Source organism: Salinigranum sp. (assembly GCF_041641895.1).
Lineage (GTDB): Archaea > Halobacteriota > Halobacteria > Halobacteriales > Haloferacaceae > Salinigranum.
Genome location: NZ_JBEPXO010000002.1, coordinates 1 through 54,127, shown reverse-complemented (window position 1 = coordinate 54,127; position 54,127 = coordinate 1). Strand labels below are relative to the sequence as shown.

Here is a 54,127-nt window from a genome sequence, read left to right as displayed (position 1 = left end):
GTCGTGACGAACGAGACGCCCACCGTCAGGACGAGCGAGAGGAGCATCCCGTAGAGCGCGAAGTCCCACCCGAGGTAGGTGGTCGGGAGCGGCCCGAAGACGTGTGCGAGGTAGAACGCCTGCGACCCGAGGACGCCGGCAATCATCCCCGGCCGGGTCGTCCGCGCCCAGTAGAGCGCGAGCATCACTGGCAGGGCGAGCTGGGCGTAGCCGCCGAAGGCGGTGTCGCCGATACTGACGAGGAGGCCGAACCCGCCGCCACCGCCACCGGCGACGAACAGCGACGCGACGAACGACGCGAGCGCGAAGCCGACGACGCCGAGGCGGGCGACCCAGCCCTCCTTCGTCGCCGAGGCCGTGGGGTTCACCAGCGGGCGGTAGAGGTCACGGGTGAGGTACGACGACCCCGACAGGAGCATCGAGTCCGAGGAGGACATCATCGCGGCCATCGCGCCCGCGATGACGAGCGCCGCGAACCAGGCGGGCGTGTACTCGTTCAGGAGTGCAGGGATGACGTTCCCCCCCTCGGGAACGGCGACGCCGAGGCCGGCCGCCCACGACCCGAGCAGGAAGGCGGGGACGAACAGCAGGAGGACGAGGACGGGCCACAGCGCGAACGAGCGCTTCAGCACGCGGTCGTCCTTCGCGACGAAGAAGCGCTGGTTGATCTGTGGGAACATCGTGACGCCGAACGCGATGGTGACCGCCGTGGAGATCATCCACTGCGGCGAGTAGAGACCGCCGCCGAGCGAGACGAACTCGGGCTTCTCGGCCGCCAACTGGGCCCCGACTGCCGAGAGGCCGCCGACGCCGGTGACGACCCACGCGGCGGCGACCCAGACGATGCCGAGCATGAAGACGCCCTGGAGCGTGTCGGTCCACGCCACGCCTCGGAGTCCGGCGACGACGACGTAGACGATCATGAACACCGTGATGAGCGCCGCGCCGGCCCAGTAGGGGACGGCCCCGTCGGTGAGGCCGACGAGCGCCTGTCCGCCGCCCACCTGCTGGAGCATGACGTACGGGAACAGCCAGAACAGCGAGACGGCAGCGACGAGCGCTCGCAGGCCGGTCGACCCGAAGCGGTCGCCCAGCATCTCCCCGAGGGTGACGTAGCCGAACGCCTTGCCGACGAGCCACTGCTTGTAGCCGACGACGTACCAGAGGATGGCGAAGAGGACGCCGTCCATGAGGCCCATCACGAGAATCCACTCGGGGCCGGCACCGTAGGCCAGGTTCGGCCCGCCGAAGAAGGTAAACGCGGAGAGCAGCGTCGCGAACGTGGTGAAGAGGAGGACGACGGTCCCCATCGAGCGCGAGGCGAGGTAGTAGTCCTCCGCCTCGCTGCCCGTCAGCCGGTACGCGAGCAGGCCGACGGCCAGCGCGACGACGAGGTACGCGGCGACGATGCCGAGTGAGAGGCCGAGGTCAGCCATGTCGCACCCCCATCCCGCGGTCCCACGCGCCGCGGGTGAACAGCGCGAACGCGCCCGCCGCGAGCACCATCCAGCCGACGTGCCACCACAGCCACACGGGGAGGCCGGCGACCACTGTCGCGTCGCCCCACAGGAACCACGGAATCGCCCCGACGACGAGCAGGGCGAAGACCACTATCCAGAGGTAATCTGTTCTCGGTCGGCTCATGAGTGGAAGATAATCGACAGACACACCTAAATGTTGCTATCCTTGGTTCGGTGGGCAGTGTTGAAGAGAATTTTTCTTCACAGAGCCTGGATGGGGGAGTCGACTCGTTCGTGGAGGCGGCGGCGGCGAGGCCTCGGCGGAGCGACCCGAGAGGGACCCGAGACGAGGGGCGGGGACGGGAGCGACACTTTTTGTCACCGCCGGGCGACCGACGCGTATGCAGTACGCGACACAGCTGTACTCCCTCCGGGCGCTCCCGGCGGCGGACCGCTGTCGAGTCGTCGCCGAGGCGGGCTTCACGGGGGTCGAACTCGTCGGCGTCGACCCACCGGACGGAGTCGCCGCCCTCGACCTCGACGTCGCGGCGGCCCACGTCGACGTCGAGACGGTGGCGGCCGACCCGGGCGGCGTAGTCGAACGGGTGCGAACGGCCGGAACCGACACCGTCGTCGTTCCCATCGTCGCCGAGGAGTCGTTCCGGCCGGGGGAGGTCGACGAGACGGCGACGCGACTCGACGCGCTCGCCGCCCGGGTCGAGGACGCCGGTGGGCGGTTGCTGTACCACAACCACGAGTTCGAGTTCGCGTCGGGGACGTTCGAGCGGGTCGTCGACGCCACCGCCCGCCTGGGGTTCGAGTTGGACGTCGGGTGGGCGACGGCCGCCGGGGCCGACCCCGTCTCGCTCGTCGAGCGGTTCGGCGAGCGGATGCCGCTCGTGCATCTGAAGGACGTCCGCGTCGACAGTGCCGCCCCGCGTGGCGCCGTCCCCGTGGACCTCGGTGTCGGTGACGTCGACCTCGGTGGCGTCCTCGCGGCGGCGGCGGAGGCGGGCGTCGAGTGGGTCGTCTTCGAACACGACGACCCCGCAGCGCCCGCCCGAACGGTGCGTGCGGCGGCCGACTGGCTCTCTATCCGGTAACCCGCGCGACAGGAGAGCCGTCAGCATCACGATAGGTATTTCCACGCCGAGCGGCTAGTATACGGTCAGTCGCGGGACCGACCGCGACCTCGTCACCATCACCATCATCGCCTCCACCCTGGGGGCACCATCACCACGCGACACGAGCCATGGACGACACATCCAAATACCTCATTCACGCGGCCATCACGACGGACGGCATCGTCGAACGGAGCGACGTCGTCGGTGCCATCTTCGGACAGACGGAGGGCCTACTCGGCGACGAGCTGGACCTCAGAGACCTCCAGCAGTCCTCGAAAGTCGGGCGAATCGACGTCGAAATCGACAGCGAAGGCGGGCAGTCGTTCGGTCACATCACCATCGCGACGAGCCTCGACCGCGTCGAGACGTCGATTCTCGCCGCGTCGCTCGAGACTATCACGCGAGTGGGACCGTGCCGGTCGGAGGTCCGCGTCACCGACATCGAAGACGTCCGCGAGGCCAAGCGGAGAGAGGTCGTCGAACGGGCGAAGGAACTCCTCGCGGAGTCGTTCAGCGAGAGCATCATGACCTCCACCGAGATACTCGACGAGGTGCGCGAGAGCGTCCGCGTCGAGGACATCACCGAGTACGAGGGGCTCCCTGCCGGCCCCAACGTCGTCGACTCCGACGCCATCGTCGTCGTCGAGGGGCGAGCGGACGTCCTCACGCTCCTCAAGTACGGTATCAAGAACGCCATCGCCGTCGAGGGGACGAACGTCCCCGAGGCGGTGGCGGACCTCACCCAGCACCGCACCGTGACGGCGTTCCTCGACGGTGACCGCGGCGGGGAACTCATCCTGCGCGAACTCGTGCAGGTGGGGAACGTCGACTACGTCGCGTTCGCGCCGGAGTCGGCGTCGGTCGAGGACCTCGACCGGGCCGCGGTGACCTCGGCGCTCCGGAACAAGGTCCCCTACGAGACGTTCGCGGCGGGGAGCGACGACGTGACCGAGGCAGTCGTCGACGCCGTGTCGGACGACGACGCGGCCGGTCGGACGGCTCCCGACGACGAAGCACCGGCGGGGGAACCCGACGCCGACGGAGAGCCCGGAGGGGACGCCGGCACCGGGGCCGAAACGGACGAGGGGTCGACGGCAACCGTCGCCGAGACGGACGGGGCCGGCGGGGTCGTCACGTCGGGGACCGGGAGGACGACGGCCCCGTCGGCCACCTCGGAGCCGACCGGTCCCGACGCCGACGACGGACCCGAGACAGAGCGCGACGCTGGGTCCGACGGCGGGGGGTCTGAAGCATCGACCACGGACCCGGACGTCGACACCGCCGAGGGAGACGACGCGGATGCCGAGGACGCAGAGGACGCCGGAGCCGCCGCGGACGCCGACGAGGACGTCGGCACCCTCCGGGGCGTCACGCGCGACGTTATCGCGGCGGAGACCGGCCAGGTCCGCCTGACGGACGACTCGCTCCGGGAAGTCGCGTCGGGGCCGGCCGAGGAGGCGTTCGAACTCCTGAAAGACGTCGCGGACCCACCGTACGCCGTGTTCGTCGACGGCGAGGTGACGCAGCGACTCCTCGACGTGGCCGCCCAGCGCGGGACGGAGCACGTCGTCGGACGCTCGCTCGGCGAGTTCGTCAAGCGCCCGGTGAGCGTCCGCATCCGGACCGCCGAGCAGTTACTCGGACCGCGGCCGGCGAGCGAGTAAGCGTCCGGGCCCGTCGTCGAAGAGGTCCGGGAGTTCTCGCAGCCGCTCGAACCCGAACCCCTCGTAGAGCGACAGCGCCGCGTCGTTGTCCGACGAGACGGTGAGCGTCACCGTCTCCCCCGGGTGTACGGAGAGGAGCGTCGCGAGGAGCGCGGAGGCGTGGCCGTTCCGCCGGGCGCTGGGTGCGACGACGAGTTCGGCGACGTGGACCGTGGGCGTGTCGTCGCCGGACCGTGCGTCGCCGCCGACCGGTGGAACGTCGCCGACGGCGGATTCGGACGCCGACGGGACGGGCGGGTCACCGTCGCCGTCGACGGCGAGCAGGTAGCCGACCGGTCGGTCCGCGTCGTCGACGGCGACGAGACACTCCCCGAACACCCCCGAGAGCACCGCGTCGAGGAGCGCCGGAGCCTGCTCGTCGAGGTGTCGCTGCAGGTCGTGGAGGCGCGGTTCGTCGGCCGGGACGGCGTGACGGACGGTGGGACGGGGAGTCATCGGTATCGGTGTTCGGTGTGCCGACGTCGCGACAGTCAGACGAGCAACGCGAGCGCGACGCCGCCGCTGACGAGCGCACCGGCGAGCGTCGCGAGGAGGTTGACGGCCTCGTTGCCGATGCGGTCACCTTCGAGCGTCGCGCCGAGGAGACTGTCGACGGTCATCCCCGCGATGCCGCCGACGGTGACGGTGCCCGTGACGAGCGCGGCCGGCCCCGGGAGCGGCATGAGGACGAGCGCGAGTCCGGCGACGAACGCCGCGCCCACGACACCGGCGACTTCCCCCTGCCAGGTGACGCCGCCGTCGGTGCCGGGCGGGACCGGTTCGAGGGTCGTGATGAGCCGTGGGCGGTCGTACAGGCCGCCGATTTCCGAGGAGAGCGTGTCACTCATCGCGGCCGCGAGAGACCCGGCGAAGGCGAAGCCGAACGCGGTGACTGTGGGGCCGCCGAGCGAGAGACGCGACGAGGCGGCGAACCCGACGACGGCGATGAACGCGACGGCGGCGTTGCCGAGGACGTTCGACGACCCGCGGGCGCCCTCGTTGTCCTCGGCGACACCGCGGTCGAGTTTCTCCTCGTAGCGGAACTTCGTCGAGAGGCCGCCGACCGAGAAGAACGCGATGAGGACGACGAACCAGCCGAAACTGCCGAGCACGACGGTGAGCAGTCCGAGGAGGACGCCCGTGAGCATCCCCGTCACCGAGGCGGTCCCGAGCGCGTAGGAGGCGTACCCGAGCGCGACGGTGACGGCGATGGCGAGCGCGATTCCCACGGGGTCGACGTTCACGACGAGCGCGTCGAACACCCACGCGAGGATGCCCGTCGACAGGAGCACGACCGGGTCGTCCCGTTCGTACAGCGCCGAGCGGACGAGCGCGGCGACGAGCGTCGTGACGGCGGCGACGAAGACGAACTCGGGAGCGGCGGCGACGAGCGCCGAGGGGCCCGCCGCGCCGGCCACCATCGTGACCACGACCTGTCCGGCGACGGCCGCGGGGAACCCGAGGGCGGCGAAGCCGGCGACGGTGACGAACGGGCCCTCCCGCCGCGTGGTGGCGAGTTGTCCCCCGAGGTTGCCGTAGGTGACGCCCACGACGGTGGCGACGAAGACGGTGACCGGCATCGGTTCGCGCGGGACCGTCGCGAGGAGGGCGAGACCGGTCGCGGCGAGGGCGACGCTCGCGAGGCCGTTGAGTCGGCCGTCCTCGCGGTCGCCGGGCCGGGCGAAGAGTTCGAACAGCGGCCCGTCGGTGATGACGAACGCCGCGAGGAGCGCGACGGCCGCGAACGGGGCGGCCGCGGCCACGCCGAGCGCGGGCGCTGCGAGCGAGAGCGTGCCCACGGCGGCGAAGCCGCCTGCCCGCCGGAGCGTCGATGTCACACCGCTTGGTTCCCCGGACGAACACTTAACGGTCCCGACACCGATTCGACCGACATGGCGGCGGTCCGTCGGACGCCCCGAGAGACCGAGGCGGAGTGGGCCGGGGGGGGCCAGCACGAAGGCAGGACGACGCGGACCACGGCAGGACGGACTCGACGGGAGTCACGTGAGCGGCGCGCGGCGCGGCAGCGTCGCGAGGAGACGAGCGGCGAAGCCGTGAGTCGGCGAACGTGACTACGTCGGATGGATGGGCGGAGCGAACGGACTCGACGGGATTCCCACGAGCGTCAGCGAGTGGGAAGTCGTCGGGGAAGTAAGGCCGAAGGCCGAAAGGACCCGACGGGATTTAGTTCCCGGGTGGTGACCAGGGGACGTGGGCCTGTACGACTGGTACCTCGCCGTCCGCCACCGCCTCCACCCCGAAGAGCCGCCGGCGCACGTCGCCGTCATCATCACCGAGCGGGACCTGCTCGAACAGGGCGCGTACGCGACCCTGGAGGAGTTCCTCTCGTGGGCGTTCGAGTACGGGGCCGAGCGCGTCACCATCTCGGTGAGCGTCCTCGACGAGGCCGTGGTGCCGACCCTCGAACGGGAACTGCTCGAAGTCGACGCCCCGCGCCCGCTGGCGGTCCGACAGCCGGGCGACACCGAACCGGCGACCGAACCCATCCAGGTGAGCGTCGGCCTCGGTGGGAAACACGAGTTCGCCGAGGCGGTGCGGGCGCTCGCGGAGACAGTCGACAGCGGTGACCTCGACGAGGCGGACATCGAGGCCATCGACGAGACGGACATCGAGGACCGCCTCGTCTTCCGCGAGGAACCGGACCTCGTCATCAAGACGGGGGCCGAACGGCTCTCAGACTTCATGATCTGGCAGTCGGTCTACGCCGAACTGTACTTCACCGACGTCAACTGGCGCGACTTCCGCCGGCGGGACTACCTCCGGGCAGTGCTGGACTACCAGAACCGGAACAGGCGGTTCGGACGGTAGTTCGAGCCTGTCGGGTGGTGCGCGATGGTGGTCGGACGCCGAGCGCCGGCGGAACACGGGGACGGTGGAAGACGAACACGCAACTCGGGAGTTCGGACACGGAACGAGGACCGAGGCCCAGTTCGTTGGGCGGAGGCGCCTCGGCCGTTTCCGCTCGCGCGCTAGTTATCGTTGCCGTTTCCGTTACCGTTACCGGGTGAGTCAGCGGCACACGACGATTCCCGCTGATCGTCGTCACTGTCGTCGCTCACGACGCGGAACACCGCCGTCGTCCCGCTGATCTCGTGGCCGACGAAGACGAGGGGGTCGTCGATCGGGCTCTCCTCTGCGGTGGCGAAGTCCAGCCCCTCCGGGCCGAGATCGCCAGCGGCGCCAGCATCGGCAGTACCGTCCGCGATTTCATCCTGAATGTCGAAGTCGAAGTCCCGGTTGTTGACGTAGTCGACGAACGTCGCACACTCGGGGTCGGTGATGTCGTACACCATGACCCCGCCGACGCGTTCGAGGCCGATGAACGCGTAGTAGCGGCCGCCGATCTGCCCGATGGTGAGACCTTCGGGCTCGGGACCCTTGTTGTCGCTCCGGCTGTCACCCGTGTTCTCCGTGTTGTCGTTGTTGAAGTCGTCACCGAACCGCTCGGCGGTGATGTCCTCGAAGTCGCTCCCGCTGTCGAACACCCGCTCGCCCTGCGTGGTGAAGATGCTGAACGAGCGGCCGCCGAAGACGTAGATCTCCTCGTAGAGGCCGTCGCCGTCGACGTCGCCGAGCGTCGTCGTCACGCCCTTCGGACCGAGGTTCTCGGGGGCCTGGAGCTCCTCGACGCTGTCGATACCGTCGATCTCGTCAAAGTCGAACGCGTCGGGGTCGAGTCGGAGGTCGGCCACCTCTGCCTCCTCGCTGTACGAGTCGTAGTCGCGGCTGTCCCCCTCGTTGGCCGTCACGATGTACGTCTTGCCGTTGGGGCTGTACGCGCCAATCGCGTCGGGCTGGAGGATGCCGTGAATCGGCCAGTTGCGGATGTTGACCCCGCCGTCCTCGTTGCTGGCGTCGAGTTCGTTCCCCGTCAGGCTGTAGTCCTTGAACCCGAGCGGCAGGAGTTTGCGGACCCGTGCGTTCTTGATGTCGATTTCGGCGATGGCGTTGTTCTCCTGGAGGGAGACCCACGCCGTCGTCGAGTCGTCACTGATCGTCACGTACTCGGGCTCGAAGTCCTGTGCCGCGCTCGCGTTCGGACCGAAGATACGGATTCCCTGCTGTCGGAGCTGGTCCTCGCGGCCGTTGAAGCGGGTGAAGTCCGCGGTGTCGACCGTGGCCGCGTCGACGCCGTCGGAGACGTCGACGATGCTGACAGAGCCCTGCGGGTCGTACGCGTAGTTGCTGGTCGGCTCGGCCTCGTTCGCGACGAGCACCTTGGTTCCATCGGGGGTGAAGGTGACCTTGTCCGGGAGTGCGCCGACCGGTGCCGTGCCCATCGATTCGAGCGTCTCCGGGTCGTAGAAGCCGACCTGTCCGGGGTCCTGTGCGGTGTCCGCTTCGAGCGCGACGGCGACGAGGTCCTCGGACGTCGCGACGCTGTTCGCGGAACTCACGCCGGAGGCCGCCACGGCATCGATTTGACCGACCCTCGTGAGATCAGCCGGATTCGAGCCGTCGTAGGCGTCGACGCCCGTGACGTCGAGCACGTCGACGCCGCCGAGGTTCGCGTTAATCACGAACAGTCGCTGGGTGGGGGCGTGGTAGGAGATAATCTCGGCCCCGCCCTCGTCGAAGAGATTCGACTCGTACCGACCGATCTGTTCCAGTTTGAGGTTCTCGTACCCCGAGGCCTCACCCTCAACCTGGGGTGTAATCGCCGCGCCGTCCGACGCAGCCGAGTCGCCGCGCGCGACGGCCGTGCCCGTAAGTAGTCCGAAGACGGTTCCACCGGTGAGCCCCAAGACCGCTCGGCGCCCGAGGTCGCTCGTCTGTTGTGATCGCTTCACGCCTCACACGTTCGGAGGTGGTTGTTTAGTCCTATATATTATCCGACACGAGTAGAACATGTGCGAACAGTTGACAATGACTGCATACGTTTTCGAAATGGAGAGTAGCCGGACCCCGGTCGCACCATGGCCCGCCGACGTGGAATACACGAGAGAGAGTCCGAGGCCGAGAGCCAGGCCGTCGACCATGGGTTCGTCCGTGACCGACTCGCGCGGTGCGCTCTGCACTGCACTGTTCCCGAGCGCGATTCAGTACAGACCCGACCGCAGTCACACGGCTCTGTGCGCGCCTCGTCGGACGTCTCGTCACCGGGGACGATGACGTCGCAGCGACGGCGGCACGGAGGGCTGAGACGAGCGACCGATCGAAGGGGTGTGAGAACGTCGACCCGACCGAGTCACGGCGTGTTGCGAGCGTGTCGGGGGCGTCGCTCTCGCTCAGAGTACACGCGACGAGTGATGTGTCGTCTCACCCGTCCGGCGTTCAGACGGCCACAGGGTAACGCGACCACCCGAACGGCAGGGTCAGGGTCGTCAGTCCGCGTAACCGGCCTCGCTCTCACGCTGTCCCTGGCCGTTATCGTGCCGCTCGAGTTCGGCGTTGAGTTCGCGGGCCGCAGTCGTCGAGAGCTGTTCGCGCAGACGGGCCGACACCGTTCGTGCCTCCGCCAGTTCGGTCTCGGCGACGGCCCGGACGAGCGCCACCGCGCGCTCCGTTCGGGTGTGGCGCCACGACTCCTCGCGGGACTCGTACGTCCGGATGGCACGGAGGAAGTCGGGTTTCGAGAACTCCGGCCAGTACGGCGCACAGAAGAACACCGCCGCCTCGTTACCGTTCGCGTGCCACGGCAGGAAGTTCGAGGTGCGCTCGTCGCCGCCCGTCCGGATGATGAGGTCGACGTCCCGTACCGGCTGGCCCGCGAGTCGGGCGTCGATGGCGTCGACGTCGACGTCGCCCGCGGCGAGGTCACCGTCGGCGACGGCGCGGAGGACGTCCCGGGCGGCACCGAGGAGTTCGGCCCGTCCGCCGTAGGCGAGCGCGACGTTAAGATTGAACGAGTCGTGTCCCCGCGTCCGCTCCTCGGCGTAGTCGACCGCCTCGCGGAGGCGCTCGGGGAGGCGGTCGACCTGGCCGACGGCACGGATGCGCATCCCGTTGTCGTGGACGCGGTCGGCGTCGGCCAGTTCGTACAGCTTCGACTCGATGAGGTCGAACAGCGGTTCGCGCTCTTCGGGCGGGCGCTCGAAGTTCTCGGTCGAGAAGGCGTAGATGGTGAGTTCCTCGATGCCGAGTTCCTGACACCAGTTGAGCACCTGTTCGGTGGTCTCGGCGCCGGCGCGGTGGCCGTCCGGTGCCTCGCCGCCCTGCTGTCTCGCGTAGCGTCGGTTGCCGTCCTGGATGATGGCGACGTGGGTGGGTCCGTCCTCGATGGCTCGGTCGAGGTGGCGGACGTACGCCTGCTCTAACTGCGTCCGCACCCAGCGCAACATGTGACACGACTCTCGCCGCCGCCGATATGTGTCTTTTGTTCGGCGCTGCGGTCGGCCCGGGCGACGTTCGGCGCCCCCACGAGGCGCGACAGCTATCGTCACCAGTAAATGCCCGTCTCACCGAGTCGGACGTATGGCCGACGTCTACGACGAGGACCTCTACCGGCGGACGAAGGCGCTCATCGAACCCGGCGACATCGAACTCGTCGGACTCATCGTCCACACGGACCTCGAAGGGAACGAGGACCTGGAGATGCACGAACTCACCGTCGACCTCAACGACGTCATTGCCAGCCACGCCGGCAAGGGCGAGTCGTACATCTACGCCGGCAACGACACCACGGAGTTCGCCTCGAACCAGTTCCAGGGGCTCACCCTGGACGACGACGAGTTCGTCTGGGAGTGTCAGCAACTCCTGCGCGCGGGCACGTTCGACCTCGTGTTCTACTACGAGGCGGGCGTCGACCAGGCGTCGGTCGTCGAGGCCGTCGAGGCGCTCGACCACGTCGACCGGGTGACGACCGTCCGGACCGACGACGAGGGGACGGAGTGAACGGGTTTCGGTCGGTGAGAACCGGGACGAGACGCTTAACTGCTCCTCGCACGGAGGGTCGGATATGAAGACGGTGGACGCGGAGTTGACGCGGCTCGACCGCGCAGTCGTGAACGCCTTCCAGGGGGGATTCCCGGTGGTCGAACGGCCCTTCGAGGCGGCCGCCGCGGCGCTCTGCGAGCGTGGCGTCGACGTCGACGCCGAGACGCTCGTCGAGCGCGTCCGCCACCTCGACGAGACGGGTGTCCTCTCACGGTTCGGCCCGCTCGTCAACGCCGAGGAAATCGGCGGCACCGCGACGCTCGTCGCGATGCACGCGCCGCCGGAGCGCTTCGACGAGGTGGCGGATCAGGTGAACAGTCACCGGGAGGTGGCCCACAACTACGAGCGCGAACACCCGCACCTGAACATGTGGTTCGTGGTGAGCGTCGCCGACGCGTCGCGGGTCGACGAGGTGCTCGCGGCCATCGAAGAGGAGACGGGCCAACCGACGTACAACCTCCCCAAGGAGCGGGAGTTCCGCGTCGAGGCGAAGTTCTTCGTCGACGGCCCGCTGTTCGAGGAAGGCGTCGACCTCTCGGACCTCGGCCCGGCGGTCGAACTCGACGGGAGAACGACGCTCACGCCCGACGAGCGCGACCTCGTGCTCGAAGTGCAGGGTGGCCTCCCCGTCACCGCGACGCCGTACCGGGACGTGGCCGAGGCACTCGGTGTCGACGTCGAGTGGGTGCGGGAGACGCTGAAGCGGTTCGTCAGCGAGGGGAAGATTCGGCGCGTGGGCGTCGTCCCGAACCACTACGCCCTCGGGTACACCGAGAACGGCATGACCGTCTGGAACGTCCCGGACGAACTGGTCGAGACGGTCGGTCCCGCCGTCGCCGCACTCGAGTTCGTCACCCACTGCTACCAGCGGCCGCGTCACGAGGGCGTCTGGCCGTACAACTTCTTCGCGATGACGCACGGGCGGTCCGAGGAGGAGTCCGCGAAACGGGTCGAACAGGTGCGCGAGACGATGGCCGAGTACTGGGACGTCGGCGACGACGACTGGGACACGCTGTTCTCGACGCGCATCCTGAAGAAGACGGGCATCCGCCTCGACGAGCGCGCGGACGCGAACACGAGCGAAGAGGCCGAACCGACGACCGAGGCCGACGACGCCTGAACCGAGCACACCACACGACATGATCCCACTCGTCCACGACTTCACCGACCAGACCGTCCTCGTCTTCGGCGGCGGCCGGGTCGGTGAACGGAAGGCACGCCGGTTCGCCGCGGAGGCGTCCGTCGTCGTCGTGAGCCCCGACTTCACCGACGGCCTCGCCGAGACGCACACGGCGCGGGAGGCGACCCACGAGACGTGGTCGCAGTCGGAGTCGACGGGGCCGGGTATCGAACTCGTCCGCGACGCGCCGACGCCCGACGCGGTCCCCGACTGGATCGACCGGGTGGACCCGGCGCTGGTCGTCGCCGCCACCGACAGCGAGGAGGTAAACGCGGCCGTCGCCACGGCGGCACGCGCCCGGAACGTCCTCGTCAACCGGACCGACCGGGCGGGCGAGCGCGACGTCGGGAGCGTCGTCGTCCCCGCGACGGTCGACGACGGCACCGTCTCGGTCGCCATCACGACCGGGGGTGCCAGCCCGGCGCTCTCGAAGTACCTGCGCGAGCGACTCGACGGCGAGTTGGCGGGGGCGGGAGCGATGGCGGACCTGACCCGCGAGTTGCGCGCGGACCTGAAGACGCGCGACCTCACCCCCACCGAACGCCGGGAGACGATGCGTCGCGTCGTGCGGTCGTCGCGCGTTTGGAAGGCTTTACGTACGGGCACGACGAACGCTCGAAAAGTAGCAGAGGACGTGATTGGAATCGAGACCACGAACCCCTCGGAACCGGAGCACGAGCGCCCATGAGCGGGAGCCGAAACGTCATCACGGGCGTGAGCGTCTCGCACGTCGACGCGAGCGTCGACGAGATCGAACGGGTCGAGGGCGACTCCGAGCGCGAGACCGTCCGTGACCTCCTCGCCCGCGAGGGGGTCGAAGAGGCGTTCGCGCTGCGGACGTGCAACCGTGCCGAGGCGTACGTCGTCACCGACGACGCGGCCGCCGGCCGACGCGCCCTGCGCGACTTCGCCCCCGACGTTCGTGACGGGGCCGTCGTCGACCTCGACCACGAGGCGGCCATCCGGCACCTGATGCGGGTCGCCGCCGGACTGGAGTCGCTCGTCCTCGGCGAGGACCAGATCCTGGGCCAGTTCCGGACCGCGCTCGAGGAGGCGCGCGCCGTCGGCGGCGTCGGGCCGACGCTCGACGAGGCGTTGACGAAGGCGCTCCACGTCGGCGAACGCGCCCGGTCCGAGACGGCCATCAACGAGGGTGTCGTCTCGCTCGGGTCCGCTGCGGTCCGACTGGCGGAGCGACACCTCGACCTGACCGAGACGACGGCGCTCGTCGTCGGCGCGGGCGAGATGGGGCTGTTGGCCGCGCGTGCGCTCGACGCCGCCGGCGTCCCGCGACTGCTGGTCGCGAACCGGACGGTGCCACACGCCGAACACGTCGCCCGGGACGTGACCTGTGCGGCGAGCGCGATCGGTCTCGACGCACTCGCGGCCGCAGTCGGGGAGGCGGACCTCGTCGTGAGCGCGACTGCCAGCCCCGACTACGTCCTCGACGACGCGATGCTCGCCGGGGCGGGGGCGACGCTCCTCGTCGACATCGCCCAGCCACGCGACATCGACCCGGCAGTCGACTCGCTAGAGGGCGTGACCGTCCGCGACATCGACGCGCTCGAGTCGGTGACCGACGAGACCCACGAGCGGCGTCGGGTGGCGGCCGAACGCGTTGAGGAGATGATCGACGCGGAGTTCACCCACCTGATGGAGCGGTTCAAACGCAACCGGGCCGACGAGGCCATCGGGGCGATGTACGAGAACGCCGAGCGGATGAAGCAGAGCGAGGTCGAGACGGCGCTTCGGAAACTGGAGTCACAGGGCGAACTCACCGACGAACAGCGCGAGACGGTGGGCGCGCTGGCCGACACCATCGTCAACCAGTTGCTCGCGGCGCCGACGAAGAGCCTCCGGGAGGCCGCCGCCGCCGACGACTGGACCACCATCCAGACCGCGATGCAGCTGTTCGACCCCGAGTTCGGCGGCGACCCCCCGGCGCTGCCCAGGAGCGAGATGCCCGAGGCGATTCCCGACGACGCCGAAGTCCCACAGCACGTCGTCGACCGCCTGAGCGACGATTAGGCGGGATAGACCGAACAGTTAACCCACGCGGCGACGACCCACGGGTATGGCCGAACTGCTCTCCGACGACGAGGTCGACGAGCGGCTTCCCGACGGCTGGGAACGTGACGGCGACGAGATTACCCGGACGTACGACTTCGACGACTACCTCGACGGCGTCACCTTCGCGACACACGTCGGCGAAGTCGCAGAGGAGGAGTTCCACCACCCCGAGATAATCATCGGCTACCAGACCGTCGAGGTGCGCCTGACCAGCCACGAGGAGGGTGGCGTGACGGACAAGGACATCCGACTGGCGAACCTGTTCAACGACGAGCGATAACGTGGAGACGAACCGAACGGACGGCCCGGAGGCGTGGTACGTGTTCCGCGTCCGGTTCCGACTGGACGGGCCCGGCGTCGAGACCGACCCGGGGACGTTCGAGACAGTCGTCCGTTACCCCGCCGCCGAACCGGGTGACGAAGAGGGGCGGTGGCGGTTCTTCGAGGAGTGGCTCTGGCGCGGGGAGTTGACCGACGAGCGCCGGTTCCGCGAGGTGATGGAGGAGTGGCTCTCCGTCCCGGTCGACCACGTCTCGTTCAGCGAGTGCGTGGTGAGCGAGCGGTACGACGACGCGTGGGCCGACGCCGTCGCCGCCGAACTCGACCGGTACAACGCCGACTCGGTGCACGAGGTGCGACACAACCACCTCGGCTCGTCCATCCGGGTGCGGGACTAGCGTCCGGGTGACGGACTGGCGGTTCTCACGACCGAGAGCTGGGGCACAAACGACTTACCACTTCGTCACCATCCTCAGGGTGATGGTCGCCGGCGAGTACGACGTCTGGCTGTTCGACCTCGACGGGACAATTGTCGACGCCGACTGGGCGTACACGCGCGACGTGTTCGAGCGCGTCGGCACCCGCCTGGGCAGAGAGTTCTCCGACCGGGAGGCCGAAATCATCTGGCACGGCCTCAACGGCGCGCGCGACCCACAGCTCCGAGCCTGGGGCATCGACCCCGCGGAGTTCTGGCCCGTCTTCCACGACGAGGAGGACCCGTTCGTCCGTGCGGAGGCGACCTACCTCCACGACGACGCGGCCGCACTCGTCCGCGACGTCCAGCGCGCGGGCCGTCCCATCGGTCTCGTGACGCACTGCCAGGAGTTCCTCGCGGAGCCGGTCCTCGACCACCTCGACATTCGCGACTGGTTCGACGCGGTGCTGTGCTGTACGTCCGAAGTCGGCTGGAAGCCCGACCCGGCACCGGTCGAGTACACGCTGTCGCAGCTCGACGTCCCAGCAGGGGCACGCGGCGTCCTCGCCGGGGACGGTGCGAGCGACATCGGCGCGGCGTGGAACGCTGGTCTCGACGGAATCCACGTCGAGAGACACCCACCGGAGCGGCGAGGACACTGTGTCCTCGCGGACCACCGGGTCTCGTCGTTCGACGAACTCGACCGGACCTGAGTCGGGACGGGCGGAACCTACGCGGGGGTGGAGGGACGGCTGGCGACGACGCCGTCGGCGGTGATGACGACTTCGTGCGTGTCGAGTCGGAGGTGTATCTGAACGCGAGCGTCGTCGTCTGCGGGCGACTCGAAGACGCGAGCGAGCGCCTCGGCGTCGAACAGTTCGACCAGCGGACGTTCGTCGGCCCGGTCGCCGAGGACGTCGACGAGCGTCACGACGAGGTCGTCCACCGACGTCGGGTCGCAGCAGGCGAGTTCGGTCCACTCGTCGGTGGCGACGGTGTCGGAGGGAGTGGTCTCGCCGGTCGAGTCGTCGTCACGGTTCGGGGGCGTGTACCGGAACCGGTCGGTGGACGAACGCGACCCCGCCTCGTCGACGAGACGTTCGACGCGGCCGACGAGGTCCTGCACCGTGGTGCCCGCGCGTTTCTGAACGTACTCGGAGACCCCGGCCCGCGTGATGACGGGGGCGGCGTCGGTGAACTCGCGCCCGGTGTAGAGCACGATGGGGAGGTCCGGATACGCGTTCCGGGCGGCCTCCACGAACGGGGTGCCGTCCGCCAGGTCGACCGAGTCCGAGACGACGGCGTCGACCGACTCGACGCCGAGCGTCGCGAGCGCCTCGTCCGGGTCGGTTCGGGTCACGACCTCGACGTCCGAGAGGGCACGCTCGAACGACGAGCGCGACAGCTGCAGACAGCTCTCGTCGTCGTCGACGTGGAGGATTACGAACGATTCGTTCATGAGGTCGTGCTCGGGACCGCGTACGACAAGTTATCGAGTTTCGTTACTTTCTCTTGATACATAACGCCTGGACTCTCTGCGCCCGGCGGCAGTAGGACGCCGGGTGATATAAAACCATACTGACAGCGTCTCGTCATGTGTGGAGAGGGTGGAACCGAGAGTGCCTGCAGTCCGTCCGTCGGGTGGTCAGTTCGCGTCCGAGACGACTGCGATGCTCCCGTCGCCGGAGACGGCCAGGTCGAGCCCGTGGTAGCTGAACCGGACTTCGAGTCGGCTCGCGTCGGGAGTGCCGCTGACGGGACCGAAGACCGCCTCGAGCGCGTCGGGGTCGACGACGTCGTACAGGGGCTCGAACGTCTCGAGGTCCTCGTCGACGGCCGTCTCGACGGCGTGGACGATGGAGACACCGAGTTCGGTGGGCGAGGAGAAGTCGTGACGGCCGATGAGCCGTCGGTTCGAGGCCGTCGGCGTCTCGATTTCGTCGGTGAGTCTGAGGACGTGCTTGAGCACCGTCTTGTAGTCGGAGACGTCGGCCTTGCGGACGTACTCGGCGACGTCCGCCGCCACGGCGTCGGACGCGACGTCCTGCCACTCCTTGGCGGTGAAGAGGACGATGGGCGCGTCGGTCACGTGGCTGGCGGCCTCGACGAACGACTGCCCGTCTGGCATCCGAACGGAGTCGGAGACGACGCAGTCGACGTCGTTGGTCGCGAGTGCGTCCATCCCCTCGGCACCGCTGCCGGCCGTGACGACCGAGACGCGCGAGTCCCGCCGCTCGAACAGGTTCGTCGAGAGGTCCAGGACATCGGGTTCGTCGTCGACGTGCAGGATGGAGATGGTTGCAGGCATGTTCGGAGGGAGGCAGACCGTCTACATAAACGAGCGGGTCAGAGTATCAAAGTTGAATCTGTCAGACGTTCGAGCGTCCTGGGGACGTCGTCCACCGGCCGACAGTCTCGGAGTCGAGACCGACCCCGGGTGCCGTATCAGGACCGTGCCGGGCCGGTCAGGCGACGTCGTACCCCGGGAGGGCCTCACACTCGTGCGTGCTGTCGGCGAGGGCGTCGGCCAGTTCGGAGACGGCGGGTTTGTCGACGCGGTCCGCCGCCGCGTGGAGGACGACCCGTTCGTAACCGAGCGAGACGAAGTCCAGTCCGAGCGACTCCGCCGTCGCGCGGAGGCCGAGGCCGGCGTCGGCCTTGCCCGCGAGGACCGCGCGTGCGGGGCTCTCGTGGGCCTTCACGGTCAGTTCGTAGCCGTCGATGCGGTCCGCGAGTTCCGCCCGCGAACGCTCTCCCTCGGCCGCGAGTTCCTCGAGCGCCGCGTCGAACGTCGCCCGCAGTCCGGCCGTCCGGTCGCGGTTCACGAACCGGTAGTCGCCGTCGACGAGGTCGGCGAGACCGTCGACGTCGTCGGCCTCGCCGGAGACGACGAGTCCCCACTCGCGGGTCCACGCGCCGAGTTCCGCGCTGTCGACGTCCCGGTCGGTGGGGCCCGAGGCCACGGCGACGTCCGGGACCCCGTCGCGGAGTCGGCGGAGTCCCTCCCGGCTCCCGACCGGGAGATACCGCGGGGCGTCGACGCGGTCGAGGAGTCGCGAGAGCAGCGGGTCGTCCTCGCCGACGCCGAGCAGGCGCGGGACGCGGACGTCCGGCGAGAACAGGCGGACGTCGACGGCCTCACCGGCAGCGAGATACTCGGTGTCCGGGTGAACCTCGACGACGCCGTCCGCCTCGACGAGACTCGTCGTCGCGCCGCTCCCCTTGTCGACGGGGTACACCAGGGGTCGGTCGGCGTCCGCGCGTTCGAGAACGCCGACCGGCATCAGTCGGAGTCGACCCTCACTGTACCGCTCCCGGACCGCGAACTCGCCCGTAATCGTCGCCGTCCGGGGTTCGGGCAGGCCCGCGGCCCGGCGGACGGCGGGCGCGACGAACGTCCGGAAGATGGTGAGCGCCGACACCGGGTAGCCGGGGAGGCCGACGTACGCCGACTGCTGTGTGCCGTCCGCACCGCTGGAGTCGAGTCGCCCGACGAGCATCGGCTTCCCTGGTTTCACCGCGACGCCGTGGAGGAGCAGGTCACCGCGCTCCTCGATGACGCGGTAGATGACGTCCACTGCCGAGGCGGAAGTCGACCCCGACGAGAGGACCAGATCGCACTCGTCGGCCGCTCTCTTGAGCAAGCGCTCCATCTCCTCGTAGTCGTCGCCGGCGTGCGGGTAGAGGACGGGGTCGCCACCAGCCTCGGCGACTCCGGCGGCGATGGTCTGTGAGTTCACGTCGTATATCTCCCCACGCGAGGGGTCGAGTTCCTCACCGGGACGGACGAGTTCGTCGCCGGTCGAGACGATACCTACCGTGGGGCTCCCCCGGACGGGCACCTCGTCGACGCCGAGCGCCGAGAGGAGGCCGATTTCGCGGGGCGTGAGTCGCGTCCCCGGGCCGAGTGCGCGCGACCCGGCGGCGATATCCGCGCCCGCGAACATCACGCTGTCGCCCGGTGCCACGGCCTTCCGTATCTCTATCTCGCCGCCCAGGTCGTCGGTCCGTTCGACCATGACCACCGCGTCGGCACCCGGGGGGACCACCGCTCCGGTCGAAATCTCCGCGCAGGCCCCCGATTCGACCTCGACGTCGGGGGTCTCGCCGGCGTGGACTGCGCCGACCAGGTCGAGGACGACCGGGTCGGACTCGTCGGCGCCGAAGGTGTCACGCGCCCGGACGGCGTACCCGTCCATACTCGCGCGGTCGAATCCGGGGACGTCGATGGTCGCGTCGACTCGCTCGGCGAGGACTCGACCTCTCGCCTCGTCGAGCGGAACCGACTCGGGTGGGGGAGCGAGCGAGAGAGCGGCGATGGCCTCGTGTGCCTCCTCGGGCGGGGCCAGGTCACGGAACTCCTTGCGCTCGGTCACGCCGACCACTCCCACGATTCGACCGCGACGTGTTCGCCCTCCGGGATGCCCTCACGGGACTCGGGGACGACGACCCAGCCGTCGGCGAGTGCGACCGAGGAGAGGATGCCCGACCCCGAGGTGCGCGTGGGGACGGCGACCTGCTCGCCGTCCCGTTCGCGGAGTTCGACCCGGGCGAACGTCCGGGTGCCGGGGTCGCTCGATATCTTGCGCTCGAGTCGGGCATCGGTGGTCGGGAGTGGGGGGCACGGCATCCCGCCGACGTGCTTGAGCACCGGGCGGAGGAACTGGACGGCGTTGACGATACAGGCGACGGGGTACCCCGGGAGCGAGACGACGGGCGTCTCCTCGACGACGCCGAGCGCGACGGGGTGGCCCGGCTTGAGCGCGACGCCGTGGACGAGCACCTCGCCGAGTTCGTCGATGACCTCCGGGAGCAGGTCACGCTCGCCGACCGACGACCCACCGGTCGTGACGACGACGTCCTTCGTGAGGTCGCGCTGGATGGCCGCCCGGAGCGCGTCGAAGTCGTCGGTGACGACGTCGCGGTACGTCGCCACACCGCCCCACCGGGTCACGAGCGACGAGACGGTGAGCCCGTTCGTCTCGATGACCTCTCCGGGCTGTGGGTCGAACTGGACGAGTTCCTCGCCGGTCGGAACGACCCCGACGGTCGGCTGTTCGAACACCGGGACGCGAGCGAGTCCCACCGACTTGAGGAGGCCGAGGTCCGACGGCCGCAGGCGGTGGCCGGCCTCGAACAGCGTCTGTCCGGCCGCGACGTCCTCGTCGGCGTCGCCGACGTTCTCCCCCTCGGTGACGGCGTCGAACACCTCGAGTTCGTCGCCGACCTCTTCGGTCTCCTCGATCATGACGACGGCGTCAGCGCCGTCGGGGAGGGCGCTCCCCGTGTGGACCCGGACGGCGTCGGACGGGCCCACGGTGTCGTCGTCTTCGGCGTCACCGGCGACGCGGAGGACGGCGGGCGAGCGGCCGGAGGCGCCGAAGGTGTCCTCCGCACGGACCGCCCACCCGTCCATCGCGGCACGGTCGTACCCCGGCACGGGGTTCGGTGCCGTGACGCGCTCGGCGAGGGTTCTCGCGTCGGCCTGTGCGAGGTCGACGCGGACGGTCCGCTCGTGGGGAGCGACCGCCTCGAGCAGGCGCTCCCGGGCGTCGTCGACTCGGGTTCGGGTCTTGAACCCCGAGCGTTTCCGGTCGTGCATACCCGTAACAGGGGGACGACGCGGTAAAAACCGTCGCCGCGGGTCGGCGACGACGGACGCTTCGACGAGGGACGCGACCGGTACCGCGGCCTTCTTACACCCCGACTTCTTAGACCCGTCCATGTCAGCACTGCGCGACGCGCTGCGTGAACTCCCTGAAGCAGTGTTCGCGGACCTCCTCGAATCGGAGGACCAGTATCTCCTCGTCCTCGACCTCCCGGGTGTGACCGCCGACACGGTGGACATCGCCGTCGAGAAGGGACGCCTCGTCGTCGAGGCGCGCCGCGAGAAGAGCCTCCCGCCGGAGTTCCGCTACGTCCGCGAGAACCGGTCGCTCTTCCTCGACGCCGAACTCCCGCTGCCCCCGGACGCGACCGGTGCGGGCGCCGAGGCGACCGTCGACCGCGGCGTCCTCGAACTCCGCCTGCCGAAGCGCGATTCGGCCCCCCAACGAAGCATCCCGATTTCGGACAAGGACACGTAATCGGGTGGGGTGGTCACGCTGGTCAATCTCCGCGCCTACTGGCGCTTCTTCGTCGTCCTCTACCAGTTCTTCCCGCTCATCGTCGCGTACGCGCGTGACAAACGGCGGTTCCTCCTGTTCGGCGGGTCGCGACAGGTCGCCACCGAGGAGCAGAAACGCCGGGCGAACATTCTCCTCGACTCACTGTTGAAACTCGGGCCGACGTTCATCAAACTCGGCCAACTGCTGTCGACCCGGCCGGACGTCCTCCCCCCGGCGTACGTCGACGTCCTCTCGCGCCTGCAGGACGACGTTCCGCCCGCCGACTGGGCAGACGCGGAGGCGGTGTTGGAGGCGGAACTCGGTCCAGTCGACGAGGTGTACGACGACTTCGACCGCGACCCCATCAGCGGCGCCTCCCTCGGTCAGGTGTACACCGCCACCTACGAGGGTGAGGACGTCGCGGTCAAAGTCCGTCGTCCCGGCATCGAGGAACTCGTCGAGGCCGACCTGCGAGTGGTCCGCTGGTCGCTCCCGCTCGTCCAGCGGTTCATCGGCGAGGGACGCGCGTTCTCCCTGGAGAACCTCGCCGACGAGTTCGCCAAGACCATCCGCCAGGAGATGGACTACACCCGCGAGGGGCGGGTTCTGACCACCATCCGCGAGAACTTCATCGACGACGACGCCATCAGGATTCCCGAACTCGTCGACGACGTCTCCGGGCCGCGCGTCCTCACGATGGAGTATCTGCCGGGCGTGAAGATAAACGACCTGAGCACGCTCGACGAACGCGGCATCGACCGGACGGAACTCGCCGAACGTCTCCAGCGTATCTACCTCCAGATGATCATCGGCGACGGCGACTTCCACGCCGACCCCCATCCGGGGAACCTCGCCGTCGACGACGACGGCGCCATCATCTTCTACGACTTCGGGATGAGCGGGCAGGTCGACCCGTTCATCCAGGAGAAGATCGTCGACTTCTACATCGCCGTAGCGAACCAGGACATCGACGGCATCCTCGACACGCTCATCGAGATGGGGACGCTCTCGCCCGAGGCCGACCGGCAGGTGATGGGCGACGTGATGGAACTGGCCATCGCTGACGCCCGCGGCGAGGACATCGAGCAGTACCGCGTCCAGCAGATCATCGAGCAGGTCGAGTCGACCATCTACGAGTTCCCGCTCCGCCTCCCGCGCAACCTCGCTCTGGTGCTCCGGGTGGCGACGGTCGTCGAGGGGGTGTGCGTCACCCTCGACCCCGACTTCGACTTCATCGCCGTCGCGACCGACTACCTCACCGAGCAGGGGTACCGCGAGCAGACCATCAAACGCATCGCTACGGAGACCGGGGAACAGCTCCAGGAGACGACTCGCTCGCTCTTCCGGGTGCCGCCGAAGCTCGAACGCGTCCTCGACCAGGTCGAACGCGACGACCTGACCGTCAACGTCCGAATCGAGGACAAGAACGACGTACTCTCGAAACTCGCCCGTCGCATCGTCTACGGCGTCCTCCTCGCGGTGGGGGTGCTGTCGACGGCCATCCTCTACGCGTTCGACGGGGTCGAACCCGCAGCCGTCGCCGCCGTCGTCACGCTCCCCGTCGTCTTCTTGCTCTACCGGTCGTTCAAGCAGAAGAAGGGACTGAAGGCGCGCCCACAGTTCACCCGGCAGAACCTCAGGCAGCGACGGGGCGACTGAACCGGGGAACCGGGGAATCGGGGCCGGGTTGCTTTTGTCCGTCGCCGTCCATCGGTCGGGGATGAGACTCTCGGTCTTCGGCTACGCGTTCGACCTCGACGAGACGCTCGTCGACGGGACACCCGAGGCGCTTCGGGACGCCGTCGCGGCGTACGAACGCGGTGACAGGCGCGAGTTCCCGTTCTCCGTCGCGTACCCCGACGACTTCACGGGAGCGGTGATGCGAGCGATGGCGGCGATTCCGTACGGGGAGACGCGGACGTACGGCGACCTCGCGACGACGCTCGACACCAGCGCCGTCGCCGTCGGCGGCGCCTGTGGGCGAAACCCGCTCCCCGTCGTCGTCCCCTGTCACCGAGTGGTCGGCGCGTCGTCGCTCGGGGGATTCTCCGCACACGGAGGTGTCGCGGCCAAGCGCGCGCTCCTCGCCCACGAACGGGGAGAGCCGACCCAGCGGACGCTCGGCTGACCGGCCGTCTGAGGGTATCAGTTTCGATAGCTCGGGGAGAGAGTATTATGTACTCGCGGGTGCGTACGTGAGCTAATGGCTCGCTGGCACGCAGTCCTCGCCGGCCTCCTCGTCGCGTTCACCATGGAGGCGATTATCTGGCTGATCTCCGGCCGACTGTCGCTCATCGGTGGTCTCGTCGGGAGCGCCATCGCCGGCTACGTCGCCAGCGAGGAGGTCACCGACGGCGCGTGGCACGGCCTCCTGACCGCGCTCGCGTGGGGCATCGTCCTGATTCCCGTCGCTGTGCTCGTGACGCTCACGCGGAGTAGCGGACTGCCGTTCCCGCTCGAGTTCGTCTTCCCGTACGCACGAACCCCCGGCGACGTGACGACGGCGGTGCTGCTCCTCGTGACGCTCCCGAACGTCCTCACCGGCGCTGTCGGGAGCCTCGTCAGGGTCAGTCACGGGCGCGCGGCGTGGATGCCCGAGGACTGGGCGTGAGAAGGGGCGGACAGGCAGTGCCTCGGGGCCGCGACACGGGACGCGGCACCGCACACTCGCGGGACGTCCCGTGGCTGTTCTCAGTGCACATGAGGTGTGGCCGCGGCTTCGTACAAGAAGAGCGGGTCGAATCGGGCGCGTAGCCGACGTCGTCGCTCGTCCTGCTCGTGACGGGTGCCCCTGACGAGTCGCCGTTCCCAGCCGACGCCGAGTCGCGGTGAGACGGCCGTCCACCGACGGAGACGGAACCAACAGTTTTGCGCCCGCCGGTCGACTCGCGTGCATGGACATCGCCCCGTTCGCGCTCGAACGCTGGTTCGCCGAGGTCGAACACGACGCCGACATCATGCTCGCGGAGTCGGGCATCCGGTCGCTGTCCGCCGACCGCTTCGACACCGACCCCGGCGAACTCGGCTACGTCATCCCGACGAACGGCGACCCCGACCTCCGGGCGAACATCGCCGGGCGGTACGACCGCACGGCCGACGAGGTGCTCTGTACCTGCGGCGCACAGGAGGCGAACTTCCTCACGTTCGTCTCGCTCATGGGCGCCGACGACCACGCGGTCTGTGTCACACCGACGTACCAGTCGCTCCACGAACTGCCGCGGACGCTCGGGTCGGTCACTACCGTCGACCTGACGCCGCCGCGGTGGACGCTCGACGTCGACGCCGTCGCCGACGCCGTCCAGCCGAACACCCGACTCCTCGTGCTCAACAACCCGAACAATCCGACCGGGCGGTACCACGCAGAGGAGACCGTCGCGGCGCTGTACGACGTCGCCGAGGAGGCGGACGCCTACCTGCTCTGTGACGAGGTGTACCGGCAACTGGCCGACGAGCCTCTCCCACCGGTCTCGTCGATGGGGCCGCACGGCCTGTCGACGACGTCGCTCACGAAGGCGTACGGGCTCGCAGGGGCGCGGTTCGGCTGGCTCGTCGGCGACAGAGAGGTCGTGGAGCGCGCCTGGCGGTGGAAGGACTACACGACCATCTCGCCGTCGCTCTTCGGCCAGCACGTCGCCCGACAGGCGCTCGGCCGGCGCGAGCGGACGATTCTACGGGAGAACCGGGAACTCGTCCGCGACCACCACGACCGCGTCGCCGACTGGGTGGCCGACCACGGACTGTCGTGGCACGACCCCGTCGGCGTGAACGGCTTCGTCACCGTCCCCGAGGGGTTCCGCGACGGCGAGGCGTTCTGCCGCGCCGTCGTCGAGCAGGAGTCGGTCGTCCTAGCACCGGGGAACGCGTTCGGCTACCCCGGCTACTTCCGCATCGGGTTCGGTCTGCCGACCGAGGAGCTGGAAGAGGGGTTACGCAGGGTCGGCCGGGTTCTCGAGACCGTGCGGTGAGAGAGGGGGAAACGGGGTGAACGACGGAGCGTCGCGCGGTGTGCATCCATCAGTCCCATGACAGACAGGCAGAGGCACGAGCGCACCGTGCCCGGGAGCACCGCCGACAGCGCGGTGCGGGGGTACGGAAAGGGAATGCCATACGGCACCGACGCGTCGGCGCGGGACACGCATGCGCATCAGGGACGACGACTCGCCCGGACATAGTTATGTACCGCTTAGGTACCGGGAGAGGCGGCGTACGGCAGTGAGGCGAGCCACCGGGTCGGCGTCGTCCGCCACGGCCTGCTCGAAGAGGACGGACCCACGACGACGGCGAAGAGCGCAGTTCGAGGGCGACGTCGCGACTGCGGCCAGTGCGAAGGACCGAACGAAGTGGTTAACGTCCGCTTACCGGGGGTGCGTCCGAGTCGTTCGCTCGCACCGACGTTCCAAACGGTTTATACTGCCCTCGAAAGAACGCACATCTATGGCGAAAGAGCAGAAGCAGGTCAGGGAACTCCAAGAGGGCAGCTACGTCATGATGGAGGACTCGCCCTGCAAGATCAACGCGTACTCGACCGCCAAGCCGGGCAAGCACGGAAGCGCCAAGGCACGCATCGAGGGGAAGGGCGTCTTCGACAACAAGAAGCGCTCGCTCTCCCAGCCCGTCGACGCGAAAGTCTGGGTGCCCATCATCGAACGCAAGGGCGGGCAGGTCCTCTCCGCCTCGGGCGGCGAGATGCAGGTGATGGACCTCGACTCCTACGAGACGTTCACGATGCGCATCCCCGACGGTATCAGTGCGAGTTCCGACGACGAGATCGAGTTCCTCGAGTACGAGGGACAGCGTAAGATCGTCCGGTCCTAGCGGTCGAACCACATGTTCCCCGGGGCGACGGCCGAGCGCGACGCCGCCGACTACGTCGTCGTGGGCGCACCGCTCGACGTCTCGACGACGTTCCAGCCGGGGACGCGGTTCGGGCCCGACGAGATTCGGAAGTACGCCGAGACGTACGACGACTACGACCACCGCACCGGACAGCAGTTCACCGAACTCGGCGTCGCCGACGAGGGCGATGTCCGCGCGTGGGACGACGCCCGGGAGTATCTCTCCTTCCTCTCGGGGACGCTCCGCGACGTCGTCTGGGACGGCGCGGTCCCGCTCCTCCTCGGCGGCGAGCACACGGTGAGCTACGCGGGCGTCGAGGCCACGGAACCGGAGACGTTCGTCTGTCTCGACGCGCACCTCGACCTCAGACCCGAGTACGACGGCAACGAGTGGAGCCACGCCTGCGTGACCCGACACGTCCTCGACGTCGTCGACGAGGCCGTCGTCGTCGGGGCGCGGACGGGATCACCCGAGGAGTGGGAGCGAGCGGAGGAGGAGGACGTGACCGTCGTCCCGCCCGAGTCGGTCACCGAGTGGCTCGCGGGGTTCGAAGCCACCGGATCGGTGTACCTCAGCGTCGACATCGACGGGGCGGACCCGAGCGTCGCTCCCGGAACGGGGACGATGGAGCCGTTCGGCCTCTCGTCTACCCAGCTGCGCGACGTCGTCCGGGCGGTGTCCCCCGCGTGTGTCGGCTTCGACGTGGTCGAGGTGAACGACCGCGACGACGGCCAGGCAGCCGCACTCGGTGGGAAACTCCTCCGCGAGTTCGTCTACACGCACGCGGCGGGTGGCGGCCCCGCCGGGGACGAGTAGCGCGACCCCGGGCCCCGTCACTGCAGGCACAAGGGCTACCCCGTTCCCGGTGTTCGTGTCAGTCGTGCGAATATCGACAATCGTACTCGCGCTCGGTGTACTGCTCTTCGTCCTCCCGGTTCCGGGGACGTTCATCACCGGCGGACTCGCGCTCCTCGCCGGCGGGGCCGCCCGGTGGTTCGGGGTCTGACGGGGGGCTCCCCGACCGAGAAGTACAGATACAAACGCGTCGCCCCCGAGCATCCGGCATGGAACTCAGCGAACTGGTCGCGCGGTACGACGAGAAGCTGCAGACGGACGCGTACGCCGACATCGACGCCAGCGCCAACGGGTTGCAGGTCGGCGCCGACGAGCAGGGGCGGGAGGTCGACCACGTCGCCGTCGCCGTCGACGCGGCGCGGACCACCATCGACGAGGCCACGAGCGCCGGCGCCGGCCTCCTCGTGACCCACCACGGCCTCTCGTGGGGGGGTATCGAACGGGTGACCGGACGGACGTACGACCGCATCGCCCGTCTCGTCGAGGCCGACCTGGCGCTGTACGTCTCACACCTGCCGCTCGACGGTCACCAGCAACTGGGCAACGCCGCCGGCGTCGCGGAGTTCCTCGGCCTCACGGAGCGAGCGCCGTTCGCGACGATGGGCGGCGAACCTATCGGCCAGCGTGGCCAGTTGACGACGCCCCGGTCGCCGCGGGCGCTCAAGGAGGAACTCGACGAACTCCCGCAGGGGGGCGGGGAGACTCGACTGCTCTCGTTCGGCCCCGAAGAGGCCGACGAGGTGGCCATCGTGACGGGGAGCGGCGCGGACTTCCTCGACGAAGCTGTCGCGGCCGGCGTCGACACGTTCGTCACCGGCGAGGGCAAACAACAGGTGTACCACCAGGCGCGGGAGTCGGGCGTGAACGTCCTCCTCGCGGGCCACTACGCGACGGAGACGTTCGGGGTCCGCGCGCTCGCGTCGCTCGCCGAGGACTGGGGGCTGGAGACGACGTACGTCGAACACCCGACCGGGCTGTGAGCGGGCCGACGCCCGCGACACCGCAGGCCGGACCGAGACGTTCAAACGCCGGCCCGCCACATCTCCCGCCATGAGCGACCACGACGCCCCCGACGGAGAGGCGGGCGACAGCGAGGGTGACGGCGACGGAACCGGACACAGAGAGACGTTCAGCGAGGACCCCATCGGTCACACGCGGGTCCGGGCGGGGATGACCGTCGGCGAACTCGTCGACGAGTACGGGAAGGCGGGCATCGGCGCCGCCGGCGTCGAGCGAGCGGTCGACATCTACAGCGAGATGCTCGCGCCCGAGGTGACCACCTTCCTCGGCCTCGCGGGCGCGATGGTCCCGACCGGGATGCGGCAGGTCGTGGTCGACCTCATCCGCGACGGCCACGTCGACGCCCTGGTGACGACGGGGGCGAACCTCACCCACGACGCCATCGAGGCGGTCGGCGGCAAGCACCACCACGGGAGCGTCGGCCCCCACGACCACCGGGTCGAGGAACGCACCGACGCCGAGAGCGAGCGCGAGCACGACGAACGCCTGCGCGACGAGGGGGTCGACCGCATCTACAACGTCTACCTCCCCCAGGAGCACTTCACGCTGTTCGAGAAGCACCTGCGAGCGAACGTCTTTCCGGAAGTCGAGCGGACCGTCACCATCCGGGAGTTCACCCGCGAACTGGGGCGGGCGAACCTCGAACAGAACCGCGAGCACGGCGTCGACGAGGACGCCGGCATCGCCGCGGCGGCGTACGACTGTGACGTCCCCGTCTACGTGCCGGCCATCCAGGACTCGGTGCTCGGCATCCAGGCGTGGATCTACGGGCAGACCTCAGACTTCGCGCTCGACGCCCTCGGCGACATGACCCACCTCTCTGACCTCGCGTTCGAGGCCGACTCGGCGGGCGCGCTGGTCGTCGGCGGCGGCGTCCCGAAGAACTACGTCCTCCAGACGATGCTCACCGTGCCCGACGCGTACGACTACGCGGTGCAGTTGACGATGGACTCGAGCGACACCGGCGGTCTGTCGGGGGCGACGCTCGACGAGGCGCGGTCGTGGGGGAAACTGGAGAAGGACGCGCGGAACGTCACCGTCGTCGCGGACGCGACCATCACGCTCCCGCTCGTGGTGGCCGCGGCGCGCGAACGGGCGGGCGAGTAGTCAGTCGAGCGACGCGCCGACGCGTTCGAGCGCCGCCAACCCCTGTGACTCGCCTTCGAGTTCCGGGACCTGTCGCACGGGGAGGTCGAACGCGTCGTCTACCTCCGCGAGACGCGTGGCGTGGCGCTCGGCGTCGCGCCGACAGCGGACGCAGGAGCACCCCTCGGCGTTCTCGAAGACGCGGTTCACCACGAGCGAGTCGACGCCGATGCCCGACTCGGAGAGCCGTGCCACCAGTCGCTCGGCCTCGGCGATGGCCATCCGCTCGGGGGTGAGGACGACGCGGAAACTGGTCCGGGCGGGGTCGCGCAGGAGCGTGCCCACCTCGGCGACGCGTCCCTGGAGCGAGGCGACCTCGTCGCCGTCGCGGTCGTTCGACCCCCAGTACGCCGCCGGCCCGAGGACCATGCTCTTGGCCGCCCGGCCCGCGCTGCGAACCCGCCGCTGGACGTCGCCGGCGACGCCGAGCGTCTCCGCGAGCACGTCCGGGAGGTCCAGCAGTCGGAGGGTGTGCCCCGTGGGTGCCGTGTCGAGGACGACGTGGTCGTAGTCGCTGTTGGCGTACCGGGCGACGTACTCCAGCGCCGCGACTTCGTCGCCGCCGGGAATCAGCCCCGCCTCGAACAGGCGTTCGAGGTCCTCCTCGGAGAGTCTGAGTCCCGCGTCCCGGAATTCGCCCACGAGCGTCTCCACGACGCGACGGTAGGCGTTCTGGCCGGTGTCGGGGTCCACCTCGACGGCGAAGAGGTCGTCGACGACTTCGACCGGGTCGCCGCCGAGGTCACGCTCGAAGGCGTCGCCGAGCGAGTGGGCCGGGTCCGTCGAGACGACGAGCGTCTCCCGCCCGTCTCGGGCCGACGCGAGGGCGTGCGCGGCCGCACAGGTCGTCTTCCCAACCCCGCCCTTCCCACCGTACAGTACGACGTCGCCCGTCTCCGTGGTCGTCGTCGGGTCGGTCATCACCGCACGTACGCGCTGGCGGACTACAAAGTCGGGGGTCGGTGCCGGCGGAGCGGCTACCCGTCGGTGCCGGGGCCCCGGTCGCGGTACCCCTCCGACGCGGGGCTGTAGTCGATGACCTCGACGGCCCCGAGCGTGAGTGCCTCGGGGTGGTACTGGCCGTCGGGCGAGTGGTATCCGGCGGCCTCCAGGACGGCAGCGACGACTACCTGGTCGTCGGCCTCGACACCGGCCGCGTCGGCGACCCGGTCGACGCAGTGGTCGGGGCAGCGGAGGTCCTGAATCTCCCAGGTGAACCCCTCGTACTCCCGGAGGACGACGCAGACTTCGTCGCCGACGGTTCGGTCGGCGTCGCTGTCGTCGTCCCGGGCAGCACACGCCGCACAGCGGACGCTCCGGTGAGAGAGGTCCTGTCGAACGGCGAGGCTCTCGACGACGAGCCCCGTGAGTTCGCGTCTGAGGTCCGTCTCGGTCCGCGGCGGGAGTGCCATCGGGAGTGAGAGGGTCGTGGTCGGGAAAGAGGCTGTCGGCCGTTCCGGTCCCCGGCGGTTCCCGGCGAGCGAGAACGGATGACAGCGTTCTTGCCGTCCGGCGTCCTCGGTCCGAACGAGACTGATGTACGACGACATCCTGCTGCCGACGGACGGGACGGAGTCGATGGACGACGTCTACCGGCACACGCTCGACCTGGCACACCGACACGACGCGACCGTCCACGTGCTCTACGTGGTCGACGACCGCGCCTTCCTGACGCTCGCACCCGACCTCGTCGACGACGTGGTCGACGAACTCGAGGGCGAGGGGAACGAGGCCACCGCCGCCGCCCGGGCGAAGCTGGACGACGAGGTGGCGACGAAGGCAGTACTCCGGCGCGGTGACCCGGCCGAGGAGATTCTCGCGTACATCGAGGAGGCGGGCATCGACGTCGTCACCATGGGAACCCACGGCGCGAACTACCGGCAGAACATGGTCGGGAGCGTCTCCGCCCGCGTCGTCGCCAACGCGACGGTCCCCGTGCTGACGGTCAACGTGAACGGCGACGCGAGCGACGCGGACAACGAGTAACGCGCGACGAGCCCCCGACCGAACGTCGTCTCCCACGGGAGAGAACGATATCCGTCCGCCTGCCGTCTGTAGGGTGAGATGGCGACGAACCCGGGAGTGAGCGTCGGAGGGGCGAGCGCACTGGAGAGTACCGAGCGGGACGGGCCGACGACGGAGTCACTCGTCACCGTCGCCGGGTTCGAACTCTGCCGGACGCGCCTGTGGCCGGGCGCGTCCTCGGGGTGGCACCACCACGGCGACCACGCCGTCTACGGCGTCGTCCTCGCGGGCCGCGGACGCATCGAGTTCGGCCTGGGAGCCGCCGACGCCCTCACAGTGGGCCCGGGCGACTTCTTCTCCGTGCCCGCCGCCGTCGTCCACCGGGAGGTGGCCGGACGGGAGGTTCAGGTCGCGCTCGTCGGCGTCGCCGGCACGGGACCACGCGTCGTCGACGCCGCCCCGCCGGACCGACCGCCGGCGGTCCACCCCCTCGTCGCCGGCGAGGGCGACCTGGTCCCGGCGGGGACGCTGGTGAACCTCACTCGCCTGACACCGTTCCCCGACGCGACCGTCCAGCAGGTACGCGGCCACGCCGCCAGTGCCGTCGCGTCGAACTGGCACCACCACGGCGACAACCACGTCTTCGGCTACGTCGTCGAGGGCGAGGGGTACGTCGAGTGGGGGACCGGTCCGGACGACCGAGCGCTCGTCCGGGCGGGCGAGTGGTTCCACCTGCCGCCGGGCGTGGTTCACCGCGACGTGAACCCCCGGGACGCCGACCAGCGCGACCTGCTGTGGCTGACCGGGTCGGAGCCGCGGACGGTGCCGGCCGCGGGGCCGCCGGGGGAGTGAATCGAGGGCGAACCGTGTCGATTTTTGTGCGACGCCGCCACGCGGACGCGTATGCACCGGACGTGTCCCGTCTGCGGGGGCGACGTCGTCGCGTTCGCCGCCCTCCCGGACGACGTGCGCGAGCGACTGGAGGCGGACCTACAGCGACAGCGACAGTCCGTCGCCCACCGCCGGGAGAAACACACCGCGTGTCCCGACTGCGGGGTCGAGATTCACGGCTGCGGACAGCCGTACGCCGTGCCCGAGCGTGCATCCGACCGGTGAACGGAGAAACGGGTTTCCGCACGGAACACGGAGCGTCGGACGGCCGATGACGAAAGCCCGCTCAGAGTCGGGGTGGCACCCGACGGTGACGAGCCCTATGAGTGCCGAGGCCACCATCTTCGACGGCGGCGTGTCGACGGACGCTCGGTCCGACCGCTGTGGCCACGGGCCCCGGTCGGAAGCGGTAGTGCTCGTTCGACGACGCCCCCGTCGTCGACTCGGCGGCGGGAGCGAAGCGGGGACGCTGCGAGTGCCGGCTCAGCGCTTTTTCGTCGTGAGACCGAAGGTGACGCGTGACAACCCACCTCAGCGTCGACCAGATCCGCTGGTGGCTCGACGACGACGCCGTACAGGACGTGGCGTCGCACGCCGAGGAGGAGACGGAGTTCAACCTCGAGGTGACCCTCTCTCGGCTCCCTCTCCACCTCATCAAAGAGGAACATGATGGGCCGGTCCGGATTGTCGGACGGAGCGCGTTCGACACGGAGCGAGCACAGCGTCTCGTCCGCGAGGAAGAGACGCGCACGGAGCTGCTCGGCCAGATCGGTCCGGTCCTCGCGTCGACACCCGGGTTCTACACGTTCCTCGACAGTGAGGGGCAGTCCTGCAGACTCAGAGACGCCGATGCGCTCCAGATGGAACATCGCATCTACCCCGACGAGGCCACCCAGCAGCGGCTGATGGACAGTGTGACGGGAATCGCGACCGGGATGCAGTACGTCCAGAACCTGGTAGCGTCGACCCGGTCCGAAGCGACTCCCGGCGGAGACGAGACGGGAGCCGAGGAGGACGAGTCGCGGGATCAGACCGGGTCGTAACTGAGTCGACGCGGAACGTTCCACGCTGACCGTCACATCCGACGGACGTCTGGCTGTAGACACGGGCACCGTCCGGCCCTCACTGAGCGGTCGGGTGAACCGAGCGCGTCGGACCGCGGTGAGCGAGTCGGACCGACGAGGCCGAGGAGCGGTGTCGGGTGACTCGCTCCAGCCCCACCCGCCGTTCGGGTCGGGTCCCACCTCCGGTGACGCCCCCTGCGGGGGCAGGCCGGCGACTCAATGCTCGGACCGTCGGAGGAGGAGGTGGAGTCGACGATAACAGAACAACTCCTCGTTCACGGACTGCAGAAGATGTACCACGCGGAACAGGAACTCGACGACGCCCTCTGGACACTCGCAGAACAGACGGAGGACGAGACCGCCAAGGAGGCGTTCTCCGAGCACCGCGAGGAGACCCGAGAGCACGTCGAGCGCCTCGAGCAGGTGTTCGAAGAGATCGGAGCGGACGCACAAACCCGAGAAGAGACGGTCGTGCGCGCACGCATCGACGAGCACGAGTCGTTCGCACAGGACAACGAGGGCGAGGTGCTGGACCGCTACAACCTGGCGGTCGCACAGAAGACCGAGCACTACGAGATCGCCGCTTACGGTAACTTGCGTCGCTCGCCGAGAAGACCGGCCACGACGAGGCCGCCGACCTCCTGTCACAGACCCTCGACGAGGAGAAACAGGCCCTCGACGAGGTCACCGAGGCCAGCGAGCAGTTCGACCAGCAGCAGGTCGCTGGCGACTGAGGCCGCGACCAGCTGTTTCGGTTCGTCGCCACCCCGTTCCGAAGCGTGCGACACACGCGGCGCAGACTGATTCTCCTCTGTCGCCGAGAGCCCGGAGCACGGGCGGTCGAAGGCTCTTCGCGAGCGTCCACGCTCGGGGGACCGGAGGTCGGACGAGTCGCTGGCGGACGAGCGTCGGACGAGGAGTGGATAGACGGACACCGTACGAGTAGCTGGGAGCGACCGAGAACGAAGCGGGCTGTTCTCCGACACGGCCGCGGCTGGTCCGGTGTCAGACGGCGAGGGACGACCGAGACGAACGGCTCCGACGGGTCAACGCCGTCGGAGTAGGCGTCGTCCTTTGCGAACGATGCGTCGTCGGACGCGGCGCGGAAGTCGTCGCCACGTCTTCATCGCTTTACGGAGTTTTCCCATCGAGTAACACCTCCGTCGTTCGGCCCGCGCTCGTTCGACGCGGGCACCCGGAGTTGACCGCGGCTGTCTTTAACGCTGCGGCCTGCAAACGGCGCAGACGGACTGCCGCGCCCCGAGTCGCCGGCGCGTCACTCGGCGTCGGGGCGTTCCGCTGGCGGGACGAACGGTCCGACCGAGACGGTGTGGCGAGCGATGGTGGCCGCCCGGAACACGTACGCGATGAACACGGCGAGCGGCGTGACGATGACGCCGAGGCCGAGGCTGAAGACGAGCGGGAGCGACCCCGCCGGGACGGTGACCGAGTCGGGGCGGTAGACGAGCGCCATCGCGATGCTGGCCGCGAGGGCGACGAGGCCGCTGTAGGCGACGACGCGGGAGAGGCGAGCGAAGTCCTGCTGCAGCGAGAGCGTCTTGAAGAACTGCCGCGTGACGGCAACCGCCCCCAGGATGTCGCCGATAGCGTCGAGTTCTCGCTCGGCCTCGACGGGGAGGCGACCGCCGTACTCGTTCCGGAGCTGTTCCGTCGCGGTCATGTTCTTCGCGTACTCGGTTCCCAGGATGACCTCCAGGACGTTCACGATGGCCGTCTGGCTCTCGATCTTCGCGCTGATGCTCTCGCCGTAGGCCGCGATGCCGGCGGCGTAGTCGGCGACCGCTGGTGGCTGGTCGCCGCTGCCGTCGTCACACGCCGACTGGAGGCGGTTCGCGCGGTCGGTGAGCGTCTCTGCCACCAGGTCCAGAAACTCGGCCGGGTCGTTCGGGACGGCCGACTCGCCGGCGTGTTCCCGGACGCGTCGCCGGAGGTCACGCGTCCCGTTCAGCTGGTCGAACAGTTCGTTCGGCGAGCCGAACACGCGAGAGAGGATGAGCTGGTTGATGGACAGCGAGATGGTCACGAGCGTCACCGTGCCGGCGATGAGGCCGCTCGAGAAGGCTGACGCCGCGGCGCTCCCCGGGCCGATGGCCAGCGCCCCGGCTCTCGTCAACACGAAGAAGACGGCTACGACGGCCCCGACGAGGAGCGCCGAGACGGCGATGCGGTTCCCGCCGAGGACCAGCCAGTGCATCGCCCGGTCCCCGACACCGTCGATGCTCCTGACGGAACTCGCCGTCTGCACGCCGTCGCTCATCGTTCTCCTGTGCGGGTCGCCACACGGTCGAAGACGTCGTCGGGTCGGAACACGCGTCCCGAGGCGTTCGCACCGTGGCCGCATAGGCGTGGCTCCTTGCAGTCGCCAGGACCGGAGCGGGCGGGGGCGTCTCCGTCCACGGCGAACGTCGAGGCGGAGAGCAGGGACGGTGAGGGACACCGCCGACACGTCGACGCGCGGCCCGCCTCGGCCCCATACCTGTAGCCTTATCAACACCAGACGGGTAGCCGTCCACGACCGGATGTCGGTATCGGGTACGGAGACGCGGACGACACGGAGAGACCGTCTCCTCGAACTCGGGACGGGGGCGCAGTCGCTCGGAGTCGTCGTCGCCGTCGGCGTCACCGTCGAACTCCTCCCGTTCGCCATCCTCCTGGCGTACATGCTCCGAATCACGACGGTTGCACGGACGTCCGCCGGGTTCGGCCCGTTCGTCTCGGACGGTCCCGGCTGGAGCTGACCGGGAGTCCGCCGGACGGCGCGACGGCGTCAGGGGACGTACCAGATACCGCGGTCCCCGTCGAGCAGTGAGCCGACGACGACGTGCGGAAGCGCGACGATGCTGATGAAGACGCTCCAGAACGCGACGGCGCCGGGGAGGAACGGGGCGCCAGCGAGCGGGTTCGGGAAGGCCCAGTAGACGCCGGCCAGGACGGCGAACGTCGCGAGCGCACCGGCGATGAGGACCAGCCACGCGCGGAGCGCGACCACCGAGGGGTCGCCGTCGCCGATGAGGTCCCAGCCGTCGTCGCCGACGTGGCTGTCGTCGACCGTCCGGGTGCGTGCGACCTGTCGGGCCGAGTACCAGAACGGGAAGTAGAGGCCGACGGCGACCAGTACCGGGACGGCCGCGAAGAACGCGACGAGGAGGAGCGTCTCGCCGGCGTCGACGAGCCACGACCGGCCGCCGCCGCGGAGGTAGCCGAGGCCGAGGTGAGCGACGAGCGCGAGCCCGTAGCCACCGGCGACGAGCGGTCGGGTGACGTCGAAGGACGCGGCGTACGGAGCGAGGCCGCCGGGGTCGACGAGACCGACCATCAGCGCGCTGAACGTGTGGAACGTCTCCGGCCAGAAGACGATGGGAACGAGCATGACGCTCCCGCCGCGGACGGCGACGGCCAGTGCGCGCTGGACCCGCGTCCGGAGGTGGTCGGTGCCGCTCGTCGCCTCCATCACGTGCACCCCGCCGACGCCGCCCTTCGCGACGGCGACGGCCAGGGCGAGCACGAGGCCGGCCACCGGCGCGACGACGAACAGGGCGACGAACCCCGTGATGGCGACGAGGTAGGTTGCGACGTACCGCCAGCGGAACGTCGGCCGGCGGCGCCGGAGGTTCTCGAAGTGTTCGTAGCCGCCGTGTGGGAGGTTGAGCGCGACCATCCCGACGAGGTAGACGACCATCTGCGCCTCGAGCGGGACGGTGACGCCCGCGGCTCTGACGAGGACGAACCCGACGGCGAGCACGAGCAGTGCCGCCCGGGAGAGCGTGAGCGATGGGTGGACGTCTGACTGGCGGTGCCATCGTCGGACCGCGGCCTGACTGAGCGCACTCATCTGTAGGTACGGAGGACGCGTCCCTAATAAACGACCGAACGGATTCCAACTGGCTGGGAACGGCTGTCAGGGACTTCCCTCCGGGAGCCGTGGGTCCACGTATGCGCGACGTGTTACCCGGAGACCGACGGGTCACGGTCGTCGGCGGTGGGTTCGGCGGGCTGTCGGCGGCCGCGTACCTCGCGCGGGCCGGGGCGGACGTCCGACTGGTCGAACAGCACGACCGACTCGGCGGGCACGCAGGCGTGCTCGAACGCGACGGCTTCCGGTTCGACACCGGGCCGTCGTGGTATCTGATGCCGGACGTCTTCGAGCGGTTCTTCGGACACTTCGACCGGACGCCCGAGGAGTACTACGACCTCGAACGGCTCGACCCGCAGTACCGGGTGTTCTGGAAGGACGGCGACCGGGCGACGGTCGAGCCCTACCGCCGGAACGTCCACGAACTGTTCGAGTCGTACGAGTCGGGTGCCGGCGAGGCGCTCGAGGAGTATCTCGCGGCGGCCGAGCGCAACTACGAACTGGCGATGAACCGCGTCGTCTACCGGGACCGTGACCGGCTTCGGGACTACATCGACACGGACCTGCTGCCGATGGCCACGCGGGCCCGGCTGTTCGGGACGATGGACGACTACGTGTCGCGGTACGTCGAACACCCGAAGCTCCGTCAACTGCTGGAGTACACCCTCGTCTTCCTCGGCGGGGCCCCGACCAACACGCCGGCCCTGTACAGCATCATGAGCCACGTCGACCTGAACGGGAACGTCTTCTACCCCGAGGGCGGCATCGCGGGCGTCGTCGACGCGCTCGCCGAACTCGCCCGCGAGCAGGGCGTCGACATCGAGACGGAGACCGAGGTCAACCGCATCCGGGGCGAGCGAGGGGCGTTCGAGCTAGAGACCGACGCCGGCGTCGAGCACACGGACGTCGTCGTCAGCAACGCCAACCCCGCCCACGTCGAGCGTGACCTCCTCCCGCCGGAGCGACGCGACCGGTCGCCCGACGAGTGGGCCGAGAAGACGTACGCGCCGTCGGCCTTCATGCTCTACCTCGGAGTCGAAGGCGACGTCGACCCGCTCGCGCACCACACGCTGGTGCTACCGACCGACTGGGACGACCACTTCGAGCAGATATTCGACCGGCCGGCGTGGCCCGACGACCCGGCGTACTATCTGTCGGTCGCCTCGAAGACCGACGACTCGGTCGCCCCCGAGGGCCACCACGCGGTGGTCGTCCTCGTCCCCATCGCACCGGGACTCGACGACGGACCCGAGACCCGCGAGCGGTACCGGGAACGGGTCCTCTCGGACCTCGCCGCACAGACGGGCGTCGACCTCCGCGACCGAATCGTCGTCGAGGAGTCGGCCTGTGTCAGCGAGTTCGAGACGTGGTTCGACGACCCGCAGGGGACCGCGCTGGGACTCGCACACACCCTCTTCCAGACCGGGCCACTCCGTCCCGGGCGGCGCGACGGCCCCGACGGTCTCTACTACGCCGGCGCGTACACGACGCCGGGCATCGGGATGCCGATGTGTCTCATCAGCGGGGAGCGTACCGCCCGAGCAGTCGTCGAGGACGCCCCCGAGGCAGAACTCCACGAGCGTCGGTGAGGCGTCGACGACCCCTTGACACCCTGTCGCGGGCGCGAACGCGTCGGCCGTCGGACGGTGACGGTGGGCCAGGAGCGAGCGCTCAGCCGGACGCATGCGAAGGCAGTGTCGACAACTGCCGGCGCGTCGGCTAGACGAGCGAGACAACTCGATGGACGACGCCGCCGTGTCCGTCGAGAAGGTCGGTGACGTCGACGAGAACGGGGTCGAGACCGTCCACTCCGTCCTCCTCCCGTGGGCCGACAGCACCCACGCCGAACTCGCTGCGGAGACGGCTGCCACCGTCGCCCGGTCGACGGGCGCGGAGGTCGACGTGGTCCGCGTGGTCGGGTCGGACGCCGACCGGGAGACCGAGCGGGCGCGACTCGCCGAGGCCGAGGCCGTGCTGGCCGGCCAGACGGCGGACGATGGGACCGACCTCGACGTTCGGACCCGGCTGGTCGAGGGCGACCACGTCGAGGAGACGCTGGTCGCCGAGGCGGCCGGCCACGACGTGACCGCCATCGGCGCGTCGCGGGAGGGCGTCCTCCAGCGACTCGTCTTCGGGGCGACGCCCGAAGCAGTCGCCGACCGCATCGACCACACGGCCATCATGTGTCGGCGGAGCGTCGACGTCCCGTCGCGGCTCCGGCGCCTGTTCGGCTGAGGGGCCGCACCCCGGGAGTGAGAGCGGAGCAGGGCCCGCTGACCACCGCGCAGTAGCGTGCCGAACGTTGAAACGCGACCACGCCCGACACGGGACGTGACCATCTCCGTCGACCTTCACGCACACACTCGATTCTTCCACGGCTTCCCCCGCCTCGCCCGCGTCTACGACCCGCTCGGGGCGAAGATGCTGGCCCGGGTCGCCCGACGCCGGGAACTGGACGCAGTCGCGACGACCAACCACGACTACTACCGCGAACTGCGCGGCGGGACGGACGGCGTGTCGCTCCTCCCGGGGAACGAGGTGACGACGTCGCACGGCCACGTGCTGGTCGTGGGACCGTCGCCGCCGAAACTGACCGACGCCGGGGAGCTCTCCCCCGAGCAGGTCGTCGACATCGCCCACGACCGCGGCTGTGCAGCAATCGTCGCCCACCCGTTCCGGAACAGCACCGTCCGGGAGACGGACGCCGCGTTCGACGCCGTCGAGGTCAACGGCAAGGGGACGGAGTCGACCGACCGGGTCCGTCGCTACGCCGAGGAGCGCGGCCTGCCCCTCGTCGGAGGGAGCGACGCGCACCTCCCCATCGAGGTCGGTCGGGCCTACACCGAAATCCACGACGCCGAACCGACGGCCGAGGGCGTCGTCGACGCCATCCGCGACGGGCGGGTGGAGGCACGCGTCGAGCACAGTCGGTCACAGCGGGTGCTCCAGGCGATGTACCGCGTCCTCCACAGTCAGAAGGGCTGGCTCGACGACCCGCGAGAACGACCACCCGGCGTCGGGATGCCTCCCGGCGAACGGGAGAACCGCGGCGGGTCGCTATCGGTGGAGGAGGGTCGGGGTGAACACGCCGACGCGACGTCGTCGAACCGCTCGTCCTGACTGGTAGCTCCGAACCGACCCGACTCCGTCACGGCCCGACGGCTGGGCCTGACGACCCACGCGAGCAAAAAAGCGAAACGACGCGGCAGTTCAGTCGTTCTGCAGGTAGCTGGCGAACGCGAGCAGCGTCGGTGCCCACAGGCCGGTGAACAGCCCGTACGTCTCGTTGCCGCGGACGTAGAAGTGGTACCACGAGTAGAGGACCGAACCGACGGCGGCCAGCGCGACCAGTTGCGCGGCCACGTCACCGGGAACGGCGTCCGTCGGCGAGTTCGTCTCGATGCGGTCGTCGGTCGTCGACGTCTGGTGCTCTGGTAGGCTCATCCATGTCGGTCGGGGGTACCGACGGGACTGAACTCGTTGCTTTCGTGCGCCGGGAGAGTCGGCGTCTGACGAGTCCCCGGGACCACTCTCGGGGCGACGTCGACGAAGCCCCCGTCTTCCGGGCACTATCACCGTCGTCTCACCGGATCGGGCGGGGGTGCAGTTACAAGCACCGGGGCGAAGGAACCGACCCGCGTCTCTCCAGTCACGATGGACGACCAGCAAGAGACGACGCACGGCGTGTTGGTAGACACAGAGGCGATTCGAACGTGGAGCGCGGAGCGGGGCGTGGTGCCCGTCTACTACCCCGAGCGGGACCAGTACGAGATGGTGTACGAAGGGGACGTCACCGAAGACAGCGAGCGTCACGAGTGGGACGAGTTCTCGGAACGATTCGCCGACCGGGACGAGGCCCTCGTCTACGACGACGCCGACGAGGCCGACGGGGACGCCCCGACGGCCCGGTTCGTAGACCAGAGGGAGGCGCGCGAGACGTCCGGAGTGACGCCGGAGACCGACACCGACGAGACGTCCGGAGTGACGCCGGAGACCGACACCGACGAGACGAGCACGGCGGCGTGGGACGTCTCGGCCGAAGGCGAGAGCGAGGCCGAGGCCGAGACGGGCACCGACCGCGCCGGAGCGACGGACGACCGCGGGCGCGTCGACCCGAACGAGGACGTCGCCGGGACGGCCGACCCGCACGCGGATGGGACGGCGACGACCGACCTCGCCGGGGGCGAGTCGGCCACCGACGGGGAGACGGGGACGGAGACAGAGGCCGACGGCCCAGCCGGAATCAGAGCCGGAACCGCGACTGTCGACGTCTCGACGGTCGACGCGAGCGACCAGGGCAAGCGGGTGTTCGACCGCGACGGCAACGAGGTCGGTATCGTCGAGGCCGTCGACGAGGACGACGAGCGACTCTACGTCGACCCCGACCCCGGACTGCTGGACGAGGTCAAAACCGAACTCGGCTGGGGCAGCCAGGACGCGGACGACTACGTGATCGTCCCCAGTCAGATCGCCAGCCGGGACGGTCACCAGATCGTCGTCTACGGCGGGTGAGGGTACCAATCACGGGATCTGAGGGGAGGCCGGGCTTGGAACCCGACCCCGACGTGTAACAGGCACGGCTGCCGGCCGCGGGGCTGGGCGGGAGTCGTGGTCGAAAGGAAACTGCGGTGTCTCGAGGCGGGCGGACGAGACGAGCGGCGACGCGGATTACTCGATGTGGCCTTCGCGGCGGAGCTGGTCGGCGTCCTGTCCGGAGTAGCGCCACTCGATGTTGGCCTTCTCGTCCTGCCAGTCCCACGGCTCGACGAGGACCACGTCGCCCTCGTTGATCCAGGTCCGGTACTTCATTCGGCCGGGGATCCGGCCCATCCGGTTCTTCCCGTCCTCACAGCGGACGCGGACGTGGTTTCCGCCGTTGTGTTCTGTGACGACTGCGAACAGCTCGCTGCCGTTCGGCATGCGGAGGTTCTTCCGCTCGACTTCTTCACTCATTGTCAGCGATAGGAGTCCCCGACGGTTAAGTCATTGGAGACGCGCGATAGCGTGTGACACGACCCCACGACGCGGTCCGGAACGCTTAGTCGGCCGTACCTGATAGGGGGAGTATGGACGGCCAGCGGGGCCACGGTACGACCCGAACCTACCGCGACACGGTCCGCTTCTACCTCATCGACCACCGGACGACGGTGGGAAAGAGCCTCGACGTCGCGTTGCTCGGGCTGAACCTCCTGTTCATCGCGTTGTTCGTCGCCGACACGTACCCGCTCGCTCCGATACATGAGACGGCGCTCTGGGTCGTCGAAGTCGTCGTCGCGACAGTGTTCCTCGTCGAGTACCTGCTCCGCGTCTACGGCGCGCGCAGCCGGTTGGCCGAGGTGGCGAACCCGTACACCGTCGTCGACCTGCTCGCGATTCTCCCGACGTTCGCCGTCCTCGCGGGGCCGGTGTATCCGGCGGGCGCAGCGGGACTCGGCGTCCTGCGACTGCTCCGCGTCGTCCGCGTCCTCCGGTTCTTCCGGTTCACGCGCGACGAGGAGTTCTTCTTCGGGACCGTCACGGTCGAGACGCTCCGGGTGATGAAGCTCCTGATGACCGTCGTCGCCATCTTCTTCGTCGCCGCGGGGCTGTTCTACGAGTTCGAGCACGGGGTCAACGCCCGGGTGAACACGTTCGGCGACGCGTTCTACTTCACCGTCGTCACGCTCACGACCGTCGGGTTCGGCGACATCACGCCGACCACACAGGCCGGGCGATTCGTGACCATCGCGGCCATCCTCGCGGGCGTCATCCTCATCCCGTGGCAGGCGTCGAAAATCGTCCGCGAGTGGACCCACCGGGACATGCGGAACGTGACCTGCCCGAACTGCGGACTGGAGTATCACGACGCCGACGCCTCACACTGCAAGGCCTGCGGGCACGTCATCTATCAGCGACACGACTCCCGGGAGTGAGAGCCGCGAGACCGTGAGGCGCGCGTCGACGCGGGTGACGCGGGTGACGCGGGCGGACGTCGCCAACGGCCTCGGCACAGCGTCGCCCCGAATCGCTCCAGTCACTCGGAGACGACGTCGGCCACCACGAACGCGAGCGTACCGACGACGACGCAGGCGAGGAGGGACGCGACGGGGAGCGTCACCGGCTGAGCGGCGACGACGAACGCGCCGGCGACGCAGGCGACGAGGAGGAGTGCCGTCGCGAGCGTACAGAGCGACCAGACGGCGGTTTCGACGCGGCGGAGCGTCTCGCCGAGCGGGCGGTCGGCGGGAATCGGAATCGGAATCCGGACTGTGGGTGCCATACGACTCGCTCGCCCGTGAGCCTCATCGTCCTGTCGGTGCCCGCGGGCGGCGCGTCGACTGGGCGGTCCGTGGACGAGTCTCCGATTGCCAACGCCTATCTGTCTCCGGCGTCTTCCCACGATATGGATTACGAATCTTCTCTCGACCGAGCCATCGACTCGCTCCCGGAGCGAACGACAGGCGAGGAACGTCGACTCCGAGTACCTGATCCCGCCGGAGAGACGGACGGCGCGTTCACGCGACTGACGAACCTCGGCGCCATCGCCGACGCGCTCTCGCGTGACCCCGAACACGTCCACCGGGCCATCCAGCGCGAACTGGGCACGGCGGGCCAGTTCGACGGCGACCGGGCCCGCTACAACGGTTCGTTCACCGTCGCCGACTTCGACGCGGCCATCGAGAGCTACATCGAGGAGTTCGTCCTCTGTAGCGAGTGTGGCCTGCCGGACACGCGGCTCACGACCGAAGACGGCGTCGACATGCTCCGCTGCACGGCGTGTGGGGCGTTCCGTCCCGTCCAGAAACAGAAGCGCCAGACCAGTTCACAGACGGCGCGTGACGCCCTCGAGGAGGGCAAGACCTACGAGGTCGAGATCACTGGCACCGGCCGGAAGGGCGACGGCGTCGCCGAGCGCGGCAAGTACACCATCTTCGTCCCCGGCGCCCGCGAGGGCGAGACCGTCACAGCGAAGATCGAGAACATCAGCGGCTCGTTGGCGTTCGCGCGGAAGGTGTAGTCGGCCCGAGTTCGTCGCCCGGCCACAGGTGCTCCGTCTCGGCGCGTGACCCGAACATCGTCACGAGCGGGGGCGCTGGAAAATTTACAATGTCCACAATCTGAACCATCAGCAACAGACATAACCGTTCGACCCGTAGCGAACCGCATGGTGGCACAGTTTACGCCGGTCGCACCCGGGAGCCAGACGGCGCGTCGGACGCCGGAGCGATGAGCGCGTTCGCCGCGTTCGCCCTAGGGTTCGTCGCCCTCGGCGCGGTGGCGGTTCTCGTCCTCAGGCGGTACACGCCCCACACGGGGTCGGACACCGCTGCCCCGTCCGACGAGGTGACGGACGCCACCGAGCAGTCCGAACACGTCGTCTTCCCGCCGAACGACACGACCGGCGGTCACTACCTCGACGACCCGGCCCGGGCAGGCTGGGAGGAGCCACCGACGTCGGGCGGAGACGAGAGCGCGAGCGACGCCCGGTCGCCAGACGTATCGGCGGCCCCCGCGAGGCTGGTCACCGTCCCGCCGGAGACGCTCGCACCCGCACAGGAGTCGCTCGAGGCGGGCGACGCCGAACGGGCCGTCGACAGAGCCTACCACGCGGTCCGGGAGGAACTCACGGCACGGGCGGGTCTCGACGGTCACCGGTCGCCGCAGGAGTTCCGCGACGGCTGCCGGGCGGCGTTCGACGGGCGGGACCTCGACGCAGTGGAGTCGCTCGTGGGGCTCTACGAACAGGTGGCCGACGGGTCGACGGTCAGCCGAGGGATGGCCGAGGCGGTGCTGGACCGACTCGTCGGGCACGACGAGCGTCTCCACCGGTACGAGTGGTGGGAACTCCGTCAGGACCGAGAACGGTAGCGGCACCACGACGGGGCCGCCGTAGCTTTATCCGCCCGTTCGACGAAGCCGGGGCATGGAGTACACCACGTTCGGGCAGACCGGGATGACCGTCTCGCGCATCTGTCTCGGCTGTATGAGCTTCGGGACGAACTGGGACGAGTGGACCCTCGACCGTGAGGAGAGCCGCGAGGTCATCGAGCGCGCCATCGACCTCGGAATCACCTTCTTCGACACCGCGAACGTCTACTCGTACGGCGAGTCGGAGGAGATTCTGGGGGAGGTACTGGACGAGTACGACCGCGACGAGTTCGTCGTCGCGACGAAGGGGTACGCGCAGATGCGCGAGGACGACCCCAACTCGGGAGGCCTCTCGCGGAAGGCGCTGGAGCAGGAACTCGACGCCTCGCTCTCCCGGCTGGACATGGACACCGTCGACCTCTACCAGATTCACCGCTGGGACTACGACACGCCCATCGAGACGACGCTGCGGGCACTCGACGACGCGGTGCGGCGGGGGCAGGTGCGGCACGTCGGCGCGTCGTCGATGTGGGCCCACCAGTTCGCGGAGGCGCTCCACCTCGCAGAGCGGGCAGGCCTCGAACGCTTCGTCTCCATGCAGAACCTCTACAACCTCGCCTACCGCGAGGAGGAGCGGGAGATGCTCCCGCTCTGTGCGAAGGAGGACGTCGCCGTGATGCCGTGGTCGCCGCTCGCCGCGGGATATCTCACGCGTCCCCACGAGCAGTTCGAGTCGACGACGCGTGGTGAACACGAGGCCGAGCTGGGCCGGCCGTACGAGGAGGGCGGCGGCGTCGAGGTGAACGAACGGGTGCAGGAACTCGCCGAGGAGAAGGGCGTGAAGATGGCGCAGCTGTCGCTCGCGTGGCTGTTCCACAAGGAGTGGGTGACCACCCCGATTCTGGGGACGTCGAGCGTCGAACACCTCGAGGACGCGGTGGAGGCGCTCGACGTCTCACTCTCGGAGTCCGACGTCGAGTGGCTGGAGGAGCCGTACCAGCCGGTGCGGGTGTCGGGTCACGAGTAGGGGGAGCGTCAGTCGTCGGTCTCGCCGGTCGAGGCGTCGCGCGCCGAACCGTCAGTGACGGGGATGTCGACGCCGACGGTCCGTGGAGCGTCGCTCGCTCGGGCGCGCCAGAACGCCTCGTCGAGGTACTTCTCCTCCGTCGCGTCGTACCCCAGCGCCCGTGCGACCGGTCCGAGCGTGTCACCGAGCGCCCGCTGAACACCGTAGGGGACGCCCGTGAAGTACGTCTCGTCGAGCGTCGCTTCTGCCATCGCCATCGCCCGGAGGAGACCAGGGCGGCCCCGGTCGTCGACCGCGCCGTCGTGGGCGAGGCCGAACAGCGTCACCACGACTTCGCCGAGACGGTCGTTCGGCGGCACAGTCCGGACCCACATCGTGGCCGTCTCGTCCGTCTCGTTACGGAAAGTGTGTGGCGTACCGGGCGAGACCCGAACCTCCGTGTCGGGGCCGAGTCGCCGCTCGCGCCCGTCGACGCGGAACGTCACCGTCCCCTCGCGAACCTCGAACCGTTCCTCCGTGGTGCGGTGGACGCGGCCGGGCCCTGCGCACCCGGGTCGAGGCGAATCTCGGCCACACCGTCCTCGCCGGGCACATCGAGGAGCGACATGCCGGTCACCGGGTTCGAGACGGGCACCCGGTCGTCACCCGTTCCAGCCATGTACGGCAGATGGACGGCGACGCGAAAGACCGTTTCGGCGGTACCGAGGGTTCACCGCTCGACGGCGGTCAGGCCCTCCGCACGAAGCTCCTCGTCACGGTCGGTGTCGACGGAGAGGTCGGGTACCTGCTGGGGGACGCCGTCGGTGTCGACGGCGACGAACGTGAACACGGAGTCGCTGGTTCGTTCCGATTCGCCGGTGCGGGGTTTCTCGCGGTCGACGCGGAGACGGACCTTCACGCTCGTCTCCCCCGCGTCGAACACCCACGACTCGACGACGGCGATGTCGCCTCTAGGGATGGGTCGTCGGAAGTCGAGGCTCTCGACGCGTGCGGTGACGCACGTCTCGCCGGCGAACCGCATCGCGCTCATCGCCCCGATCTCGTCCATCAGGTGCATCACGACACCGCCGTGGGCGGTGTCGTAATTGTTGGTCTGGTTCGGCTGAATCCGCTCACGGTTCTGGATATACGTGTCCGCGGGCGTCGGCATGTACGACGAGCGGTGCGCGGGGGTCTTACGTCTGCCGTGGGAAGTCCGAGAGTAGACTCCGAAAGCAATCCACGCGCTCGACGGGCCAGGCCTCCTGTGAACCCGCTGGGACGGCCGGAACGACGCGACCGACTGCGAAGAGTCTCGACGTCTACTACCGACAGACACCGGTCGGTGAGAATCGAGTGGCCGGAGCAGTCGCTCGCCGGGTCGAATCGGGAGTGGGAGTCGAAGGGGAGAGGAGTAAGTCCTTCTGTGGGGGAGTGACTCCCAGTAGACACTTCACATCCCAAGGTATATTATTCTTTATCAAGCAGAATCATAGTACACACTATGCCAGCACCACAACGCGGGTCTCGGTGCCCTCCGACGCCGTGTCGATGGGGACGAGCGTGACCCGCGAGGACGCCGCGGTTCGACGACGCGTGACGGGTGCCGTCGGCGAGCGGGTCACGCGACTCGCGGAACTCGACGGCGGTATGGTCGGGACGGTCCACCGCGTCGACCTCGAATCGGGGCGGTCGCTGGTGGCCAAGACCGGTGACACCCCGCTCGACGTCGAGGCGCGGATGCTCCGGTATCTGTCGCGGTACACCGCGCTGCCGGTTCCCACGGTCGAGTACGCCGACGCTGGGCTGCTCCTCCTCGAACACTGTCCGGGCGACGCGACCCACACCCCGCCCGTCGCGCGCGACGCGGCCGACCGCCTCGCCGCCTTGCACGACCACACGGCGGGCGCGTTCGGCTTCCCGTTCGACACCCTGTCCGGCCCCCTGCGACAGCCGAACCCCTGGTGTGTGTCGTGGGTCGAGTTCTTCGGCGAGCACCGCCTCGGCCACGTCGCCGACGTCGCCCACGCGGCGGGGAGCGTCGACGTCGAGACGAGGGCACGCCTCGGACGCGTCGTCGCTGACCTCGACGCGCTCGTCGACGAACCCGCGCGGCCGGCGCTCGTCCACGGCGACGTCTGGACCGAGAACGTCCTCTCCGAGGACGGACGCGTCACGGCGGTCCTCGACCCGGCGTGTTACTACGGCCACCCGGAGGTGGAACTCGCGTACGTCGCGTGGACGGGCACGTTCGGCGACGCGTTCTTCGAGCGGTACCGCGAGCGACGTCCGGTCGCGTCCGGGTTCGCGGAGCGCCGGCGCGTGTACGAACTCCTCCCGCTCCTCGAACACGTCCACCTCTTCGGCGGGCGCTACCGCGCGCGACTCGACGACGCGCTGGCAGGGCTGGGCTACTGATACGGTCGGACGTAACTATCTAAAGACATCCGGCACTCCGGGGCCGAAATGCTTCACGGACTCACGTCCGACGGTGTGAGCGGAGGACAGGTCAGTCGTACGTTCGGGCCGACGCCGTCCCCACGCGGACCCGGACCAGTCGGTTCTCGGACCACGCGGATTCGCTGGCACCGTACTTCGCGTTGATGCGTCGCGTCGCCTCGCGGGTCGCCGTCTCGTCGTCGACGACCTGAGCCGTCCCGAGGAGCGTGACGGTCCACTTCGCGTGGCCGCCCTCGTCTTTCTGGACCGAGAGGGCGACCCGGGGGTTCTCGCGGAGGTTCGCCAGTTTTCGCCCGGTGGTGACGAGTTCGACCCGGTCCTCGTGCTCGTCGTAGACGTACCAGACGGGCGCGACGTGTGGCCGCCCGTCGCGACAGGTCGCGAGGTGTGCCATCAGCGGTTCGCTCGTGAGCAGACGCGTGACCTCCGGGGAGACGGTCATACCCCGAAGAGGGACGGAGAGCCGAAAAGCGTCGCGTCGGACGCGTCGAGCGAGGATCAGAGCCGGAGGAACAGCACCAGCACGCCGAGCGTCGTCGCCGACGCGGAGATGACGAGGAGTCCGGCGACCACCACGAGCGTCTCCGCGGGGATGACCAGGACGGCCCCCGAGAGCATCCCGGTGACCGACACCTGCGCCGCGAGCTGCTGCAGCGGGTAGAGCACCGCCAGACAGAGCGTGGTGAGTCCCACGAAGAGCAGGGCGAGCGCCGGAACGGGGTCGCTCGAGGAACGAGAGTGGTCGACGGTCCTGCTCATCACGCCCATAGGATGGGCGCCCGCAAATATAAATTTATCTGAAGTATACTATTTCGTGAACGTGTTCGGGAGGAGTGGACGCCGGGCGGACCAGCCGTCGGTCACGGACGCCGCTACTCCCAGGTGTCGGGGGACGGGAGCGCACGGGAGGCCGCCGTCACTCCGAGTCGGGGTCGAACTCGAGCGCGGCGGAGTTGATGCAGTAGCGCTTTCCGGTCGGGTCGGGTCCGTCCTCGAAGACGTGCCCGAGGTGGCCGTCACAGGTCGCACACACCACCTCGATGCGGCGCATGCCGTGGCTGGTGTCGACGCGCGTCTCGACGTTGCCGGAGAGGACGTCGTAGAAACTCGGCCACCCGCTGTTCGAGTCGAACTTCGTGTCGGAGTCGAACAGCGGCGTGCCACACCCGGCACAGACGTACGTTCCGTCGTCGGACTTGCCGAGGAAGTCGCCGCTGAACTTGGGTTCGGTCCCGCGCTCGCGGAGGATGCGATACGCCTCGGGTGAGAGTCGCTCCCGCCACTCGGCCTCGGAGTCGGGCAGGTCGCTGCGGTCGGTGGTCGACGAGTCCATACGCGAGGAAGGTGCTGGAGAGGGATGAGCGTTTGGCGTCGACCGGGCCGGACAGCGGTCCGACGGTGTCGGTCCCCCGGCACGCCGGCAGCGAGGACGGTGGGGACGGAGAGACGGGCGGGAGACGGGCGGAGCGTGACCGTGTCTTCGCGCACCGGGCGGTCGTCGGCTGTCGGGCGGTATCGAGCCGTCGGGCGGCACGCCCGCTCGGGCGCGCGTCCGGCGGACACTGACGAGTAACGGGCGCACGAGGAACGGCCCGACGCGCGGAAACACGAGAGCCGACTACGAGTCGCGGCGGAGGAGTTGCGGGAGACGGATGCGTTCGAGGTCGTCGACGTCGTACTCGAGGAGGTCTGCGCGGGTGACGGCCTCGGGGACGCTCCCCTTCGGTCGTCGGTCGTCGACGTCGTCGCGCGAAGACGGTGGAGGCGTCGCCCCCTCGCTGTCGACGAGGGCGTCCCAGACCTCCCGGTACTCGTCGAACTCGCGACGGTTGTTTTTCGCGCGCTGCTGACCCTCCTTGAACGAGAGTTCGAGGACGCTGCGCTGGTAGGCGGTCGACACCTGTCGCATGATGCGGGTGTACTCGTCGGGGTGCCGCTCGCCGAGCATCGCGGCGACGCCGAGCGCGTACATCCGCTTGAGCGCCTCCTCCTCGGAGAGCCGCTGCCAGTCGAAGCCGAACGCCTCCTCGTACATGTCGCTCACGCCTCGACCGTGGTCGAGGGGTCGACCACGAGTCCGCCGTCGGTGAACTCGACGGAGCGGATGTCACAGTCGATGTTCGTCCCCCGCATCTTGATCACCTGGACGCCGCGGGTCATGCCACCGGCCTCCAGATAGTTGTGGAAGAACACCACCCCGTGGGCGAGGTAGTGTTCGTCCGAGTACGAAGAGGGGTCGGTCATCTCCGAGATGAGCAGCGTCGTCGCGTCGCCCTGCTTCAACGCGGTGAGAAAGCGCGTCATCTCCTCGGAGCCGTTGGCGAAGAAGAGTCGAAGCAGCATCGTCGAGTCGATGATGAGTCGGTCGACGTTGCGGGAGTTGACGAACGCGACGATTTTGTCCGTGAGCGACTTGACACTCGAGGAACCGCCGCCCTGCGAGAACTGGTTCAGGACGTGCTTGCCCTTCGGACTCACCAGGTTGAGGAAACGGAAGTTGTCCGAGTCGGTCAACGTCTCGAAGCCGAAGTTGTAGCCCGACATGTCGTTCACCAGTTCCTCGCGTGTCTCGTGCATCGTGATGTACATGCACTGTTCGCCGTTGCGAAGGCCTTCGGCCACGAACTGGGCCGTGAAGGTCGTCTTGCCGCTGCCAGGTGGTCCGCTCAACACGTAGAGTCGTTCGGGGAGGAAGCCGCCTCCGACGAGGTCGTCGAACCCGCTCACGCCGCTCCGGATTCTCATAAGTCGACTCACACGACAGCTGTTCATAACGGTTTTCCACCAGATATCATCGGCGATAACGCGCTAGGAACGGGAGAATCGATAGACAGGAACCGAATTCGACCAGAGTCGTCCGGAAACACTCCGAACTGATTACTCGGGGAACAGCTCCTCTTCGGTCTCGATGGCGTCGAGACGGGCGACCGCCTCCTCGTCGAGTGTGAGGTCGGCCGCGGCGAGGTTCGCGCGGAGGTGGTCGCGGGAGGACGCCTTCGGTACGACTGCGAGCCCCTTCGCGCGGAGCCACGCGATGCTCACGGCCGCGGGCGAGACGCCACGCTCGTCCGCCACTGCGACGACGGGGTCGAGGTCGAACACCCGTCCGCCGGCCAGCGGCGAGTACGCCACGACGGTGTAGTCGTGCTCGCGGGCGTCGGCGAGGAGCGCGGGACGGCGGAACAGGGGGTGGTACTCGGTCTGGTGGGCGACGATGGGAGCGTCGAGGTGACGGCGGGCCTCGACGAGCTGGTCGGTCGTGAAGTTGCTCACGCCGACGTGGTCGACGAGGCCGTCGTCGCGAACCGCATCGAAGAGGGGGAGAGTCGTCTCCGGTCGGTACGGGCCGCGCGGTCGGTGGAGGTAGAGGAGGTCGATGGTGTCGACGCCGAGCTTCTCGCGGGACGTCTCGACCGAGTCGCGGAACCGGTCGGGGTGGAGGTCGTCGACCCACACCTTCGTCGCCACCAGCACCTCGTCGCGCTCGACGGCGCCCCGGTCGAGCGCCGCCCGCAGCCCGTCACCGACGACGGCCTCGTTCTCGTATATCTGGGCCGTGTCGAGGTGGCGGTAGCCCAGTTCGAGCGCCGTCGTGACCGTCTCGCGCCCCGAGTCGCCAGAGAGTCCCATCGTCCCGAGTCCGAGCGGGGGAACGGGGGAAGGCCGGCTCATCGAGCCGCCTCCGAGCGGGTCGGGACTCCGTCGAGCGTCAGGAGGTCGTCGAGCGTCTCGACTTCGTACGTGGGCGGCGTCTCGACGGTGTGGTCCTGTCGGTGGGGGCGGCGGACGAACGCCGTGTCACAGCCGGCGCGGTCGCCGGCGACCACGTCGACCCAGGTGTCGCCGACGAACAGCGTCCGGTCGGCGTCGACGGCGAGGTCCTCGAGCGCGCGCTCGACGTAGTGCGTGGCGGGCTTCTTCAGCGAGAGGCTCTCCGGGACCGGCTCGCGCCCCAGGACCGTCTGGAACCACGAATCGACCAAGAAGTGTTCGAAGAGGAAGTCGAGCGTCGCCTGCTGGTTCGAGCTCACGACGCCGCGTGGGAGGTCGATGGCTTCGACGGCGGCGACGTCGTCGTAGAGGCGCTTCTCGCCCCGGTGGACCGCGTCGATCTGCGCCTCCGAGGACAGTTCGTCGCGGGCCCGCCAGAACGCCTCCGGCGAGAGGTCGTAACGCTCGCAGACGGCCGTGAGGTCCGCCGGGGAGACGCCGACGGTCATCCGGTCGACGTCCGCGGGGTCGGGGTCGACGTCGAAGGCGTCGAACGCCCGCGCCACCGCGCCCCGGAGCACGGACCGGTCGACGAGCGTCGTCAGGACGCCGTCGTTGTCGAACACCACCGCGTCGTAGGTGTCGCTAGTCACAGCTTCGAAGGGGGGCGGACGCGTAAAGAGCGTGCCGGGCGGGGCACCGCGACCCGGCGGTCGGGCCGGCGCGACGGCCACAACAGTCAACACGCCGATACCCGTTGGCACGGTCGATGAGAGACGACACCGACGTCGACGCGGTGGTCGAAGAGGCGTTCGACCGCGTGTGGGGCGACGGCGACACCGAGGCGCTCGACGAACTGTACGACGCGGACTGTGCGGTCCACTTCATGGGCGAGACCGACCGCCTCGTCGGCCGAGACGCGCTGGCCGGATACGTCGGCCACCTCCACGGGTCGTTCCCGGACCTCACGGTCACCGTCGAAGACCGTCTGGTCGACGGCGACGAGGTGATGACGCGGTGGTCGGCCGCGGGGACGCACGAGGGCGAGCACATGGGCCTGCCGCCGACGAACGCCGACGTGGAGCTGTCCGGGGTGCTCGTCGACCGGGTCGAGGCGGGAGCGGTCGTCGAGTCGTGGGTCTACCTCGCCCTGCCGGAGGCACTGCGTCAGCACGGCCTCAGCCCACACGGGACGAAGTAGCGAGTGACTGCCCGAGCCGCGACACATTTGAACGCCCTCTCCTAACCCCCGTGTATGACCTCTCTGTGTATCGTCGGCGCGGGTGCTGCCGGTGCCGGCGCGGCTGACGCGCTCTCGGACACCGACGTCGACGTGACCGTCCTCGAGAAGTCCCGCGGCGTCTGCGGGCGCGCGGCGACTCGGCGGAAGAACGGCTGTCGGTACGACCACGGGGCCAACTACGTCAAGGACCCCGACGAGCGGACGACCGAGTTCGTCCGCGGACTGGGTGAGGAGGGTCTCGTCGACGTCTCGAAACCGGTGTGGACGTTCGACGCCGCGGGCGTCGTCAGCGAGGGTGACTCGCGCGACGAGCACAAGTTCACGTGGACGGAGGGGATGACGCAGCTCGCGAAGCGAATCTTCGCCCGGAGCGACGCCGAAGTGCGGAACGAGACGCGGGTCGCCGCCATCGACCGCGAGGGCGAGCGCTGGTCCGTCGTCGACACGGAGGGGAACGGCTACGGTCCGTTCGACGCGCTGTTACTCACGCCGCCAGCCCCGCAGACGGCGGCCCTGTTGTCCGACGCGCGGTGGGACGACGAGCGCATTCCCCGGCTCAGGGAGGCCGTCGGGGCGGTCCGCTACCGGACCATCCGCACCTACGTCCTCCACTACCCGTTCGAGCAGGAGCGGCCGTGGTACGGCCTCGTCAACGTCGACAAGGAACACGACGTCGGCTGGCTCTCGCGCGAGGAGTGCAAGACGGGGCACGTCCCCGACGGAGAGTCGCTGCTCGTCGTGCAGATGGCGCCGGAGTGGTCGGCGGAACACTACGACGACCCGCTGGCGGAGTCGGTCGACGTCGTCGCGGAGAAAGTCGCCACCCTGCTCGACGACCCCGCGCTGGCGGAGCCGGACTGGTACGACGACCAGGGCTGGCGGTACGCCCTCACCGACGAGGGGGTCTCGGACGTCGTCCACGAAGCCGAGGACGAGGGGCTGTTCTTCGCGGGCGACTGGGTCGCCGGCGAGG

62 protein-coding genes and 2 pseudogenes (1 of these 64 cut by a window edge) are annotated in these 54,127 nt (G+C 69.1%); 37 read left to right on the top strand and 27 right to left on the bottom strand.

From position 1 onward, the window contains the following. Together ACESK5_RS00750 and ACESK5_RS00745 are read right to left on the bottom strand one after the other, a co-directional pair. Positions 1 to 1,436, bottom strand: the 5' portion of a protein-coding gene (locus tag ACESK5_RS00750; protein ID WP_372909621.1) for a sodium:solute symporter. The gene continues 61 nt to the left of window position 1, outside the view; the window shows 1,436 of its 1,497 coding nt (coding positions 1-1,436); it begins with the start codon at positions 1,434 to 1,436; its stop codon lies beyond the left edge, outside the window. Beyond that, entirely contained in the window at positions 1,429 to 1,644 is a 216-nt protein-coding gene (locus ACESK5_RS00745; protein ID WP_372909620.1) for a DUF3311 domain-containing protein, read from the bottom strand. Before ACESK5_RS00745 ends, ACESK5_RS00750 begins: the two co-directional genes overlap by 8 nt. 217 nt (positions 1,645 to 1,861) lie before the next feature. On the opposite strand from ACESK5_RS00745, the gene ACESK5_RS00740 reads away from it, so the two are divergent. Both ACESK5_RS00740 and dnaG read left to right on the top strand, forming a co-directional pair. Next, the gene (locus tag ACESK5_RS00740; RefSeq protein ID WP_372909619.1) at positions 1,862 to 2,563 is read left to right on the top strand and encodes a sugar phosphate isomerase/epimerase family protein; all 702 of its coding nucleotides are present in this window, start codon (positions 1,862 to 1,864) and stop codon (positions 2,561 to 2,563) included. A gap of 149 nt (positions 2,564 to 2,712) precedes the next feature. Next, positions 2,713 to 4,248 carry a DNA primase DnaG gene (gene dnaG / locus ACESK5_RS00735; RefSeq protein ID WP_372909618.1) on the top strand — a complete coding sequence of 512 codons (1,536 nt, stop codon included), beginning with the start codon at positions 2,713 to 2,715 and terminating at the stop codon, positions 4,246 to 4,248. Here dnaG and ACESK5_RS00730 read toward each other — a convergent pair. Further along, positions 4,219 to 4,743 carry a GNAT family N-acetyltransferase gene (locus ACESK5_RS00730; protein WP_372909617.1) on the bottom strand — a complete coding sequence of 175 codons (525 nt, stop codon included), beginning with the start codon at positions 4,741 to 4,743 and terminating at the stop codon, positions 4,219 to 4,221. The genes dnaG and ACESK5_RS00730 overlap by 30 nt on opposite strands. Positions 4,744 to 4,778: 35 nt before the next feature. Then, positions 4,779 to 6,125, bottom strand: a complete 1,347-nt coding sequence (locus ACESK5_RS00725) for a TIGR00297 family protein (protein ID WP_372909616.1) — start codon at positions 6,123 to 6,125, stop codon at positions 4,779 to 4,781. A gap of 373 nt (positions 6,126 to 6,498) precedes the next feature. On the opposite strand from ACESK5_RS00725, the gene ACESK5_RS00720 reads away from it, so the two are divergent. Continuing rightward, a complete protein-coding gene (locus tag ACESK5_RS00720; RefSeq protein ID WP_372909615.1) occupies positions 6,499 to 7,116 on the top strand; it encodes an undecaprenyl diphosphate synthase family protein in 618 nt (205 codons plus the stop codon). A gap of 161 nt (positions 7,117 to 7,277) precedes the next feature. Here ACESK5_RS00720 and ACESK5_RS00715 read toward each other — a convergent pair whose 3' ends face one another. After that, positions 7,278 to 9,098, bottom strand: coding sequence for a choice-of-anchor I family protein (locus ACESK5_RS00715; protein WP_372909614.1), 1,821 nt, complete (start codon positions 9,096 to 9,098; stop codon positions 7,278 to 7,280). Positions 9,099 to 9,632: 534 nt separating this feature from the next. Beyond that, positions 9,633 to 10,589, bottom strand: coding sequence for a polyprenyl diphosphate synthase (gene uppS, locus ACESK5_RS00710; protein ID WP_372909613.1), 957 nt, complete (start codon positions 10,587 to 10,589; stop codon positions 9,633 to 9,635). Positions 10,590 to 10,722: 133 nt separating this feature from the next. Between uppS and ACESK5_RS00705 the strand changes: the two genes are divergently transcribed. From ACESK5_RS00705 to ACESK5_RS00675, 7 genes are all read left to right on the top strand, one after another. Further along, entirely contained in the window at positions 10,723 to 11,142 is a 420-nt protein-coding gene (locus ACESK5_RS00705; RefSeq protein ID WP_372909612.1) for a DUF5778 family protein, read from the top strand. Between the two features lie 64 nt (positions 11,143 to 11,206). Further along, the gene (locus tag ACESK5_RS00700) at positions 11,207 to 12,304 is read left to right on the top strand and encodes an Lrp/AsnC family transcriptional regulator (protein WP_372909611.1); all 1,098 of its coding nucleotides are present in this window, start codon (positions 11,207 to 11,209) and stop codon (positions 12,302 to 12,304) included. 19 nt (positions 12,305 to 12,323) lie between these two features. Further along, positions 12,324 to 13,052 (top strand): bifunctional precorrin-2 dehydrogenase/sirohydrochlorin ferrochelatase, encoded by a 729-nt coding sequence (locus tag ACESK5_RS00695; RefSeq protein WP_372909610.1) that lies wholly within the window; start codon positions 12,324 to 12,326, stop codon positions 13,050 to 13,052. Next, positions 13,049 to 14,392: a glutamyl-tRNA reductase gene (gene hemA / locus ACESK5_RS00690; RefSeq protein WP_372909609.1), complete on the top strand. Its 1,344-nt coding sequence runs from the start codon at positions 13,049 to 13,051 to the stop codon at positions 14,390 to 14,392. Before ACESK5_RS00695 ends, hemA begins: the two co-directional genes overlap by 4 nt. A gap of 46 nt (positions 14,393 to 14,438) precedes the next feature. Further along, entirely contained in the window at positions 14,439 to 14,714 is a 276-nt protein-coding gene (locus ACESK5_RS00685) for a 4a-hydroxytetrahydrobiopterin dehydratase (protein WP_372909608.1), read from the top strand. A gap of 1 nt (position 14,715) precedes the next feature. Next, positions 14,716 to 15,111: an LWR-salt protein gene (gene lwrS / locus ACESK5_RS00680; protein ID WP_372909607.1), complete on the top strand. Its 396-nt coding sequence runs from the start codon at positions 14,716 to 14,718 to the stop codon at positions 15,109 to 15,111. A gap of 82 nt (positions 15,112 to 15,193) precedes the next feature. Next, the gene (locus ACESK5_RS00675; RefSeq protein WP_372909606.1) at positions 15,194 to 15,841 is read left to right on the top strand and encodes an HAD family hydrolase; all 648 of its coding nucleotides are present in this window, start codon (positions 15,194 to 15,196) and stop codon (positions 15,839 to 15,841) included. A gap of 17 nt (positions 15,842 to 15,858) precedes the next feature. Here ACESK5_RS00675 and ACESK5_RS00670 read toward each other — a convergent pair whose 3' ends face one another. From ACESK5_RS00670 to glp, 4 genes are all read right to left on the bottom strand, one after another. Then, complete coding sequence (locus tag ACESK5_RS00670; protein WP_372909605.1) at positions 15,859 to 16,587, bottom strand: response regulator; 729 nt, start codon at positions 16,585 to 16,587, stop codon at positions 15,859 to 15,861. A gap of 186 nt (positions 16,588 to 16,773) precedes the next feature. Then, entirely contained in the window at positions 16,774 to 17,436 is a 663-nt protein-coding gene (locus tag ACESK5_RS00665; RefSeq protein WP_372909604.1) for a HalOD1 output domain-containing protein, read from the bottom strand. A 157-nt stretch (positions 17,437 to 17,593) separates the two neighbouring features. Continuing rightward, positions 17,594 to 19,504, bottom strand: a complete 1,911-nt coding sequence (locus ACESK5_RS00660) for a molybdopterin biosynthesis protein (protein WP_372909603.1) — start codon at positions 19,502 to 19,504, stop codon at positions 17,594 to 17,596. After that, a complete protein-coding gene (gene glp, locus ACESK5_RS00655) occupies positions 19,501 to 20,730 on the bottom strand; it encodes a gephyrin-like molybdotransferase Glp (protein WP_372909602.1) in 1,230 nt (409 codons plus the stop codon). The genes ACESK5_RS00660 and glp overlap by 4 nt, the downstream gene beginning before the upstream one ends. 121 nt (positions 20,731 to 20,851) lie before the next feature. Between glp and ACESK5_RS00650 the strand changes: the two genes are divergently transcribed. The 10 genes from ACESK5_RS00650 to ACESK5_RS00605 all read left to right on the top strand — a co-directional run bounded on the left by ACESK5_RS00650 (position 20,852) and on the right by ACESK5_RS00605 (position 29,053). Next, on the top strand, positions 20,852 to 21,214 hold the full coding sequence (locus ACESK5_RS00650) for an Hsp20/alpha crystallin family protein (RefSeq protein WP_103426787.1): 363 nt from the start codon (positions 20,852 to 20,854) through the stop codon (positions 21,212 to 21,214). 9 nt (positions 21,215 to 21,223) lie between these two features. After that, entirely contained in the window at positions 21,224 to 22,894 is a 1,671-nt protein-coding gene (locus tag ACESK5_RS00645; protein WP_372909601.1) for an ABC1 kinase family protein, read from the top strand. A gap of 61 nt (positions 22,895 to 22,955) precedes the next feature. After that, positions 22,956 to 23,363 carry a methylated-DNA--[protein]-cysteine S-methyltransferase gene (locus tag ACESK5_RS00640; protein WP_372909600.1) on the top strand — a complete coding sequence of 136 codons (408 nt, stop codon included), beginning with the start codon at positions 22,956 to 22,958 and terminating at the stop codon, positions 23,361 to 23,363. A 75-nt stretch (positions 23,364 to 23,438) separates the two neighbouring features. Beyond that, the gene (locus tag ACESK5_RS00635; protein WP_372909599.1) at positions 23,439 to 23,846 is read left to right on the top strand and encodes a DUF5518 domain-containing protein; all 408 of its coding nucleotides are present in this window, start codon (positions 23,439 to 23,441) and stop codon (positions 23,844 to 23,846) included. A gap of 283 nt (positions 23,847 to 24,129) precedes the next feature. Further along, complete coding sequence (locus tag ACESK5_RS00630) at positions 24,130 to 25,200, top strand: aminotransferase class I/II-fold pyridoxal phosphate-dependent enzyme (RefSeq protein WP_372909598.1); 1,071 nt, start codon at positions 24,130 to 24,132, stop codon at positions 25,198 to 25,200. 469 nt (positions 25,201 to 25,669) lie between these two features. After that, positions 25,670 to 26,050, top strand: a complete 381-nt coding sequence (locus tag ACESK5_RS00625; RefSeq protein ID WP_372909597.1) for a translation initiation factor IF-5A — start codon at positions 25,670 to 25,672, stop codon at positions 26,048 to 26,050. 12 nt (positions 26,051 to 26,062) lie between these two features. Further along, on the top strand, positions 26,063 to 26,887 hold the full coding sequence (gene speB, locus ACESK5_RS00620; protein ID WP_372909596.1) for an agmatinase: 825 nt from the start codon (positions 26,063 to 26,065) through the stop codon (positions 26,885 to 26,887). A gap of 64 nt (positions 26,888 to 26,951) precedes the next feature. After that, the gene (locus ACESK5_RS00615) at positions 26,952 to 27,077 is read left to right on the top strand and encodes a hypothetical protein (RefSeq protein ID WP_372909595.1); all 126 of its coding nucleotides are present in this window, start codon (positions 26,952 to 26,954) and stop codon (positions 27,075 to 27,077) included. A 58-nt stretch (positions 27,078 to 27,135) separates the two neighbouring features. Next, positions 27,136 to 27,906, top strand: a complete 771-nt coding sequence (locus tag ACESK5_RS00610; protein WP_372909594.1) for a Nif3-like dinuclear metal center hexameric protein — start codon at positions 27,136 to 27,138, stop codon at positions 27,904 to 27,906. Between the two features lie 70 nt (positions 27,907 to 27,976). Continuing rightward, the gene (locus tag ACESK5_RS00605; protein ID WP_372909593.1) at positions 27,977 to 29,053 is read left to right on the top strand and encodes a deoxyhypusine synthase; all 1,077 of its coding nucleotides are present in this window, start codon (positions 27,977 to 27,979) and stop codon (positions 29,051 to 29,053) included. Here ACESK5_RS00605 and ACESK5_RS00600 read toward each other — a convergent pair whose 3' ends face one another. Next, positions 29,054 to 30,013, bottom strand: coding sequence for an ArsA family ATPase (locus ACESK5_RS00600; RefSeq protein WP_372909592.1), 960 nt, complete (start codon positions 30,011 to 30,013; stop codon positions 29,054 to 29,056). Between the two features lie 56 nt (positions 30,014 to 30,069). Continuing rightward, entirely contained in the window at positions 30,070 to 30,504 is a 435-nt protein-coding gene (locus tag ACESK5_RS00595) for a hypothetical protein (RefSeq protein WP_372909591.1), read from the bottom strand. Positions 30,505 to 30,628: 124 nt separating this feature from the next. Here ACESK5_RS00595 and ACESK5_RS00590 point away from each other — a divergent pair, with 124 nt between their 5' ends. The 5 genes and pseudogenes from ACESK5_RS00590 (at position 30,629) to ACESK5_RS00570 (ending at position 33,746) form a co-directional block, all read left to right on the top strand. Continuing rightward, positions 30,629 to 31,078, top strand: coding sequence for a universal stress protein (locus ACESK5_RS00590; protein WP_372909590.1), 450 nt, complete (start codon positions 30,629 to 30,631; stop codon positions 31,076 to 31,078). Between the two features lie 78 nt (positions 31,079 to 31,156). Beyond that, the gene (locus ACESK5_RS00585) at positions 31,157 to 31,909 is read left to right on the top strand and encodes a cupin domain-containing protein (RefSeq protein WP_372909589.1); all 753 of its coding nucleotides are present in this window, start codon (positions 31,157 to 31,159) and stop codon (positions 31,907 to 31,909) included. 51 nt (positions 31,910 to 31,960) lie between these two features. Then, complete coding sequence (locus tag ACESK5_RS00580; protein WP_372909588.1) at positions 31,961 to 32,173, top strand: hypothetical protein; 213 nt, start codon at positions 31,961 to 31,963, stop codon at positions 32,171 to 32,173. 293 nt (positions 32,174 to 32,466) lie between these two features. After that, on the top strand, positions 32,467 to 32,991 hold the full coding sequence (locus ACESK5_RS00575; RefSeq protein WP_372909587.1) for a hypothetical protein: 525 nt from the start codon (positions 32,467 to 32,469) through the stop codon (positions 32,989 to 32,991). A gap of 240 nt (positions 32,992 to 33,231) precedes the next feature. After that, a pseudogene (locus ACESK5_RS00570) lies at positions 33,232 to 33,746 on the top strand (ferritin-like domain-containing protein). A 542-nt stretch (positions 33,747 to 34,288) separates the two neighbouring features. Here the strand turns inward: ACESK5_RS00570 and ACESK5_RS00565 are convergent. Further along, complete coding sequence (locus ACESK5_RS00565; RefSeq protein ID WP_372909586.1) at positions 34,289 to 35,290, bottom strand: hypothetical protein; 1,002 nt, start codon at positions 35,288 to 35,290, stop codon at positions 34,289 to 34,291. Between the two features lie 262 nt (positions 35,291 to 35,552). On the opposite strand from ACESK5_RS00565, the gene ACESK5_RS00560 reads away from it, so the two are divergent. Continuing rightward, a complete protein-coding gene (locus ACESK5_RS00560) occupies positions 35,553 to 35,771 on the top strand; it encodes a hypothetical protein (protein WP_372909585.1) in 219 nt (72 codons plus the stop codon). Between the two features lie 29 nt (positions 35,772 to 35,800). On the opposite strand, the gene ACESK5_RS00555 is transcribed toward ACESK5_RS00560, so the two are convergent. Then, the gene (locus ACESK5_RS00555) at positions 35,801 to 36,865 is read right to left on the bottom strand and encodes a Brp/Blh family beta-carotene 15,15'-dioxygenase (protein WP_372909584.1); all 1,065 of its coding nucleotides are present in this window, start codon (positions 36,863 to 36,865) and stop codon (positions 35,801 to 35,803) included. 101 nt (positions 36,866 to 36,966) lie between these two features. Between ACESK5_RS00555 and ACESK5_RS00550 the strand changes: the two genes are divergently transcribed. The 3 genes from ACESK5_RS00550 to ACESK5_RS00540 all read left to right on the top strand — a co-directional run bounded on the left by ACESK5_RS00550 (position 36,967) and on the right by ACESK5_RS00540 (position 40,006). After that, the gene (locus tag ACESK5_RS00550; protein ID WP_372909583.1) at positions 36,967 to 38,475 is read left to right on the top strand and encodes a phytoene desaturase family protein; all 1,509 of its coding nucleotides are present in this window, start codon (positions 36,967 to 36,969) and stop codon (positions 38,473 to 38,475) included. Between the two features lie 151 nt (positions 38,476 to 38,626). Further along, complete coding sequence (locus ACESK5_RS00545; RefSeq protein ID WP_372909582.1) at positions 38,627 to 39,121, top strand: universal stress protein; 495 nt, start codon at positions 38,627 to 38,629, stop codon at positions 39,119 to 39,121. A gap of 96 nt (positions 39,122 to 39,217) precedes the next feature. Beyond that, positions 39,218 to 40,006, top strand: coding sequence for a PHP-associated domain-containing protein (locus ACESK5_RS00540; protein WP_372909581.1), 789 nt, complete (start codon positions 39,218 to 39,220; stop codon positions 40,004 to 40,006). A 90-nt stretch (positions 40,007 to 40,096) separates the two neighbouring features. Here ACESK5_RS00540 and ACESK5_RS00535 read toward each other — a convergent pair whose 3' ends face one another. After that, positions 40,097 to 40,330 carry a hypothetical protein gene (locus ACESK5_RS00535; protein WP_372909580.1) on the bottom strand — a complete coding sequence of 78 codons (234 nt, stop codon included), beginning with the start codon at positions 40,328 to 40,330 and terminating at the stop codon, positions 40,097 to 40,099. A 210-nt stretch (positions 40,331 to 40,540) separates the two neighbouring features. Here ACESK5_RS00535 and ACESK5_RS00530 point away from each other — a divergent pair, with 210 nt between their 5' ends. Next, complete coding sequence (locus ACESK5_RS00530) at positions 40,541 to 41,398, top strand: hypothetical protein (protein WP_372909579.1); 858 nt, start codon at positions 40,541 to 40,543, stop codon at positions 41,396 to 41,398. 156 nt (positions 41,399 to 41,554) lie between these two features. Here the strand turns inward: ACESK5_RS00530 and eif1A are convergent, their stop codons facing one another. Further along, on the bottom strand, positions 41,555 to 41,839 hold the full coding sequence (eif1A, locus tag ACESK5_RS00525) for a translation initiation factor eIF-1A (protein WP_372909578.1): 285 nt from the start codon (positions 41,837 to 41,839) through the stop codon (positions 41,555 to 41,557). A gap of 113 nt (positions 41,840 to 41,952) precedes the next feature. Here eif1A and ACESK5_RS00520 point away from each other — a divergent pair, with 113 nt between their 5' ends. Then, a complete protein-coding gene (locus ACESK5_RS00520) occupies positions 41,953 to 42,798 on the top strand; it encodes an ion transporter (protein ID WP_372909577.1) in 846 nt (281 codons plus the stop codon). A 101-nt stretch (positions 42,799 to 42,899) separates the two neighbouring features. Here the strand turns inward: ACESK5_RS00520 and ACESK5_RS00515 are convergent, their stop codons facing one another. Next, positions 42,900 to 43,145, bottom strand: coding sequence for a hypothetical protein (locus ACESK5_RS00515; RefSeq protein WP_372909576.1), 246 nt, complete (start codon positions 43,143 to 43,145; stop codon positions 42,900 to 42,902). A 123-nt stretch (positions 43,146 to 43,268) separates the two neighbouring features. Between ACESK5_RS00515 and ACESK5_RS00510 the strand changes: the two genes are divergently transcribed. From ACESK5_RS00510 to ACESK5_RS00500, 3 genes are all read left to right on the top strand, one after another. Continuing rightward, positions 43,269 to 43,883: a translation initiation factor IF-2 subunit beta gene (locus tag ACESK5_RS00510; protein ID WP_372909575.1), complete on the top strand. Its 615-nt coding sequence runs from the start codon at positions 43,269 to 43,271 to the stop codon at positions 43,881 to 43,883. A gap of 209 nt (positions 43,884 to 44,092) precedes the next feature. Further along, entirely contained in the window at positions 44,093 to 44,734 is a 642-nt protein-coding gene (locus ACESK5_RS00505) for a hypothetical protein (protein ID WP_372909574.1), read from the top strand. A gap of 55 nt (positions 44,735 to 44,789) precedes the next feature. Then, a complete protein-coding gene (locus tag ACESK5_RS00500; protein ID WP_372909573.1) occupies positions 44,790 to 45,761 on the top strand; it encodes an aldo/keto reductase in 972 nt (323 codons plus the stop codon). An 8-nt stretch (positions 45,762 to 45,769) separates the two neighbouring features. On the opposite strand, the pseudogene ACESK5_RS00495 reads toward ACESK5_RS00500, so the two are convergent. The 3 genes and pseudogenes from ACESK5_RS00495 to ACESK5_RS00485 form a co-directional block, all read right to left on the bottom strand. Next, positions 45,770 to 46,255: pseudogene (locus ACESK5_RS00495) on the bottom strand (cupin domain-containing protein); the annotation flags it as partial. Continuing rightward, a complete protein-coding gene (locus ACESK5_RS00490) occupies positions 46,243 to 46,419 on the bottom strand; it encodes a hypothetical protein (protein WP_372909572.1) in 177 nt (58 codons plus the stop codon). The gene ACESK5_RS00490 and the pseudogene ACESK5_RS00495, both read right to left, overlap by 13 nt. 51 nt (positions 46,420 to 46,470) lie before the next feature. Beyond that, entirely contained in the window at positions 46,471 to 46,911 is a 441-nt protein-coding gene (locus tag ACESK5_RS00485) for an acyl-CoA thioesterase (protein WP_372909571.1), read from the bottom strand. Between the two features lie 380 nt (positions 46,912 to 47,291). Here ACESK5_RS00485 and ACESK5_RS00480 point away from each other — a divergent pair, with 380 nt between their 5' ends. Beyond that, complete coding sequence (locus tag ACESK5_RS00480; protein WP_372909650.1) at positions 47,292 to 48,158, top strand: fructosamine kinase family protein; 867 nt, start codon at positions 47,292 to 47,294, stop codon at positions 48,156 to 48,158. A 91-nt stretch (positions 48,159 to 48,249) separates the two neighbouring features. On the opposite strand, the gene ACESK5_RS00475 is transcribed toward ACESK5_RS00480, so the two are convergent. From ACESK5_RS00475 to ACESK5_RS00445, 7 genes are all read right to left on the bottom strand, one after another. Further along, positions 48,250 to 48,642: a pyridoxamine 5'-phosphate oxidase family protein gene (locus tag ACESK5_RS00475; protein ID WP_372909570.1), complete on the bottom strand. Its 393-nt coding sequence runs from the start codon at positions 48,640 to 48,642 to the stop codon at positions 48,250 to 48,252. Positions 48,643 to 48,698: 56 nt separating this feature from the next. Next, positions 48,699 to 48,959 (bottom strand): hypothetical protein, encoded by a 261-nt coding sequence (locus tag ACESK5_RS00470; protein WP_372909569.1) that lies wholly within the window; start codon positions 48,957 to 48,959, stop codon positions 48,699 to 48,701. 157 nt (positions 48,960 to 49,116) lie between these two features. Continuing rightward, positions 49,117 to 49,533: a peptide-methionine (R)-S-oxide reductase MsrB gene (gene msrB / locus ACESK5_RS00465; protein ID WP_372909568.1), complete on the bottom strand. Its 417-nt coding sequence runs from the start codon at positions 49,531 to 49,533 to the stop codon at positions 49,117 to 49,119. A 285-nt stretch (positions 49,534 to 49,818) separates the two neighbouring features. Beyond that, positions 49,819 to 50,235, bottom strand: a complete 417-nt coding sequence (locus tag ACESK5_RS00460; protein ID WP_372909649.1) for a hypothetical protein — start codon at positions 50,233 to 50,235, stop codon at positions 49,819 to 49,821. Positions 50,236 to 50,240: 5 nt separating this feature from the next. Then, the gene (locus ACESK5_RS00455; protein WP_372909567.1) at positions 50,241 to 50,945 is read right to left on the bottom strand and encodes an RAD55 family ATPase; all 705 of its coding nucleotides are present in this window, start codon (positions 50,943 to 50,945) and stop codon (positions 50,241 to 50,243) included. A 132-nt stretch (positions 50,946 to 51,077) separates the two neighbouring features. Further along, positions 51,078 to 51,872 (bottom strand): aldo/keto reductase, encoded by a 795-nt coding sequence (locus ACESK5_RS00450; RefSeq protein WP_372909566.1) that lies wholly within the window; start codon positions 51,870 to 51,872, stop codon positions 51,078 to 51,080. After that, entirely contained in the window at positions 51,869 to 52,564 is a 696-nt protein-coding gene (locus tag ACESK5_RS00445) for an HAD family hydrolase (RefSeq protein WP_372909565.1), read from the bottom strand. Before ACESK5_RS00445 ends, ACESK5_RS00450 begins: the two co-directional genes overlap by 4 nt. A 116-nt stretch (positions 52,565 to 52,680) precedes the next feature. On the opposite strand from ACESK5_RS00445, the gene ACESK5_RS00440 reads away from it, so the two are divergent. Next, positions 52,681 to 53,112: an ester cyclase gene (locus tag ACESK5_RS00440; RefSeq protein ID WP_372909564.1), complete on the top strand. Its 432-nt coding sequence runs from the start codon at positions 52,681 to 52,683 to the stop codon at positions 53,110 to 53,112. A gap of 54 nt (positions 53,113 to 53,166) precedes the next feature. After that, a partial coding sequence (locus tag ACESK5_RS00435) for an NAD(P)/FAD-dependent oxidoreductase (RefSeq protein ID WP_372909563.1) occupies positions 53,167 to 54,127 on the top strand: 961 nt, incomplete at its 3' end.

Bases quoted from the DNA above. Each gene is read 5' to 3' on its own strand.
- ACESK5_RS00595 (WP_372909591.1), bottom strand. From the start codon at position 30,504: ATGGCACTCCCGCCGCGGACCGAGACGGACCTCAGACGCGAACTCACG.
- ACESK5_RS00480 (WP_372909650.1), top strand. From the start codon at position 47,292: ATGGGGACGAGCGTGACCCGCGAGGACGCCGCGGTTCGACGACGCGTG.
- ACESK5_RS00460 (WP_372909649.1), bottom strand. From the start codon at position 50,235: ATGTACGAGGAGGCGTTCGGCTTCGACTGGCAGCGGCTCTCCGAGGAG.
- ACESK5_RS00685 (WP_372909608.1), top strand. From the start codon at position 14,439: ATGGCCGAACTGCTCTCCGACGACGAGGTCGACGAGCGGCTTCCCGAC.
- ACESK5_RS00630 (WP_372909598.1), top strand. From the start codon at position 24,130: ATGGACATCGCCCCGTTCGCGCTCGAACGCTGGTTCGCCGAGGTCGAA.
- uppS (WP_372909613.1), bottom strand. From the start codon at position 10,589: ATGTTGCGCTGGGTGCGGACGCAGTTAGAGCAGGCGTACGTCCGCCAC.
- ACESK5_RS00545 (WP_372909582.1), top strand. From the start codon at position 38,627: ATGGACGACGCCGCCGTGTCCGTCGAGAAGGTCGGTGACGTCGACGAG.
- ACESK5_RS00580 (WP_372909588.1), top strand. From the start codon at position 31,961: ATGCACCGGACGTGTCCCGTCTGCGGGGGCGACGTCGTCGCGTTCGCC.
- dnaG (WP_372909618.1), top strand. From the start codon at position 2,713: ATGGACGACACATCCAAATACCTCATTCACGCGGCCATCACGACGGAC.
- ACESK5_RS00670 (WP_372909605.1), bottom strand. From the start codon at position 16,587: ATGAACGAATCGTTCGTAATCCTCCACGTCGACGACGACGAGAGCTGT.
- ACESK5_RS00515 (WP_372909576.1), bottom strand. From the start codon at position 43,145: ATGGCACCCACAGTCCGGATTCCGATTCCGATTCCCGCCGACCGCCCG.
- msrB (WP_372909568.1), bottom strand. From the start codon at position 49,533: ATGGACTCGTCGACCACCGACCGCAGCGACCTGCCCGACTCCGAGGCC.
- ACESK5_RS00600 (WP_372909592.1), bottom strand. From the start codon at position 30,013: ATGACCGACCCGACGACGACCACGGAGACGGGCGACGTCGTACTGTAC.
- ACESK5_RS00500 (WP_372909573.1), top strand. From the start codon at position 44,790: ATGGAGTACACCACGTTCGGGCAGACCGGGATGACCGTCTCGCGCATC.
- ACESK5_RS00705 (WP_372909612.1), top strand. From the start codon at position 10,723: ATGGCCGACGTCTACGACGAGGACCTCTACCGGCGGACGAAGGCGCTC.
- ACESK5_RS00730 (WP_372909617.1), bottom strand. From the start codon at position 4,743: ATGACTCCCCGTCCCACCGTCCGTCACGCCGTCCCGGCCGACGAACCG.
- ACESK5_RS00440 (WP_372909564.1), top strand. From the start codon at position 52,681: ATGAGAGACGACACCGACGTCGACGCGGTGGTCGAAGAGGCGTTCGAC.
- ACESK5_RS00635 (WP_372909599.1), top strand. From the start codon at position 23,439: ATGGCTCGCTGGCACGCAGTCCTCGCCGGCCTCCTCGTCGCGTTCACC.
- eif1A (WP_372909578.1), bottom strand. From the start codon at position 41,839: ATGAGTGAAGAAGTCGAGCGGAAGAACCTCCGCATGCCGAACGGCAGC.
- ACESK5_RS00695 (WP_372909610.1), top strand. From the start codon at position 12,324: ATGATCCCACTCGTCCACGACTTCACCGACCAGACCGTCCTCGTCTTC.
- ACESK5_RS00505 (WP_372909574.1), top strand. From the start codon at position 44,093: ATGAGCGCGTTCGCCGCGTTCGCCCTAGGGTTCGTCGCCCTCGGCGCG.
- speB (WP_372909596.1), top strand. From the start codon at position 26,063: ATGTTCCCCGGGGCGACGGCCGAGCGCGACGCCGCCGACTACGTCGTC.
- ACESK5_RS00605 (WP_372909593.1), top strand. From the start codon at position 27,977: ATGAGCGACCACGACGCCCCCGACGGAGAGGCGGGCGACAGCGAGGGT.
- ACESK5_RS00590 (WP_372909590.1), top strand. From the start codon at position 30,629: ATGTACGACGACATCCTGCTGCCGACGGACGGGACGGAGTCGATGGAC.
- ACESK5_RS00740 (WP_372909619.1), top strand. From the start codon at position 1,862: ATGCAGTACGCGACACAGCTGTACTCCCTCCGGGCGCTCCCGGCGGCG.
- ACESK5_RS00510 (WP_372909575.1), top strand. From the start codon at position 43,269: ATGGATTACGAATCTTCTCTCGACCGAGCCATCGACTCGCTCCCGGAG.
- glp (WP_372909602.1), bottom strand. From the start codon at position 20,730: ATGCACGACCGGAAACGCTCGGGGTTCAAGACCCGAACCCGAGTCGAC.
- ACESK5_RS00585 (WP_372909589.1), top strand. From the start codon at position 31,157: ATGGCGACGAACCCGGGAGTGAGCGTCGGAGGGGCGAGCGCACTGGAG.
- ACESK5_RS00530 (WP_372909579.1), top strand. From the start codon at position 40,541: ATGGACGACCAGCAAGAGACGACGCACGGCGTGTTGGTAGACACAGAG.
- ACESK5_RS00700 (WP_372909611.1), top strand. From the start codon at position 11,207: ATGAAGACGGTGGACGCGGAGTTGACGCGGCTCGACCGCGCAGTCGTG.
- ACESK5_RS00535 (WP_372909580.1), bottom strand. From the start codon at position 40,330: ATGAGCCTACCAGAGCACCAGACGTCGACGACCGACGACCGCATCGAG.
- ACESK5_RS00745 (WP_372909620.1), bottom strand. From the start codon at position 1,644: ATGAGCCGACCGAGAACAGATTACCTCTGGATAGTGGTCTTCGCCCTG.
- ACESK5_RS00520 (WP_372909577.1), top strand. From the start codon at position 41,953: ATGGACGGCCAGCGGGGCCACGGTACGACCCGAACCTACCGCGACACG.
- ACESK5_RS00455 (WP_372909567.1), bottom strand. From the start codon at position 50,945: ATGAGAATCCGGAGCGGCGTGAGCGGGTTCGACGACCTCGTCGGAGGC.
- ACESK5_RS00565 (WP_372909586.1), bottom strand. From the start codon at position 35,290: ATGAGCGACGGCGTGCAGACGGCGAGTTCCGTCAGGAGCATCGACGGT.
- ACESK5_RS00560 (WP_372909585.1), top strand. From the start codon at position 35,553: ATGTCGGTATCGGGTACGGAGACGCGGACGACACGGAGAGACCGTCTC.
- ACESK5_RS00625 (WP_372909597.1), top strand. From the start codon at position 25,670: ATGGCGAAAGAGCAGAAGCAGGTCAGGGAACTCCAAGAGGGCAGCTAC.
- ACESK5_RS00550 (WP_372909583.1), top strand. From the start codon at position 36,967: ATGCGCGACGTGTTACCCGGAGACCGACGGGTCACGGTCGTCGGCGGT.
- ACESK5_RS00490 (WP_372909572.1), bottom strand. From the start codon at position 46,419: ATGGCTGGAACGGGTGACGACCGGGTGCCCGTCTCGAACCCGGTGACC.
- hemA (WP_372909609.1), top strand. From the start codon at position 13,049: ATGAGCGGGAGCCGAAACGTCATCACGGGCGTGAGCGTCTCGCACGTC.
- ACESK5_RS00475 (WP_372909570.1), bottom strand. From the start codon at position 48,642: ATGACCGTCTCCCCGGAGGTCACGCGTCTGCTCACGAGCGAACCGCTG.
- ACESK5_RS00470 (WP_372909569.1), bottom strand. From the start codon at position 48,959: ATGAGCAGGACCGTCGACCACTCTCGTTCCTCGAGCGACCCCGTTCCG.
- ACESK5_RS00555 (WP_372909584.1), bottom strand. From the start codon at position 36,865: ATGAGTGCGCTCAGTCAGGCCGCGGTCCGACGATGGCACCGCCAGTCA.
- ACESK5_RS00640 (WP_372909600.1), top strand. From the start codon at position 22,956: ATGAGACTCTCGGTCTTCGGCTACGCGTTCGACCTCGACGAGACGCTC.
- ACESK5_RS00675 (WP_372909606.1), top strand. From the start codon at position 15,194: ATGGTCGCCGGCGAGTACGACGTCTGGCTGTTCGACCTCGACGGGACA.
- ACESK5_RS00485 (WP_372909571.1), bottom strand. From the start codon at position 46,911: ATGCCGACGCCCGCGGACACGTATATCCAGAACCGTGAGCGGATTCAG.
- ACESK5_RS00450 (WP_372909566.1), bottom strand. From the start codon at position 51,872: ATGAGCCGGCCTTCCCCCGTTCCCCCGCTCGGACTCGGGACGATGGGA.
- ACESK5_RS00650 (WP_103426787.1), top strand. From the start codon at position 20,852: ATGTCAGCACTGCGCGACGCGCTGCGTGAACTCCCTGAAGCAGTGTTC.
- ACESK5_RS00610 (WP_372909594.1), top strand. From the start codon at position 27,136: ATGGAACTCAGCGAACTGGTCGCGCGGTACGACGAGAAGCTGCAGACG.
- ACESK5_RS00665 (WP_372909604.1), bottom strand. From the start codon at position 17,436: ATGCCTGCAACCATCTCCATCCTGCACGTCGACGACGAACCCGATGTC.